The sequence below is a fragment of the Streptomyces sp. NBC_01497 genome (genome assembly GCF_036250695.1).
In the GTDB taxonomy this organism is placed as follows: Bacteria; Actinomycetota; Actinomycetes; order Streptomycetales; family Streptomycetaceae; genus Streptomyces.
On the sequence record NZ_CP109427.1, the window covers coordinates 5,354,916 to 5,411,166 of the forward strand.

General features: G+C 70.7%; 52 protein-coding genes, 1 tRNA gene, 1 pseudogene and 1 riboswitch (2 of these 55 only partly in view). Of the genes and pseudogenes, 36 read left to right on the top strand and 18 right to left on the bottom strand.

What is annotated here, in order from left to right:
* The 4 genes from OG310_RS22540 to OG310_RS22555 form a co-directional block, all read left to right on the top strand.
* Window positions 1-409, top strand: partial view of a M67 family metallopeptidase gene (locus OG310_RS22540; RefSeq protein ID WP_329457683.1) — the 3' portion only. 5 nt of this gene lie to the left of the window's left edge; the window shows 409 of its 414 coding nt (coding positions 6-414); the start codon falls outside the window, past its left edge; its stop codon occupies window positions 407-409.
* Window positions 410-1,043: 634 nt separating this feature from the next.
* Entirely contained in the window at window positions 1,044-1,160 is a 117-nt protein-coding gene (locus tag OG310_RS22545) for a putative leader peptide (RefSeq protein WP_329457684.1), read from the top strand.
* A 173-nt stretch (window positions 1,161-1,333) separates the two neighbouring features.
* Complete coding sequence (locus OG310_RS22550) at window positions 1,334-1,636, top strand: MoaD/ThiS family protein (RefSeq protein ID WP_329457685.1); 303 nt, start codon at window positions 1,334-1,336, stop codon at window positions 1,634-1,636.
* Window positions 1,636-2,586 carry a PLP-dependent cysteine synthase family protein gene (locus OG310_RS22555; RefSeq protein WP_329457686.1) on the top strand — a complete coding sequence of 317 codons (951 nt, stop codon included), beginning with the start codon at window positions 1,636-1,638 and terminating at the stop codon, window positions 2,584-2,586. Before OG310_RS22550 ends, OG310_RS22555 begins: the two co-directional genes overlap by 1 nt.
* Before the next feature lie 248 nt (window positions 2,587-2,834).
* Here OG310_RS22555 and OG310_RS22560 read toward each other — a convergent pair whose 3' ends face one another.
* Window positions 2,835-3,299, bottom strand: a complete 465-nt coding sequence (locus OG310_RS22560; RefSeq protein ID WP_329457687.1) for a type II toxin-antitoxin system PemK/MazF family toxin — start codon at window positions 3,297-3,299, stop codon at window positions 2,835-2,837.
* A 243-nt stretch (window positions 3,300-3,542) separates the two neighbouring features.
* Between OG310_RS22560 and OG310_RS22565 the strand changes: the two genes are divergently transcribed.
* Complete coding sequence (locus tag OG310_RS22565; protein WP_329457688.1) at window positions 3,543-4,295, top strand: MBL fold metallo-hydrolase; 753 nt, start codon at window positions 3,543-3,545, stop codon at window positions 4,293-4,295.
* Between the two features lie 212 nt (window positions 4,296-4,507).
* On the opposite strand, the gene OG310_RS22570 is transcribed toward OG310_RS22565, so the two are convergent.
* Both OG310_RS22570 and OG310_RS22575 read right to left on the bottom strand, forming a co-directional pair.
* A complete protein-coding gene (locus OG310_RS22570; protein ID WP_329457689.1) occupies window positions 4,508-5,809 on the bottom strand; it encodes a PTS transporter subunit EIIC in 1,302 nt (433 codons plus the stop codon).
* 244 nt (window positions 5,810-6,053) lie between these two features.
* The gene (locus tag OG310_RS22575; protein ID WP_329460314.1) at window positions 6,054-7,367 is read right to left on the bottom strand and encodes a PTS transporter subunit EIIC; all 1,314 of its coding nucleotides are present in this window, start codon (window positions 7,365-7,367) and stop codon (window positions 6,054-6,056) included.
* A 281-nt stretch (window positions 7,368-7,648) separates the two neighbouring features.
* Between OG310_RS22575 and OG310_RS22580 the strand changes: the two genes are divergently transcribed.
* From OG310_RS22580 to rdgB, 3 genes are all read left to right on the top strand, one after another.
* Window positions 7,649-7,885 carry a PTS glucose/sucrose transporter subunit IIB gene (locus OG310_RS22580; protein ID WP_329457690.1) on the top strand — a complete coding sequence of 79 codons (237 nt, stop codon included), beginning with the start codon at window positions 7,649-7,651 and terminating at the stop codon, window positions 7,883-7,885.
* 395 nt (window positions 7,886-8,280) lie between these two features.
* Window positions 8,281-9,006: a ribonuclease PH gene (gene rph / locus OG310_RS22585; RefSeq protein ID WP_329457691.1), complete on the top strand. Its 726-nt coding sequence runs from the start codon at window positions 8,281-8,283 to the stop codon at window positions 9,004-9,006.
* A gap of 174 nt (window positions 9,007-9,180) precedes the next feature.
* Window positions 9,181-9,783 (top strand): RdgB/HAM1 family non-canonical purine NTP pyrophosphatase, encoded by a 603-nt coding sequence (rdgB, locus tag OG310_RS22590; protein ID WP_329457692.1) that lies wholly within the window; start codon window positions 9,181-9,183, stop codon window positions 9,781-9,783.
* 70 nt (window positions 9,784-9,853) lie between these two features.
* On the opposite strand, the gene OG310_RS22595 is transcribed toward rdgB, so the two are convergent.
* From OG310_RS22595 to bcp, 4 genes are all read right to left on the bottom strand, one after another.
* Window positions 9,854-9,937: transfer RNA gene (locus tag OG310_RS22595), tRNA-Leu, on the bottom strand.
* 33 nt (window positions 9,938-9,970) lie between these two features.
* A complete protein-coding gene (locus tag OG310_RS22600) occupies window positions 9,971-10,996 on the bottom strand; it encodes an HNH endonuclease signature motif containing protein (RefSeq protein ID WP_329457693.1) in 1,026 nt (341 codons plus the stop codon).
* 206 nt (window positions 10,997-11,202) lie between these two features.
* Window positions 11,203-12,705, bottom strand: a complete 1,503-nt coding sequence (locus OG310_RS22605) for an MFS transporter (RefSeq protein WP_329457694.1) — start codon at window positions 12,703-12,705, stop codon at window positions 11,203-11,205.
* A gap of 119 nt (window positions 12,706-12,824) precedes the next feature.
* On the bottom strand, window positions 12,825-13,292 hold the full coding sequence (bcp, locus tag OG310_RS22610; protein WP_329457695.1) for a thioredoxin-dependent thiol peroxidase: 468 nt from the start codon (window positions 13,290-13,292) through the stop codon (window positions 12,825-12,827).
* Window positions 13,293-13,531: 239 nt separating this feature from the next.
* Here bcp and OG310_RS22615 point away from each other — a divergent pair, with 239 nt between their 5' ends.
* The 3 genes from OG310_RS22615 (at window position 13,532) to OG310_RS22625 (ending at window position 14,814) form a co-directional block, all read left to right on the top strand.
* Complete coding sequence (locus OG310_RS22615; protein ID WP_329457696.1) at window positions 13,532-13,858, top strand: DUF3618 domain-containing protein; 327 nt, start codon at window positions 13,532-13,534, stop codon at window positions 13,856-13,858.
* 110 nt (window positions 13,859-13,968) lie between these two features.
* Window positions 13,969-14,271, top strand: coding sequence for a GroES family chaperonin (locus OG310_RS22620; RefSeq protein WP_329460315.1), 303 nt, complete (start codon window positions 13,969-13,971; stop codon window positions 14,269-14,271).
* Window positions 14,272-14,370: 99 nt separating this feature from the next.
* A riboswitch (guanidine-III (ykkC-III) riboswitch) is annotated at window positions 14,371-14,456 on the top strand.
* Window positions 14,457-14,490: 34 nt separating this feature from the next.
* On the top strand, window positions 14,491-14,814 hold the full coding sequence (locus OG310_RS22625) for a DMT family transporter (protein ID WP_329457697.1): 324 nt from the start codon (window positions 14,491-14,493) through the stop codon (window positions 14,812-14,814).
* Window positions 14,815-14,874: 60 nt separating this feature from the next.
* Here OG310_RS22625 and OG310_RS22630 read toward each other — a convergent pair whose 3' ends face one another.
* Window positions 14,875-17,376 carry a transglycosylase domain-containing protein gene (locus OG310_RS22630; protein ID WP_329457698.1) on the bottom strand — a complete coding sequence of 834 codons (2,502 nt, stop codon included), beginning with the start codon at window positions 17,374-17,376 and terminating at the stop codon, window positions 14,875-14,877.
* Between the two features lie 263 nt (window positions 17,377-17,639).
* Here OG310_RS22630 and OG310_RS22635 point away from each other — a divergent pair, with 263 nt between their 5' ends.
* From OG310_RS22635 to OG310_RS22650, 4 genes are all read left to right on the top strand, one after another.
* On the top strand, window positions 17,640-18,440 hold the full coding sequence (locus OG310_RS22635) for an ABC transporter permease (RefSeq protein ID WP_329460316.1): 801 nt from the start codon (window positions 17,640-17,642) through the stop codon (window positions 18,438-18,440).
* Window positions 18,441-18,546: 106 nt separating this feature from the next.
* Window positions 18,547-19,377 (top strand): ABC transporter permease, encoded by an 831-nt coding sequence (locus OG310_RS22640; protein ID WP_329460317.1) that lies wholly within the window; start codon window positions 18,547-18,549, stop codon window positions 19,375-19,377.
* A 96-nt stretch (window positions 19,378-19,473) separates the two neighbouring features.
* Window positions 19,474-20,457 (top strand): ABC transporter ATP-binding protein, encoded by a 984-nt coding sequence (locus OG310_RS22645; protein ID WP_329457699.1) that lies wholly within the window; start codon window positions 19,474-19,476, stop codon window positions 20,455-20,457.
* Between the two features lie 51 nt (window positions 20,458-20,508).
* Window positions 20,509-21,456 (top strand): DUF1707 SHOCT-like domain-containing protein, encoded by a 948-nt coding sequence (locus OG310_RS22650; protein WP_329457700.1) that lies wholly within the window; start codon window positions 20,509-20,511, stop codon window positions 21,454-21,456.
* A gap of 176 nt (window positions 21,457-21,632) precedes the next feature.
* On the opposite strand, the gene OG310_RS22655 is transcribed toward OG310_RS22650, so the two are convergent.
* Window positions 21,633-23,051, bottom strand: coding sequence for an SGNH/GDSL hydrolase family protein (locus OG310_RS22655; RefSeq protein ID WP_329457701.1), 1,419 nt, complete (start codon window positions 23,049-23,051; stop codon window positions 21,633-21,635).
* Window positions 23,052-23,414: 363 nt separating this feature from the next.
* Here OG310_RS22655 and OG310_RS22660 point away from each other — a divergent pair, with 363 nt between their 5' ends.
* Complete coding sequence (locus OG310_RS22660; protein ID WP_329457702.1) at window positions 23,415-24,977, top strand: DUF445 domain-containing protein; 1,563 nt, start codon at window positions 23,415-23,417, stop codon at window positions 24,975-24,977.
* Between the two features lie 230 nt (window positions 24,978-25,207).
* Here the strand turns inward: OG310_RS22660 and OG310_RS22665 are convergent, their stop codons facing one another.
* Window positions 25,208-25,525, bottom strand: coding sequence for a hypothetical protein (locus OG310_RS22665; RefSeq protein WP_329460318.1), 318 nt, complete (start codon window positions 25,523-25,525; stop codon window positions 25,208-25,210).
* Between the two features lie 324 nt (window positions 25,526-25,849).
* Here OG310_RS22665 and OG310_RS22670 point away from each other — a divergent pair, with 324 nt between their 5' ends.
* The 3 genes from OG310_RS22670 (at window position 25,850) to OG310_RS22680 (ending at window position 28,351) form a co-directional block, all read left to right on the top strand.
* Entirely contained in the window at window positions 25,850-26,419 is a 570-nt protein-coding gene (locus tag OG310_RS22670; RefSeq protein WP_329457703.1) for a carboxymuconolactone decarboxylase family protein, read from the top strand.
* Window positions 26,409-27,218: a helix-turn-helix transcriptional regulator gene (locus OG310_RS22675; RefSeq protein WP_329457704.1), complete on the top strand. Its 810-nt coding sequence runs from the start codon at window positions 26,409-26,411 to the stop codon at window positions 27,216-27,218. Before OG310_RS22670 ends, OG310_RS22675 begins: the two co-directional genes overlap by 11 nt.
* 224 nt (window positions 27,219-27,442) lie before the next feature.
* On the top strand, window positions 27,443-28,351 hold the full coding sequence (locus tag OG310_RS22680; protein ID WP_329457705.1) for an alpha/beta fold hydrolase: 909 nt from the start codon (window positions 27,443-27,445) through the stop codon (window positions 28,349-28,351).
* Here the strand turns inward: OG310_RS22680 and OG310_RS22685 are convergent.
* Window positions 28,333-29,061, bottom strand: coding sequence for a histidine phosphatase family protein (locus tag OG310_RS22685; RefSeq protein WP_329457706.1), 729 nt, complete (start codon window positions 29,059-29,061; stop codon window positions 28,333-28,335). The two genes, OG310_RS22680 and OG310_RS22685, sit on opposite strands and share 19 nt — an antisense overlap.
* Before the next feature lie 346 nt (window positions 29,062-29,407).
* The gene (locus OG310_RS22690) at window positions 29,408-29,830 is read right to left on the bottom strand and encodes an ATP-binding protein (protein ID WP_329457707.1); all 423 of its coding nucleotides are present in this window, start codon (window positions 29,828-29,830) and stop codon (window positions 29,408-29,410) included.
* Between the two features lie 191 nt (window positions 29,831-30,021).
* On the opposite strand from OG310_RS22690, the gene OG310_RS22695 reads away from it, so the two are divergent.
* Together OG310_RS22695 and OG310_RS22700 are read left to right on the top strand one after the other, a co-directional pair.
* A complete protein-coding gene (locus tag OG310_RS22695) occupies window positions 30,022-31,302 on the top strand; it encodes a hypothetical protein (protein WP_329457708.1) in 1,281 nt (426 codons plus the stop codon).
* A 13-nt stretch (window positions 31,303-31,315) separates the two neighbouring features.
* Complete coding sequence (locus tag OG310_RS22700) at window positions 31,316-31,870, top strand: GNAT family N-acetyltransferase (RefSeq protein ID WP_329457709.1); 555 nt, start codon at window positions 31,316-31,318, stop codon at window positions 31,868-31,870.
* 157 nt (window positions 31,871-32,027) lie between these two features.
* On the opposite strand, the pseudogene OG310_RS22705 reads toward OG310_RS22700, so the two are convergent.
* Both OG310_RS22705 and OG310_RS22710 read right to left on the bottom strand, forming a co-directional pair.
* Window positions 32,028-35,164 (bottom strand): annotated as a pseudogene (locus OG310_RS22705) (DUF3427 domain-containing protein).
* Between the two features lie 364 nt (window positions 35,165-35,528).
* On the bottom strand, window positions 35,529-36,542 hold the full coding sequence (locus OG310_RS22710; RefSeq protein ID WP_329457710.1) for an SEC-C metal-binding domain-containing protein: 1,014 nt from the start codon (window positions 36,540-36,542) through the stop codon (window positions 35,529-35,531).
* Between the two features lie 377 nt (window positions 36,543-36,919).
* Between OG310_RS22710 and OG310_RS22715 the strand changes: the two genes are divergently transcribed.
* Window positions 36,920-37,138, top strand: coding sequence for a DUF3311 domain-containing protein (locus tag OG310_RS22715; RefSeq protein ID WP_329457711.1), 219 nt, complete (start codon window positions 36,920-36,922; stop codon window positions 37,136-37,138).
* Complete coding sequence (locus tag OG310_RS22720; protein WP_329457712.1) at window positions 37,135-38,646, top strand: sodium:solute symporter family protein; 1,512 nt, start codon at window positions 37,135-37,137, stop codon at window positions 38,644-38,646. The genes OG310_RS22715 and OG310_RS22720 overlap by 4 nt, the downstream gene beginning before the upstream one ends.
* Before the next feature lie 159 nt (window positions 38,647-38,805).
* On the opposite strand, the gene OG310_RS22725 is transcribed toward OG310_RS22720, so the two are convergent.
* Window positions 38,806-40,272 (bottom strand): MFS transporter, encoded by a 1,467-nt coding sequence (locus tag OG310_RS22725; protein ID WP_329457713.1) that lies wholly within the window; start codon window positions 40,270-40,272, stop codon window positions 38,806-38,808.
* Between the two features lie 99 nt (window positions 40,273-40,371).
* Here OG310_RS22725 and OG310_RS22730 point away from each other — a divergent pair, with 99 nt between their 5' ends.
* From OG310_RS22730 to OG310_RS22745, 4 genes are all read left to right on the top strand, one after another.
* The gene (locus OG310_RS22730) at window positions 40,372-40,914 is read left to right on the top strand and encodes a winged helix-turn-helix transcriptional regulator (protein WP_329457714.1); all 543 of its coding nucleotides are present in this window, start codon (window positions 40,372-40,374) and stop codon (window positions 40,912-40,914) included.
* 183 nt (window positions 40,915-41,097) lie between these two features.
* Window positions 41,098-41,445 carry a DUF6412 domain-containing protein gene (locus OG310_RS22735; protein ID WP_443078883.1) on the top strand — a complete coding sequence of 116 codons (348 nt, stop codon included), beginning with the start codon at window positions 41,098-41,100 and terminating at the stop codon, window positions 41,443-41,445.
* A 190-nt stretch (window positions 41,446-41,635) separates the two neighbouring features.
* Window positions 41,636-42,403, top strand: a complete 768-nt coding sequence (locus OG310_RS22740; protein ID WP_329457715.1) for a YidC/Oxa1 family membrane protein insertase — start codon at window positions 41,636-41,638, stop codon at window positions 42,401-42,403.
* 409 nt (window positions 42,404-42,812) lie between these two features.
* Window positions 42,813-43,670 carry a fumarylacetoacetate hydrolase family protein gene (locus tag OG310_RS22745; RefSeq protein WP_329457716.1) on the top strand — a complete coding sequence of 286 codons (858 nt, stop codon included), beginning with the start codon at window positions 42,813-42,815 and terminating at the stop codon, window positions 43,668-43,670.
* Between the two features lie 315 nt (window positions 43,671-43,985).
* On the opposite strand, the gene OG310_RS22750 is transcribed toward OG310_RS22745, so the two are convergent.
* On the bottom strand, window positions 43,986-44,546 hold the full coding sequence (locus tag OG310_RS22750; protein ID WP_329457717.1) for a heme-degrading domain-containing protein: 561 nt from the start codon (window positions 44,544-44,546) through the stop codon (window positions 43,986-43,988).
* A complete protein-coding gene (locus OG310_RS22755) occupies window positions 44,543-45,655 on the bottom strand; it encodes a Gfo/Idh/MocA family oxidoreductase (protein WP_329457718.1) in 1,113 nt (370 codons plus the stop codon). The genes OG310_RS22750 and OG310_RS22755 overlap by 4 nt, the downstream gene beginning before the upstream one ends.
* Before the next feature lie 66 nt (window positions 45,656-45,721).
* Between OG310_RS22755 and OG310_RS22760 the strand changes: the two genes are divergently transcribed.
* The 9 genes from OG310_RS22760 (at window position 45,722) to OG310_RS22800 (ending at window position 55,967) form a co-directional block, all read left to right on the top strand.
* A complete protein-coding gene (locus OG310_RS22760; protein ID WP_329460320.1) occupies window positions 45,722-47,131 on the top strand; it encodes an ROK family transcriptional regulator in 1,410 nt (469 codons plus the stop codon).
* 423 nt (window positions 47,132-47,554) lie between these two features.
* Window positions 47,555-48,667: a hypothetical protein gene (locus OG310_RS22765; protein WP_329457719.1), complete on the top strand. Its 1,113-nt coding sequence runs from the start codon at window positions 47,555-47,557 to the stop codon at window positions 48,665-48,667.
* A gap of 37 nt (window positions 48,668-48,704) precedes the next feature.
* Window positions 48,705-49,484: a GntR family transcriptional regulator gene (locus tag OG310_RS22770; protein WP_329457720.1), complete on the top strand. Its 780-nt coding sequence runs from the start codon at window positions 48,705-48,707 to the stop codon at window positions 49,482-49,484.
* Between the two features lie 324 nt (window positions 49,485-49,808).
* Window positions 49,809-50,939: a TIGR03364 family FAD-dependent oxidoreductase gene (locus tag OG310_RS22775; protein WP_329457721.1), complete on the top strand. Its 1,131-nt coding sequence runs from the start codon at window positions 49,809-49,811 to the stop codon at window positions 50,937-50,939.
* Window positions 50,940-50,944: 5 nt separating this feature from the next.
* A complete protein-coding gene (locus tag OG310_RS22780; RefSeq protein ID WP_329457722.1) occupies window positions 50,945-51,742 on the top strand; it encodes an HAD family hydrolase in 798 nt (265 codons plus the stop codon).
* Between the two features lie 104 nt (window positions 51,743-51,846).
* Window positions 51,847-53,028, top strand: a complete 1,182-nt coding sequence (locus tag OG310_RS22785) for an ABC transporter ATP-binding protein (protein WP_329457723.1) — start codon at window positions 51,847-51,849, stop codon at window positions 53,026-53,028.
* A gap of 157 nt (window positions 53,029-53,185) precedes the next feature.
* Entirely contained in the window at window positions 53,186-54,001 is an 816-nt protein-coding gene (locus OG310_RS22790) for a 2-aminoethylphosphonate ABC transporter permease subunit (RefSeq protein ID WP_329460321.1), read from the top strand.
* On the top strand, window positions 53,988-54,785 hold the full coding sequence (locus OG310_RS22795) for an ABC transporter permease subunit (RefSeq protein WP_329457724.1): 798 nt from the start codon (window positions 53,988-53,990) through the stop codon (window positions 54,783-54,785). Before OG310_RS22790 ends, OG310_RS22795 begins: the two co-directional genes overlap by 14 nt.
* A gap of 114 nt (window positions 54,786-54,899) precedes the next feature.
* The gene (locus tag OG310_RS22800) at window positions 54,900-55,967 is read left to right on the top strand and encodes a 2-aminoethylphosphonate ABC transporter substrate-binding protein (protein ID WP_329457726.1); all 1,068 of its coding nucleotides are present in this window, start codon (window positions 54,900-54,902) and stop codon (window positions 55,965-55,967) included.
* A gap of 255 nt (window positions 55,968-56,222) precedes the next feature.
* Here the strand turns inward: OG310_RS22800 and OG310_RS22805 are convergent, their stop codons facing one another.
* Window positions 56,223-56,251: the final stretch of a TetR/AcrR family transcriptional regulator gene (locus tag OG310_RS22805; RefSeq protein WP_329457727.1), read on the bottom strand. 553 nt of this gene lie beyond the right edge of the window; the window shows 29 of its 582 coding nt (coding positions 554-582); its start codon lies beyond the right edge, outside the window; it ends in the stop codon at window positions 56,223-56,225.

Genomic DNA, 56,251 nt, shown 5'->3' on the forward strand with positions numbered 1-56,251 from the left:
GACCCTCACCCAGGACCTGCACGACCGGATCGTCGCGCACGCGCGGCGCGACCACCCCGATGAGGCGTGCGGCGTGGTCGCGGGCCCGGCCGGCAGCGGCACGCCCGAACGGTTCATCCCGATGCTCAACGCCGCCAGGTCGCCCACGTTCTACGAGTTCGACTCCGGCGACCTGCTCAAGCTCTACCGCGAGATGGACGACCGCGACGAGGAGCCCGTGATCGTCTACCACTCGCACACGGCGACCGAGGCGTACCCCTCGCGCACCGACATCACGTACGCGAACGAGCCGGGCGCCCACTACGTGCTGGTCTCCACGGCGGACACCGACGACGCGGGGCCCTTCCAGTTCCGCTCGTACCGCATCCTCGACGGCGAGGTCACGGAGGAGGACGTCCAGGTCGTCTGAGGCCGCCGGCCGGATCACGGACGGCCCCTCGGCGCCGGGGCGGGGCCCGCCGCCACACGCTCGTGCCCGCCCCCCTTCTGCCCGCCGTCCCTCGTGACCGGCGTGACGGTGGCGTCGAGCGGGGGTCGTCGGGCCGCCACCGGTCCGCGCTCGGCCTCGTCCGCGCGTCTCTCCGGACGCTGCTGCCGGTCGTCGCGCCCGCGGGGGCCGCGGTGCCGGTGGTCGCCGACCTCCCCGCCCGGACGGTCATCGCCCGCAGGACATCCCGGTCGGTGTTCTCACCACACTCGTCTACGCGGGACGGACGTGCCGAGTCCGGAAGCGCCGCCGAGTCCGTACGTGCCGAGTCCGTCCGTGCCGAGTCCTTCCGTGCCGGGCCCGGGAGCACGGCGGCCGGACGAGTCCCACCCGCACCCGCCGACGTGTGCGGGTGGGCGCGACGATCACCCCGTACCCCGCCACCGGTACCCGCGCCGTCGTGCGTCGCTCTCCCGGGCGCGCACGGCGCCCTGCCCGCCGTCCCGCCGTTCCACCGGAGCCGGAGGCATCCCCGGCGTCCGCATGATGGACGTTCACCGTCCGCGATGCGGGATCACACTCTGGAACCCCGGGTGGGAATCGATACGATGACCGCATGGTTGCCCCAGACGTGAGTGACAAGACGCCGAGCACACCGCTGCTCGTGGCGCGGCTGCACGTCGACCTGTGCCGCCTCGCGAGCGCCATCTGTCCCGACGGCGCGTCCGGCTGAAGGTCCGGTAAGGCGCGGGCCCACCACGCTCAGCAGGCACTTCACCACTTCACCGCTCCAGCAGCAGCTTCCCCGCGCGGGGGCGAACCGCCGCGCGACGCGGCGGAAACCGGCCCGGGACCACCAGGAACCGCCAAGGAACCGCCCCGACAGGACGACAGGAGACCGACGTCATGGCCATCGAGGTCCGCATCCCGACCATCCTCCGCACGTACACCGGTGGAGCCAAGGCCGTGGAAGGCAGCGGCACCACCCTCGCCGAACTCTTCACCGACCTCGACACCCGGCACGCCGGCATCCGTGAGCGCATCGTGGACCCCGCGAAGGGCGACCAGCTGCGCCGCTTCGTCAACGTGTACCTGAACGACGAGGACGTCCGCTTCCTGGACGGCATCGAGACGAAGCTCACCGACGGCGACAACGTCACGATCCTCCCGGCCGTCGCCGGCGGCGCGCTCGAAACGCGCATGGCCTGATGCGGTACGACGCCCCGCTCGCCGCCGTCGGGAACACGCCGCTCGTCCGGCTGCCCCGGCTGTCGCCGTCCGACGACGTACGGATCTGGGCCAAGCTGGAGGACCGCAACCCGACCGGCTCGGTCAAGGACAGGCCCGCCCTGCACATGGTCGAGCAGGCCGAGAAGGACGGCCGGCTCACGCCCGGCTGCACCATCCTCGAACCGACGAGCGGCAACACCGGCATCTCGCTTGCCATGGCGGCCAAGCTCAAGGGCTACCGCATGGTGTGCGTCATGCCGGAGAACACCTCCCAGGAGCGGCGTGACCTGCTCGGCATGTGGGGCGCCGAGATCGTCCCCTCGCCGGCCGAGGGCGGTTCCAACACCGCCGTACGGGTGGCGAAGGAACTGGCGCGGAAGAACCCCGACTGGGTGATGCTCTACCAGTACGGCAACCCCGACAACGCGGGCGCGCACTACGCGACCACGGGCCCCGAGATCCTCGCCGACCTCCCCTCGATCACGCACTTCGTGGCGGGGCTCGGCACGACGGGCACGCTGATGGGCGTCGGCCGGTTCCTGCGCGAGCACAAGCCGGACGTGCGGATCGTCGCCGCCGAGCCGCGCTACGACGACCTCGTGTACGGCCTGCGCAACCTCGACGAGGGGTTCGTACCGGAGCTGTACGACGCGTCGGTGCTGACCACGCGGTTCTCCGTCGGCTCCGCGGACGCTGTCACCCGTACCCGTGAACTCCTGCAGCAGGAAGGCATCTTCGCGGGCATCTCCACCGGCGCCGCCCTGCACGCGGCGATCGGCGTCGGCAAGAAGGCGCTCGCGGCGGGGGAGAGCGCGGACATCGCGTTCGTCGTCGCGGACGGCGGCTGGAAGTACCTGTCCACGGGCGTCTACACGGCGGCCACCACCGAAGAGGCCATCGAGACGCTCCAGGGGCAGCTCTGGGCGTGAGGGCCGGGAGGGCGCGCCGACGCCGCTCCGCCATCGATCCACCGCGTACGCCGATGCCGTGACCGCACCTCAGCGGTCACGGCATCGGCGTTCGCCCCTCGGACGGGCATCCCGACAGGCGGACAGGCATCGGCAGAGGGACAGGCGCAGGCAGGTGCCCTGACAGCCAGGCAGGCGCCCCGACAGCCAGGCGGGCGCGCGGCTGATCGGCCCGGTGCGCGTCGTGCCCCGGCACCGTGGCGGCCGGGTCAGGCGTGCCGCCTGACCCGCTCCCACAGCGCCGGGTCCGCCGCCCCGACCCGGCGCCGGAACGCGCCGGACCGCACCTCGCGCACCTCGTCCGTCTCCAGGAAACTCGCCCTGCCCCGCGCGTCGTCGACCGTCCCCGGCGGCAGCGCGATCACGCCCGGCCGCTCCTCGTGGTGCTTCGTCGTGATCTTCGCGACCCGCGCGCGGCTCCCGCGCACCGACAGCACCAGGCACGGCCTGTCCTTCTCGCCCGGCCCGTCCTCGTAGGGCACCGCCGCCCACCAGATCTCCCCGGCCCGGGGCCGGGGCGTCCCCCGCCGGACGGGACGGCCCGGCGGTCTCGTGCGCGTCCGCGCCCGCCGCTGCCTGCGGCTCTCCGCGGCCCGTGCCCTGCCGTCGACCACCGACGCGACGAGCGCGCCGGCCACCACCGCGATCAGCGCGATCCACCACCACGAACTCATGGAGTGACGGTACCCGGAAGCCGCCGGGGCACCGGGAAGAGTGGACTTGCCGGTGACTTCCCCCACAACGCGCCGTCGTGGGGAAGCGACCGGACAGCTCGCGCCTTAGGCTCGACAGATCGAACCACCCCCGCACGACAACCGTTGAACCGCGCGACCCGTACGGTCCGTGTCCCAGCGCACGCGGTCCGTCACCGAACGACCCCCGTCGCCCACCACCCACGCCACGGAGGTTCACGCTCCATGAAGCTCACCGTCGTCGGCTGCTCGGGCTCCTTTCCCGCCGCGGGATCGGCCTGCTCCAGCTACCTCGTCGAGGCCGACGGCTTCCGGCTGCTCCTGGACATGGGCAACGGCGCCCTCGGCGAGTTGCAGCGCCACATCGGTCTCTACGACCTCGACGCGATCTTCCTGAGCCACCTGCACGCCGACCACTGCATCGACATGTGCGCCTACTTCGTCGCCCGCTACTACCGCTACGAGGGCGGGCGCTGCGACGCCATCCCGGTCTACGGGCCCGAGGGCACCGAGCAGCGGCTCACCACTGCCTACGACGACACCCCGAGCGACAAGTCGATGAGCGAGGTCTTCGACTTCCACACGCTGAAGCCGGGCACCTTCGACATCGGCCCGCTGACGGTGCGTACGGAGAAGATGGCGCACCCCGTCGACACGTTCGGCATCCGCGTCGAGCACGGTGGCAGTTCCCTCGCCTATTCGGCGGACACGGGAGCGGACGAGGCGCTCGTCGACCTGGCCCAGGGGACCGATTTGTTCCTGTGCGAGGCGGCGTTCACGCACGGCAAGGAAGACATCGCAGGTCTCCACCTCAACGGCAGGGAGGCCGGCCAGCACGCGGCCCGCGCGAACACCGGGCGGCTGGTGCTGACGCACATCCCGCCGTGGACGGACGCGCGCCGCAACCTCGACGACGCACGCGAGGTGTACGACGGCCCGTCCGAGCTCGCGGTGCCCGGCGCGGTCTACGAGCTGTAGCGGGGCCGGGCCCGGCCGCCGAGTCCCTGCGGGCCGGGCCGCCGCCGGTCCGCCCCCGTACGCCGGAAAGCCCGAAGGCGTCCCCCGCTCCTGACGAGCGGCGGACGCCCTCGGGCTTCTCGCTTTCCCCTGCCGTCCCGGGCGGTGTCCGCCCGGGACCCGTCCCGGGCGGCGGTGCCCTTTCGGGCCGGCGCAGCTCCCGGTGGCGGCGGCTACTTGGTGATGTCCTCGATCTCTTCCTCCGGTTCGCGGCCCGGAGTCTTGAGGTCGAACTTCACGATCACGTAGCGGAACACGACGTAGTAGATGACGCCGAAGACCAGACCGATCGGGATGATCAGCCATGGCTTGGTCGCGAGGGGCCAGTTGAGGATGTAGTCGATCACGCCGGCCGAGAACGTGAAGCCGTCGTGCACGCCCAGGCCCCAGGTCACGAACATCGAGATGGCCGTCAGCACCGCGTGCAGGACGTACAGCAGCGGCGCGATGAACATGAACGAGAACTCGATCGGCTCCGTGACACCGGTCACGAACGACGTCGCGGCGAGCGAGAGCATCATGCCGAGGACGACCTTGCGGCGCTCAGGACGCGCGGTGTGCGCCATCGCCAGCGCGGCGGCCGGCAGGCCGAACATCATGATGGGGAAGAAGCCGGAGGTGAACTGGCCCGCGTGCGGGTCGCCCGCCAGGAAGCGGTTGATGTCACCGTGCGAGACGACGCCCGCGTGGTTGGTGAAGTCGCCGAGCTGGAACCAGGCCACCGTGTTGACGAACTGGTGCATGCCGATGGGGATCAGGCCGCGGTTGACGAGGCCGAAGATGCCGGAGCCGAGGGCGCCGAGGCCGGTGATCCAGTTGCCGAAGCTGGTGATCCCGTCACCGATGGGCTGCCAGCCGACGACGGCGACGACGCCGAGGGCCGTACCCACGAAGGCCATGATGATCGGCACGAGGCGGCGGCCGTTGAAGAAGCCCAGCCAGTCCACCAGCTTGGTGCGGTGGAACCGCTGCCAGATCACCGCGGTCAGCAGGCCGAGGATGATGCCGCCGAGCACGCCCGGGTTCTGGAAGGACGCGTTCGTGATGACGCTGCCCTTCTGCCACTCCCCGGCCAGCAGGCCGTTGGATATGTACGTGGCGCCGCCCATGCCCGCCTTGATCGGGAACTGGTGGATCACGGCGTAGTACGTGAAGAAGCCGACGATCGCGGCGAGCGCCGTCGAGCCGTCCGACTTCTTGGCGAAGCCGATGGCGACACCGATGCAGAACAGCAGGGGCAGGCCGAGGGACGCGTCGAGCAGCATGCCGCCGGCACCCGCGAAGACCTTCGCGACGCTGTCCCAGCCGAGCCCCTGGTCGCCGAAGACGTCCGGCTGGCCGAGCCGGTTCAGGATGCCTGCGGCGGGCAGGACGGCGATCGGCAGCTGAAGACTGCGACCCACCTTCTGGAGCCCCTGGAACACTCCGGCGCCCCGCTTCTTCGCGGGAGCCGCCGGGGCGGTGGCCGTACTCATCAACTTCCTCCATGCACAAGGAGCGCGGCGCGGGCACCCGCCCCATGAAAAACAGGTCTAAACCATTGAGTGGTTTAGACCTGTTGTAACACGCCACGGGTGTGACGTGGAACCCTCGAATATTGTCTGAATAAAGATCTAGTCCGAAGCGTAACCAGCGCGGACCAGCGGCGAAGCCGCCGGGGTGGTGGTCACCGGCGGCCGGAAAGCGCCCAACAAGGCCCGGCGGCGGCCGGGCGCGGGATCACGTGCGGGTGTCCCCGACGGTCGGCTGCTCCTCGGCGGCATCCGGCGCGTCCGGCGCGTCCCGATCGTCCGGATCATCCGGATCGATCGGTTCCCGGCCGGGCGTGGGCAGATTCAGCTTCGTGATCAGCACGCGGAAGAGCGTGTAGTAGACGCCCGCGAAGGCGAGGCCGATCGGGACCAGCAGCCAAGGCCTGGTCGCCAGACCCCAGTTGATGACGTAGTCGATCAGCCCCGCCGAGAAGCTGAACCCGTCCTTCGCGCCCAGCTTCCAGCTCACGAACATCGACACACCGGTCAGTACCGCGTGGATCCCGTACAGCAGCGGCGCCACGAAGAGGAACGAGTACTCGATCGGCTCCGTGACACCCGTCACGAACGACGTCAGCGCCACCGACAGCATCAGACCGCCGACGGCCTTCCTGCGGTGCGGCTTGGCGCAGTGGTAGATCGCGAGAGCGGCCGCCGGCAGCGCGAACATCATGATCGGGAAGAAGCCCGTGGTGAACTGCCCGGCCGTTGGGTCCCCCGCCAGGAAGCGGTTCACGTCACCGTGCACGACCGTGCCGTCCGGCTTGGTGTAGTCACCGAACTGGAACCAGACGAACGTGTTCAGGAACTGGTGCAGCCCGAACACCAGCAGCCCGCGGTTCGCCAGGCCGAAGATGCCCGCGCCCCCAGCGCCCGCGTCCACCAGCCACTTCGAGAAACCGGTCAGCCCCTGGCCGATCGGCTGCCACGCCCACACCGAGAGCGAGGCGACGAGCAGCCCGACGAACGCCATGATGATCGGCACGAGCCGGCGGCCGTTGAAGAAGCCCAGCCAGTCCACCAGCCGGACCCGGTGGAAACGGCGCCACAGCCACGCCGTGAGCAGGCCCATCACGATCCCGCCGAAGACACCCGGGTTCTGGTACGCCGCCTGCGTCACCGTCGTGCCGTCGGGTGTCACGCAGACACCCGACCAGACCCCGGCGCCGGTGAACTTCGCGGCCCCGTCGCAGTCGAGCGGGAAGGCGTGCAGCACGGCGTAGTAGGCGAGGAACCCGGTCACGGCGGCGAGCGCGGTCGACCCGTCGGCCTTCTTCGCCATGCCGATGGCGACGCCGACGCAGAACAGCAGGGGCAGACCGAGCGAGGAGTCGAGCAGCGCCCCGCCCGAGGCGGCGAAGACCTTCGCGACGCTGTCCCAGCCGAGCCCCTGGTCGCCGAAGACGTCCGGCTGCCCGAGCCGGTTCAGGATGCCCGCGGCGGGCAGGACGGCGATCGGCAGCTGGAGACTGCGGCCCATCTTCTGCAGACCCTGGAACATGACGTTCCACCAGGACTTGCGCGGCGGGCCCGAGGGGAGCGAGGGGATCTCGGGTCGCACTGCCACGTCGCCGCTCATGGCTGCCCTCCCGGCAATAATGGTGTAGACCAGTTGCGGAACGCTCGCGGTCCACTGGTGATCGTCATCCTTCGGTACCGGGTGGGAACCTGCCCGAGAAGATGGGCCAACCGTGAGTTACCGTGACAAAACAGCTCGTATGCCGGTGCCTCGATACGTCCATATGCCGGTACGTCAGAGCGCCAGGGACACAGGGAGAAACCATGGCCAGCAAGGCTGAGAAGATCGTCGCCGGGCTCGGCGGACTCGACAACATCGTCGAGGTCGAAGGCTGCATCACGCGGCTGCGCACCGAGGTCAAGGACGCCTCCCTCGTGAACGACGCCGCGCTCAAGGCCGCCGGCGCCCACGGAGTCGTCAAGATGGGCACGGCCATCCAGGTCGTCATCGGCACGGACGCGGACCCGATCGCGTCCGACATCGAGGACCTGATGGACTGACGGACCGAAAGACGCACGGAGGTATCGGGCTAAACGGGCGTACGGGCCACCGCCCCGAGCGGATCCGCAGCGCAGGACCGGGCTGATCCGCAGCGTCGGCCCGCACGGGTCCGCAGCGTCGGCCCGCGCGGCGCGGCCTCAGGGGGCGACGCGAGCCGGGCGGTACGGATCGACGCGAAGCCACCCTCCGTACGGGCGGCCCGCCCCCGGCCCCGCTCGCCCACGGCGGCCCGCTCCCGGCCCCGCCCGCCCCGGGCGGCCCGCCCCCCGGCCGAGCGCCCGGGGCGGGCCGCCGCCATAACCCGCCCGTACACCCCCGCGCCACAGCGGCCCCTCCCGCACCGGCCCGTCCCGACCGGCCGGAGCGCACCCGGAGGCCCGATAGGGTCGATGCCATGTCTCGTATCGACGGCCGCACCCATGAACAGCTCCGTCCCGTCACCATCGAACGCGGATGGAGCAAGCACGCTGAAGGCTCCGTCCTCATCTCCTTCGGTGACACGAAGGTCTTCTGCACCGCGAGCGTCACCGAGGGCGTACCGCGCTGGCGCAAGGGCAGTGGCGAAGGCTGGGTCACCGCCGAGTACTCGATGCTGCCCCGCTCCACCAACACCCGCGGCGACCGCGAATCCGTACGCGGCAGGATCGGCGGCCGCACCCACGAGATCAGCCGCCTCATCGGGCGCTCGCTGCGCGCCGTGATCGACTACAAGGCGCTCGGTGAGAACACCGTCGTACTCGACTGCGACGTCCTCCAGGCCGACGGCGGCACCCGCACCGCCGCCATCACCGGCGCGTACGTCGCCCTCGCCGACGCCGTCGCCTGGGCCCAGGCCAAGAAGATCGTCAAGGCCGGCCGCAAGCCCCTGACCGGCACCGTCTCCGCCGTCAGCGTCGGCATCGTGGACGGCGGCCCGCTCCTCGACCTCTGCTACGAGGAAGACGTGCGCGCCGAGACCGACATGAACGTCGTCTGCACCGGGGACGGCCGCTTCGTCGAGATCCAGGGCACCGCCGAGGCCGAGCCGTTCGACCGCAAGGAACTGAACACACTCCTCGACCTGGCCACCGCGGGCTGCGTCGACCTCGCGCGCATCCAGACCGAGGCACTCGAAAAGTAAAGCGGGAACCAAGAGAAGGTCTCGAACGTCTTTACTGATACGGACGCACAGCGACAGCGGTGCGTCCGTCCAGACGTCCAGACGTCCGGACTTACGCGTGGGCGCGGGCCAGTGGCCGCGCTGCCCCGTGCCCCGTGACCTGCGCGATCGCACGGCCCGGATAGGTTGGACGGCATGACCCGCCTGATCCTCGCCACCCGCAACGCCGGGAAGATCACCGAACTCCGCGCCATCCTCGCCGACGCCGGCCTCCCCCATGAGCTCGTCGGCGCCGAGGCCTACCCCGAGATCCCCGACGTCAAGGAAACCGGCGTCACCTTCGCGGAGAACGCCCTGCTCAAGGCGCACGCCCTCGCGCAGGCCACCGGCCACCCGGCCATCGCCGACGACTCCGGCCTCTGCGTCGACGTCCTCGGCAGGGCGCCCGGCATCTTCTCCGCCCGCTGGGCCGGCCGCCACGGCGACGACCAGGCCAACCTCGACCTGCTCCTCGCCCAGCTCGGCGACATCGCCGACCCGCACCGCGCCGCGCACTTCGCCTGCGCCGCGGCCCTCGCGCTGCCCGACGGGACCGAACGCGTCGTGGAGGGGCAGCTCCGCGGCACACTGCGCACGGCCCCCGCCGGAGCACACGGCTTCGGCTACGACCCGATCCTCCAGCCCGACGGCTCCACCCGCACCTGCGCCGAGCTCTCCCCGGCGGAGAAGAACGCGATCAGCCACCGCGGCAAGGCCTTCCGCGCGCTGGTGCCGGTCATCGGGGAACTGGTGGGCTGACCGCCCGCTTTCGTGTGCTCACGAGAACGGCCTGGGAATCGAAGAATCTTCGATTCCCAGGCCGATTGTGTGCGGTGGAAGGGATTCGAACCCTCAAGCCCGATCAAGGGCCACAGATCCTAAGTCTGCTGCGTCGCCATTGCGCCACCACCGCCCGGCAGCCGACTTCCCGAGGGCGGCCGACGCGTCATTCTATGGCGAGTTCGCTGTCCGTTACGAGCCTCGGCTTCGACCGGCGGCCGCGGCACCACGTGTCGGTGAGGGCGTGGCAGTTGGGGCAGAGGTACCGCAGGTTCTGGAGCCGGTTGTCGCGCCACTCACCGTTGATGTGGTCGATCTGGAGCGTGATCGGCCGGCCGAGCCACTCGCCCTCGTTGCCGCACGAGACGCACCGGTAGGCGACCCCGACCTCCCGCAGCGCGCGGTGCAACCGGGTGCGGTTGGTCCGCCCCGCACCCGGCGGCAGCACGACGAGCACCGCCGGTGCGAGGGGGCGGGGGATCACGGGCCGCACCGCCGCCCAGGGGCGTCGCGTGAAGTGAGCGGTGTCGAGCCCGAGCCGGTCGATCGCCCGCCGGACGCGCTGGTGGTTGACGTCCGTCACCTCCATGCCCATCGACCGCATGACATCCGCGAAGCTCAGTGCTGCGGGGACGGCCGCGCGCAGCGCCTCCTCCGGTACGCGCGCCCGGCTGTTGCGGAAGTGGCTGGTGTCGATGCCGTGGGCGGCGAGCATGCGTCCCAGCGCGGCCCGCGAGCGGCTGTCGTCCGGTACGTCCAGTGCCCGGGCCACCCCGCGGACGCTGTCCGACGCGGCGGCCGCCGTCGCGAGCTCCGTCGCGTCGAACGGCAGCTCGGCGCGGTCCTGTGTCAGGCCGGGGAAGTGACTGGTGTCGATGCCCGCCGCCGTGATCCGGCGTCCGATGTGCGACAGGGTGCCGGTGGCGGGCTTCCCGCCGAGTCGCGTGACGACCTCCCGCAGCGTGCTGGATTCGGCCACCGCCTCGGCTATCGCCTCGTCGGTGTACTTGCGCCAGGGACTGCGTTGCTTGAAATGGCTCGTGTCGAGGCCCAGGGCGCCGACCTTCTCCTGGAGGACCCGACGCTGCCCGCCGCTCTCCTTCATCCCCAGCCTGCGGAGCAGATCGGCCCAGCCGACGGACTCCGCGACGGCTTCCGCCAGCAGCTCGCGTGTGTACCTGCGGGGCGCCATCTCCGTACTCCGTCCTCGGGCACGCGTTCGGTGCCTCGCACGGAGTAACGGCCGGGAGATCCGGGCGGTCACGGTGTGTCAGCGGCGGACAGGCGTACGCCCCGGCGCGCGGTGGGGCGCTCGCCGGGGCGTGCTGTCGTGCGGGGGCCGGCGTGGCTCGGCGTGACGGAGCCGGCGCAGGCGCCTGTACGGGGTGCCGGAGCGGTTCAGTAGCGCGGCTCCTGGGCCTGTTCGTGCGCCAGTTCCGCCGCTTCCTCCGGCGTGGCGACCGAGGGCGGGGAGCCGTCCAGGGGCTGCCGGGCCGTCTCCTTCATGCACAGGACGGCGATGACGCCGACGATGGCCGCGGCCGTTGCGTAGTAGGCGGGCATCAGGTTGGTGCCGCCGACGCCGATCAGGGCGGTGATGACCAGGGGGGTGGTGCCGCCGAAGAGGGACGTCGACACGTTGTAGCCGATGGACAGGCCGCCGTAGCGGACCTGTGTCGGGAAGAGTGCCGGGAGCGCCGCGGACATGGTGCCGAGGAGGCAGACCAGCGAGAGGCCCAGCATGGCGAGGCCGATGATGATCAGGAACAGGTTGCCTTCCCTGATCAGCAGGAACGACGGTATGGACAGCACCAGGAAGCCCAGCATGCCCGCGAGGAGCAGGGGTTTCCTGCCGAGCCGGTCGTTGAGCCGTCCCACCTGGTTGATCACCAGCATCATGGCCACCATCACGCCCAGCAGGATCAGCAGGCCGTGGGTGGTGCCGTAGCCGAGTTCGTCGGAGAGGTACGTCGGCATGTACGACAGCAGCATGTAGTCGGTGATGTTGTACGCGGCGACCAGCGCGACGCACAGCACCAGCGGCCGCCAGTAGTCGTGGAAGATCTTCCGCAGGTCGCCCTTGCCGGTGGTCTCGACGGTGTCGGCTGCCTCGGTGGCGCGGACCCGGTCGTTCTCCGCGGACAGTTTCTGGAACGCGGGTGTCTCGTCCAGTTTCAGCCGCAGGTACAGGCCGATGACGCCGAGCGGTCCTGCGAGCAGGTACGGCAGGCGCCAGCCCCAGCTCTCCAGGCCGGTGTCGCCGAGGCTCACGGTGAGGAGGGTGACGAGGCCGGCCGCGCCGATGTAGCCGGCGAGCGTGCCGAACTCCAGGAAGCTGCCGAAGAAGCCCCTGCGCTTGTCGGGGGCGTACTCGGCGATGAACGTGGAGGCGCCGCCGTACTCACCGCCGGTGGAGAAGCCCTGCACCAGGCGCAGCAGGATCAGCAGCGCCGGTGCCCACAGGCCTATGGAGTGGTACGAGGGCAGCACGCCGATGAGGAACGTGCCGAAGGCCATCATCAGCATGGTCAGCGCCAGGACGCGCTTGCGGCCCACTTTGTCGCCGAGGGGGCCGAGCACGATGCTGCCGAGCGGCCTGACCAGGAAGGAGATGGCGAAGGTGGCGAAGGTCAGCAGGAGCTGCGTGGTGCCGCTGCCGCCGGGAAAGAAGACCTTGCCGATCGTGCCGGCCATGTAGCTGTAGATACCGAAGTCGTACCACTCCATGGCGTTACCGAGCGCGGCGGCTTTGACCGCTCGTTTGACGGCCGCGTCATCGGTGACCGTGATGTCAGATCTGCGGAGGCGGGGGTTCCGGCGCTGCTTGATGGTGCGGAACAAGGTGGGGTGGCGCCGGACCGCAGCCGGGTCGGCCATCTCTTCGTAGTCCTGGCCGGCCATGGCGGGTTCCTTTCTGCGTACAACAAAGTCCAGTGGAACCTTCTGCGCGTTTCAAGCGTCCGCAAACCCGGGCCGCACGTAAGTGCGACCCCGGTCACATGCTGCCGGTCCTGTTCCGGTCAGATTCCCAGGTCCTTGATGATCTTCGCGACGTGCCCTGTTGCGCGCACGTTGTACAAGGCCCGCTCGACCTTTCCCTGCTCGTCGACGATGATCGTCGAGCGGATGACCCCGGTGACCGCCTTTCCGTACATCATCTTCTCCCCGAACGCTCCGTACGACTCCAGAACGCCTTTCGAGGGATCGCTGAGAAGCGTTACCTTCAGGTTCTCCCTCTCCCGGAACTTCGCAAGTTTCTCCGGCTTGTCCGGGGAGATCCCGATGACGTCGTAACCCGCTCCGGCCAGCAGTTCGAGGTTGTCTGTGAAGTCGCAGGCCTGCTTCGTGCAACCGGGCGTGAGGGCCGCCGGGTAGAAGTACACGACGACCTTCCGGCCCTTGCGGTCGGCGAGGGACACGTGGTTTCCGTCCGCGTCGGACAGGGTGAAGGCGGGTGCGGTGTCGCCGGCTGACAGGCGCTCACTCATGGGTGTCTCCGTAATGTGCAGGAAGTGTGCCGAAATCGGTTTCCGCGCGCGATGGCGGGTTTCGTACACCCCTTCGGCCATACGCGCACTCCGGGATGTACGCCGCCGAGCGTAATGGGGGGTGCCGCCGGGTGCGGGACGGGCGGAACTGACAGACTGTCGGTGTCATCGACGTAGTCGGTGCGGGTAACCCAGGTTTGACGGGTTCGACGGATACGAGGGACGACGGAGGCGGCGCGGTGTCGGATGCCGATGCGAGGACCCCTGCGCAGATCGAGGCGGACATCGTCCGTCGACGCGGGCAGCTTGCCGAGACGCTCGACGAGATCGGGGTGCGCGTGCACCCCAAGACGATCGTGGGCGACGCCAAGGCCCGGGTGGCCTCCTCGGTGGACCAGACGGCCGGGCGGGCGTTCGTGGCCGTGAACCGCACGGTGTCGGATGTGAAGGCGCGGTTCGTCAAGGACGACGGCTCACCGCGCCTGGAGCGAGTGGTGCCGGCGGCGCTGCTGCTGGTGGGTGTCGTGGGGCTGCTGACCGTGTCGGCGCGGCGCCGCCGCGGGTGACATCGGCCGTGACCGCCGCCGCGGGAGCCACCCTGGGGCTTCCAGCGGCCTCCGGGCCGGGTAGGTTCTTCGCCGTGAGCGAGAACACCCACGAGAAGCTGCCCATCCGGATGCTCCACGACCGCGTACTGGTCAGGACGGACATCCCGGAGGGTGAGCGGCGTTCTTCCGGCGGCATCGTGATTCCGGCGACCGCGGCCGTCGGCCGCCGGCTCGCCTGGGCCGGGGTGGTGGCCGTGGGCCAGAACGTGCGGACGGTGGAGCCCGGGGACCGGGTGCTGTACGACCCGGAGGACCGCGCCGAGGTCGAGGTGCGCGGTGTCGCGTACGTCCTGATGCGGGAGCGCGACCTGCACGCGGTGGCGGCGGACCGGTTCGAGGGTTCCGAGGACGCGACGGGGCTGTACCTGTAGCCACGCCGGGTACGCCCGCGGGATTCATGAGGGCCCGGTGGCCGAGGTCACCGGGCCCTCTCGCTGCCCGGGGGCACTTCGGGGGGCCGGGGCGCGGGGGTTTTGCTACGGTCGGTGGGAGCTGCCCGACGAGACGCGCCGTACCGGGTGGAGCGCAAGGACCCGAGACGCAAAGACGACGCACCGTATCCGCGTTCTTTTCGTGCCGGAGGTGCCCTCGTGGCGTGGGTTCTGCTGTTCGTTGCCGGGCTGCTCGAAGTGGTCTGGTCGATCTCCTTGAAGTTCAGTGACGGTTTCACCCGGCTGTGGCCGAGCGTGGTCACGGTCGTCGGCGTCACGGCGAGCATGCTGTTGCTGGCGCAGGCGGCGAAGTCGCTGCCGATCGGGACCGCGTACGGCGTCTGGGTCGGGATCGGCGCGGTCGGCGCGGCGGTCGTGGGGATGGTGGCTCTGCACGAGCCGGTGACCGCGGCGCGCATCTTCTTCGTGTGTCTGCTGGTGGTCGCGGTGCTGGGGCTTGAGGCGACCTCCGGGGGCAGGTAGCCGACCGGTACGCCCGAACGGGCCGGCCGCGGTCGGCGCGCTCGGAAGCGGGCGTGGCGGCTACCCGCCGGGGCCCGGCGAGACGGGCTCGCCGCCGGGGCCCGTGCCACCGCCGGGGCCGGGTCCTGCGGTGCCGCCGGTGTCGCCTCCGCCGGTGTCGCCCCCACCGGGGGCGCCGCCGTCCTGGCCGTCCGAGGTGGTGCCGCCGTCCGTGCCTCCGTCGCCGGTGCCCCCGGTGTCCGTTCCGCCGCCGGTGGTGGCGCCGCCGCCCGTGTCGGCGCCGCCGGTGCCGCCCCCGTTCGCGTCGCCTCCGCTGGTGGTGGTCCCGCCGCCGGTCGGGCTCTGCGTGCCGCCGTCGGTGCCGCCGTCGGCCGCTCCGCCGGTGTCCGTGCCGGCCGTCGTGCCGCCGTCGTCGCTCCGGCCGCCGGTGGCCGTGCCGCCGCTGTCCCGGCCGCCGGTGTCGCCGCCGCCGGCCGACGGTGAACTGCCGGGTCCGCTGGACTTGTCGGAGGGCCGTCCGGACGGTTCGTGCCGCTGCGCCGCGCCGTGCTGGAGGTGGAGGTCGAAGTTCTTCACGGGGCTGCCCTTGAGGGCGGCCGCCGTGTACTGGCCCCAGATCTGCGCGGCCGGCCCGCCGCCGTTGACGCGGCTCTGCCCGAGCGCCCCGTACAGGGACTTGTGCCGTGCGGTAGTGGGGTCCGCGCCCATCAGCGCGACGACGGTGGTCAGGTCGGGGGTGTAGCCGGCGAACCAGGCTGCCTTGTCGTCCTCCGCCGTGCCCGTCTTGCCCGCTGCGGGGCGGCCCGCCGCCTGTGCGGCCGTGCCGGTGCCCTCGCTGCTGTCGACGACGGTGCGCAGCACCGACGTGGTGGTGTCGGCGGCCTGCCGGCTGACGGCCTGTTCCGAGGTGTGCCGGGGCAGGGTGACCGTCCTGCCGTTCTTGGTGATCCGGGCGACCAGGGAGTACGTCTCGCGCACGCCGTGGTGGGCGAGGGTCGCGTACGCCTTGGTCATGTCGAGGGCGCTGGCCGTGGCGGGGCCCAGCGCGATGGACGGGGTGGCCGTGAGGTCGGGGGTGGTGGCGGGGATGCCCAGGCCGACGGCGGTGTGCTCGACGGTGGCGGGGCCGACGTCCTCTGCCATTTGCGCGTACACGGCGTTGACGGACTTGTTGGTGGCCGTACGGACGGTGATGTTGCCGTAGTCGCGGTCGTCCTCGTTGGCGGGGGCGTATCCGGTGGGGCCGTTCGGGCCCTGCACCATGCGGTGGTTGTCGCCGTTGTAGTGCGTGTTCGGCGTGATGCGGTCGCCGTCCTGCGTCTCGGAGCCGTTCTGGATCGCGGAGGCGAGGACGAACGGTTTGAAGGTGGAGCCGACCTGGTAGTCCCGCCGGGTCGCGTTGTTGACGAACTGCTTCGTGTAGTCGATGCCGCCGTACATGGCGACGACGTCGCCCGTCGACGGATCGATGGACGCGCCTGCGACCCGGACGTCGCGGTCAGCCTTGCGGTCGCTTTTCAGCTTCGAGGTGACGTTGTCGTCGACTGCTTTGACCAGGGCGTTCTGCCGGGACCGCTGAAGGGTGGTGGTGATGCGGTACCCGCCGCTCGCCAGCGTGTCCTCGTCGAGGATGTGGTTGCCGGCGAGGTAGTCCTTGACGGCCTGGACGATGTACCCGCGCTGCCCGGACAGGCCCGCGTTGGAGGGGCCGGAACGGGTGGGCGTGGGGAAGGTGAGCTTCGCGCGGGCCGCCCGGGTGAGCCAGTGCTTCTTGACCATGCCGTCGAGCACGTAGTTCCAGCGGGCGGTGGCCGCGCCCTTGTTCTCCGGATGCGCTATCACGTCGAACTCACTGGGCGCGTTGAGCAGGGAGGCGAGGTAGGCGCCCTGGGCGGTGTCGAGCTGCTCGACGTCCTTGCCGTAGTACGCCTGCGCGGCGGCCTGGGCACCGTACGCGTTGCGGCCGAAGTAACTGGTGTTCAGGTATCCCTGGAGGATCTCCTCCTTGGACTCCTCGCGGCCCAGCTTGACGGCGATGAAGAACTCCTTGGTCTTGCGGACCAGCGTCTGTTCCTGACCGAGGTAGTTGTTCTTCACGTACTGCTGGGTGATGGTCGAGCCACCCTGGGTGCCCTTGCCGGTGACGGTGTTCCAGGCGGCGCGCACCATGCCGAGCGGGTCGACGGCCGGTTCCCCGTAGAAGCCCCGGTCCTCCGCGGCGAGTACGGCCCGGCGTGTCGTCAGGGGGACCTGCGCGAGCGCCACGTTCTCCCGGTTGATGTTCCCGTCGCGGGCGATCTGGGTGCCGTCCTTGTACAGGTAGACGTTCGACTGGGCGATGGCCGCGGCGTTCGCGGCGGGGATGTCGACGAGGTTGTAGCCGGCGAGGAAGCCGCCGACGGCGAGCACGAGGATCGTGAGCACGCCGAACAGGGTCATCCGCCACGTCGGCAGCAGCCGGCGCCAGCCGGTGCGGCGGCGCTTCCCCTTGCCGGACGGCTCCGCGGGGGCCTCGGAGGAATCCTTCGGGTCCTGGCCCCGCTGCGATGGCTCGTCACTCATGTAGGGGAAGACTCCTCGGCCGGGGCCGAAGGTGTGCGCTCCGGCATAACGGTGTCGTATCGGGTGAGTCGGTCCCTGCTGGGGGGCACACACGTCATCAAACGCCGTATATCACCATGAAACACGTTCGTGGCGGGAGAGCTCCGCCCGTCGGCCCGTGCCGGAAATACGATCGCCGCCGCCCACCCCGTTGGGCTAGGGTCGTGCGCTTCGGTGCCGCCGCCCGGGCGCGGACCGCGAAGGCGGGACGGGAAGGGGCTGTCGTGCGGCTGTACGGCGTCGTCTGGGCGGGTGCGTTCCGCCGGTACGCCACGTACCGGACGGCCACCGTGGCGGGTCTGTTCACCAACACCGCCTTCGGCTTCATCATCGCGTACACGTATGTCGCGCTGTGGCAGCTGCGGCCGCACCTCGGCGGCTACGGGCTGCCGCAGGCCGTGACCTTCGTCTGGGTGAGCCAGGGTCTGCTCGCGGCGAGCGGGATCATGGGCGGCGGTTTCGAGAGCGAGCTGACCGAGCGGATCCGCACCGGCGACATCGCCGTCGACCTCTACCGCCCTGCGGACCTGCAACTGTGGTGGCTGGCCCAGGACCTGGGGCGGTCCTGCTTCCAACTGCTGGCCCGGGGCGCCATCCCGCTGCTCGTCGGGTCGTTCTTCTTCGACCTGGCGCTGCCGCGGGACCCGCTGGTGTGGGCGGCGTTCCTGGTGGCGGTCCTGCTCGGGTTCGTGGTGAGCTTCGCGATCCGCTTCATCGTGGCGCTGGGTGCGTTCTGGCTGCTCGACGGTACGGGGGTGACGCAGATCGCGGGGCTCGCGGCCACGTTCTGGTCCGGGATGCTCCTGCCGCTGAACGTCTTCCCCGGTGTGCTGGGCGACCTCGCCCGCGCCCTGCCGTGGTCGGCGATCCTGCAGCTGCCGACGGACGTCCTGCTCGGGACGCACGGCGGCTGGGGCACGGCGGGCGTGTACGCCTTCCAGGCCGGCTGGGCCCTCGCGCTGCTGGGGCTCGGCCGCCTTCTCCAGTCGATGGCGACGCGCAGGGTGGTGGTCCAGGGTGGCTGAGGAGGCCGGGGCGGCGGCGCCTGCCCTCGGGGGGTACGACGGGCACGAGGGGGAGGGCCGGCGGGACCGGGAGGGACATGGGAGTCCGCTCCCCGCCGAGGGCGGGGTGCCGCCCGCCGGACCGTGGCGGCTGCTGCGGGAAGGGGTGCGCGCGTACGGCCTGATCGCGGCCATGGGCATCAGGTCCCAGCTGACGTACCGGCTGTCGTTCGCGGCCACCACCGTCGGCAACCTCGTCGCGACGGCGTTCGACTTCGTCACGATCCTCCTGATGTTCTCCCAGGTACACGCGCTCGGCGGGTTCACCCTGCCCGAGGTCGCCTTCCTCTACGGCACGTCCACGACCGCGTTCGGGCTCACCGACCTCGTGATGGGATCGACGGAGCGCATCGGGACACGCGTGCGCGACGGCACCCTCGACGTGCTCCTGCTGCGCCCGGCCCCGGTGCTCGCGCAGGTCGCGGCCGACCGGTTCGCGCTGCGGCGGCTCGGCCGCGTCGTACAGGGCGGGGCGGTCCTGGTGTACGGGCTGGCCGCCACGGACATCGACTGGGACGTGGCCCGCGTGGCGCTGGTGCCGATGATGGTGCTGAGCGGGGCGCTGATCTTCAGCTCGGTGTTCATGGTGGGGGCGGCGTTCCAGTTCTGGGCGCAGGACGTGGCGGAGGTGCAGAGCGCGTTCACGTACGGCGGTACGACACTGCTCCAGTACCCGCCCGGCCTGTTCGCGAAGGACCTGGTGCGCGGTGTGGTGTTCGTGGTGCCGCTCGCCTTCGTCAACTGGCTGCCCGCGCTGTACGTGTTGAGGCGCCCGCAGCCGTTGGGGCTGCCGTGGTGGGTGGCGTTCCTCGCGCCCGCGGTGGCCGTGGTGTGCTGCGGGGTGGCGGGAGCGGTGTGGCGCCTGGGGATCAGGTCGTACCGCAGTACGGGCAGTTGACGGGGCCGCGTGTTCGCGGCGGCGATGACGGCCTGCCGGGCGGCGACGGTGACGATGAGAGTTGTTCGACGAGACGGCGAGAGGGGAAGCGCGCCCATGGACGGCGGGACCGAGGGCTTCATCGAACTGGACGGCCTGGAGAAGGTGTTCGACGTGCGGCGGCGCGTCGGACGGCTGCGCCGCGAGAAGCGGCAGGTGCGCGCCGTCGACGGGATCAGTTTCCGGGTCGCGCGCGGTGAGATGGTCGGGTACATCGGGCCCAACGGCGCGGGCAAGTCGACGACGATCAAGATGCTGACGGGCATCCTCACGCCCAGCGGCGGCCGGGTGCGGGTCGCCGGCATCGACCCGTCGCGCGAGCGCACCCGCCTCGCGTCCCGTATCGGTGTGGTCTTCGGCCAGCGCACGACGCTCTGGTGGGACCTGCCGTTGATCGACTCCTACCGGCTCGCCCACCGCATGTACCGGGTGCCGGACGCCAGGTTCCGCGCCAACCTGGAGCGGTGTGTCGAACTGCTGGGTCTGGAGGACCTGTTGCGGGTCCCCGTGCGGCAGCTGTCCCTCGGCCAGCGGATGCGCGGCGACATCGCGGCGGCCCTGCTGCACGATCCCGACGTGCTCTACCTGGACGAGCCGACGATCGGGCTCGACGTCATCTCCAAGAAGAGGGTGCGGGAGTTCCTGCGCGACCTCAACCGGGAGCAGGGCACGACGGTGCTGCTCACCACGCACGACCTGCAGGACATCGAGCAGTTGTGCCGCCGGGTCATGGTGATCGACCGGGGCCGGCTGCTGTACGACGGAACGCCCGCCGGCCTGCACGACGTCGGCGGCAGCGAACGCACGCTGGTGGTCGACCTGGAGCGGGAGACCCCGCCGATCGAGCTGCCCGGCGAGCCGGCCGTGCGGGTCGCGCGGGTGGAGGGCACCCGCCAGTATCTGGCCTTCCCCGCCACGCAGTCGGCGGCGCCCCTCGTGGCGCGGGTGGCGGCGGCCTACCCGCTGGTCGACCTGTCGGTGCGGGAGCCCGACATCGAGTCGGTGATCGCCAAGATGTACGGCGAGCACACGGGCGCCTGAGGTCCGTACAACCGTGTGCCGGGGCTGTGCCCGTTGGCTACGCTGGCCCGTATGACGAGTGAACTGCCCGAGCGCCCCGCGGGGGAGCGTCACGCGCCCGAGACCAGGGCGTCGGACGCGGAGCGGGAGCTGATCGCGGAGCGGTTGCGCGATGCCATGGCCGAAGGCAGGCTCGACATGGAGGAGTTCGAGGAGCGCCTCGGCCTCGCGCTCCAGGCCCGTACGCACGGCGAACTGGTGCCACTGGTACGGGACTTGCCGGACCCGGGCACGAAGCGGGCCGCCACGGGCGCCGGAGCCCCGGCGGATTTCGGTTCCGCCCCGGCGGGCAGCGGCGCGTGGGCGGACCGGGTGGGCAGCAGCCCCGCCACGTCCCGGGGCGCGTTCGGTTTCCTGGGCGGCTTCGGGCGCAAGGGCAACTGGACGGTGGGCCGCCGGTTCCACGCGACGGCGTTCCTCGGCGGCGGCGAGATCGACCTGCGCGAGGCGCGGTTCGAGGAACGCGTGACGGTGATCCGCTGCTTCGCCGTCCTGGGCGGCATGCAGGTCACCGTGCCACCGGACCTCGACGTCGAAGTGCGCGGCTTCGGCTTCATGGGCGGTTTCGGCGAGGTCCCCGACCGGGGCGACGTGTCGGGGATCAGCCCCGCCCCGGACGCGCCGAAAGTCATCGTGTCGGGGTTCGCGCTGATGGGTGGCGTCGGCGTGGAACGCAAACTCCGCAAGGAGGACCGCAGGCGCCTGAAGGACGAACGCAGGCGTGAGCGCCTCGCCTCGGGCAGCGAGAGCTACGAGGACCGGATGGTCCGGCACGTCGAGCGCTGGTCCCGGCACCAGGAGCGTCACGAGGAGCACTGGGCCCGGCAGTTGGAGCGCCATGAGGAGCGCAGGGCCCGGCACCAGGAGCTCCGCGACGCGCGCAGGGCCCGCCGGGAGGACCATCGCGGGCGGCGCGGGCAGCACCACGACGGCGACGACGAGCACCGCAAGGAACTCTGAGAGGGAGGCACCCGGGGCGGACTCTGACGCCGGCCAGGAGAGTGCGTCCGCGCGGTGGTCCTGCGGTGTCGTGCGTCGGGTGCCGTGCCGTCCCGCGTCGGGCGGTCCGCGCTCGGTGATCCCGGCGCTTCATGGCTCGGCGCTTCGTGGTCCGGCGTGTCAGGTGGCGCCGTGCGTCAGGTCGCGGCCGGCGTGTGCGCGCCCAGGAGGGCCGGCAGGTTCACGGCCGAGGCCATGGCCTGGTATCCCGCGTCGCTGGGGTGCAGGCCGTCCCCCGAGTCGTAGGCCGGGGCCAGCCGGTCGGGAGCGTACGGGTCTCGCAGCACCCGGTCGAAGTCCACGACCGAGTCGAACACGCCACCGGCACGGATGGCCGCGTTGACCTCGTCCCGTACCCGTTCCTTGGTCGCGTTGTAGCCCGCGTGCGCCCCGAAGGGGGTGAGCGTGGACCCGACGACCCGCACGCCGTGCGCGTGCGCCTGCCGTACGAGGTTCCTCAGGCCCTCGACGATGGGCGCTCCCGTGCTCTCGTGCCCGTGCAGGATGTCGTTGACGCCCAGGTCGACGAAGACGGATCGGACACCGGGCCGGCCCAGCGCGTCCTCACCGAAGCGGACGATTCCGCTGCGGCCGTTGCGGGTCGATGACGCGTCACGCAGCACCTGGTTGCCGCCGATGCCCTCGTCCACCACGCCGTAACGGCCGTAGACGCTGTCGCGCACGCGGTCGGCGAGGAAGTCCGGCCAGCGGTGATCGCTGCCCACGCTCGATCCGATACCGTCCGTGATCGAGTCGCCGAAGGCCACGACCGTCCCGGCGGCCTGCCGGTTCTCCACGTCCACCGCCGTCACGTACCGCCAGTACACGCTCCGCGTGTCGTACGCGGCGCCCGACGTGTCCTCCGTACGATCGCCGCGCGCGAGGTACGACGTCTGCTGCGCGTGCGAGTGGTAGGTGACGGCGCCACCGGGAGCGGGCGTGTACAGCGTCAGCAGCAGGTCGGTGCCCGCCGGGACCGTCAGCGCCACCGGGTCGCTCACGGCGTTACGGCCGACCGGAACGGTCACGGACGCCGACCCGGACGGGCCGAAGGTGAGCCGCCGCATCGTGCCCGGCACCGCCGCGGGGCCACCGCCCCCCGCGACCGCGATGGACGCGTGCGCCACGAACAGGGGCGCCGTGCCGTACAGGTTCGTCAGCGTGACACGCGCGGCCGTACCGCCGATGCTCGTGTGCACGACGTTGCGTATCGAACGTCCCGGCAGCCCGTGCACGGTGCCCGGCTCGGCGCCTGCCGCGCCCGCGGCCCACGTGCCCGCCCAGCCGCCGGACGCGGCGGGCGCCGCCTGATGCGGCAGCCCCCGGCCGCCCGTACCCTGGCCGGCGCCCGTACCGGACCCGGAGCCCGACGCGTTGCCGTTGCGGCCGTCGACGGAGACGGACGTGCTGCCGCCGTCCCCGTTCCCCAGCAGCCCGCCGGCCACCTCGTCCGCGAGGCCCCTTCCCGGACCGAGGCCGACGAAGATCCCGGCACACACCAGGCCCACGACCGCGATCATCGCTCCGAAAAGGGCCAGGCCACGCTGTCTCGTCATGCCCCCGGCTCACCTCACCTCTCGCTTACAAAAACATCATCCGTCACGGCAGGGGAACTTGGCGCGCGCTCGGGGAGTCACCTGTCAAGAGGGACAATGCGTACAGGAGGTTCCCGAGCAATCAGTCGATTACGTGCCGTGTACGGACGTGGACGGGTGGAGTGAATGGAACGCGGTGAAGCGGGACGGGGGGCGCAGGACAGCTCCGGATCCGGGGAGGACTCCTCGCGCGGAAGAACGCCGGACGCGACTCCGGCGGGACCGCGCGGGGCGGGGACGACGTCGGGCCTCGGGCCCGCCGGGGCAGACGGGCCCGCCGGGGCAGACGGGGCAGACGGAGCGGACGGGGCGGTGGAAGCGGGGGTGAACGAGCAGGTGGACGACGAACGGGGCGGTGGGGCGAGCGGTCCCGGCTCGGATTCGGGGTCTGGGCAGGGGCCGGGCGCGGCCCCGGGTTCGGGGGCGGCTACGGGTTCGGGCGCGGCGGAGCGTACGGGCGCGGGCGGTTCCAGCTCCGGCCCGGGCGGCGCGGGTTCGGGCGGTTCCGGTTCCGGTTCGGGTTCGGGTTCGGGTTCGGGGTCGGGGTCGAGCGGTCCTGGTTCCGGTTCGGGCGGCGCGGGTCCCGGTCGTCGTACGTCACCGGCCGGTGGCGGGGGCCTGCCGTCCTTCTCGTACACGGCGGCCGACGAGGAGAAGCGCCGCGGGGTGCGGCGCATGAAGACCACGGCCACCTCGCTGCTCGTCCTGGTCGCGGCGATCTACGCGTTCACCACCTGGGGCCGGCACGAGGGCGCGGGCGCCTGGGCCGGATACCTGGCGGCGGCGGCCGAGGCCGGCATGGTCGGCGCGCTCGCCGACTGGTTCGCGGTGACGGCACTGTTCCGCCACCCCCTCGGTCTCCCCATCCCGCACACGGCGATCATCCCGAACAAGAAGGATCAGTTGGGAGCGTCGCTCGCCCAGTTCGTGGGCGAGAACTTCCTCTCCGCCCATGTCGTACGGGCCCGGCTGCGCGCCCTCGGCATCGGGGCGCGTGTCGGCGCCTGGCTGGCTGAGCCCGAGCACGCCGACCGGGTCACCGCCGAACTCGCGACCGCGCTGCGCGGCGCGATCACGGTGCTGCGGGACTCCGACGTGCAGGCCGTCGTCGGTGAGGCCATCACCCGGCGGGCCGACGCCGCCGAGGTCGCCCCGGTCATCGGCAAGACCCTCGACCGGGTGGTGGCGGACGGCGCGCACCACCGCGCTGTCGACCTCATCTGCGTGCGCGGCCGGGAATGGCTGGTCGTGCACGAGGACTCGGTGATGGACGCCGTGCAGGGCGGGGCGCCCGGCTGGACCCCCCGGTTCGTGGACCGGCGCATCGGCGACCGTGTGTACAAGGAACTGCTGCGTTTCGTCACCGAGATGCGGGACATGCCCTCGCACCCCGCGCGGGGCGCGATCGACCGCTTCCTGCGGGACTTCGCCTCGGACCTGCAGTCGGACACGGCGACCAGGACGAAGATCGAACGGTTGAAGTCGGATCTCATCGCCCGTCCCGAGGTGCAGGACATCATCGCGTCGGCATGGTCGTCCGTACGAGCCATGATCATTTCTGCGGCGGAGGACGACCACAGCGAACTGCGGCTGCGGGCCCGCGCCTCCCTGCTCAGCCTCGGCCGCCGCCTCGCGACGGACCAGCGCCTGCAGGACAAACTGGAGGGCTGGATCGAGGACGCCGCGTCGTACGTCGTCTCCACCTACCGGGGGGAGATCACGTCGCTGATCACCGACACCGTCAAGAGCTGGAACGCGGACGACACCTCGAAGAAGATCGAGGCGCACATCGGACGCGACCTGCAGTTCATTCGCATCAACGGAACGGTCGTCGGCGCCCTGGCCGGTCTGCTGATCTACACCGTCTCGCAGGCGCTCGGCGCCTAGGGGCGTACGCCCGGCGGCACGGACCCACCCGGCACCCGTACCCGATCCTTCCGTCCGCTGTGCGCGCCCCGCAGCGGGCGCGGTCCACACGACGGGGAACGGAACGCCTGGCACGCGCGGCCCGGCCGCCCGTCACACGAAACGTGACGGTGGCCGGATGTGCGGTCGCAACGGCACAGCGCGACGTCTCGGGCGCCGCCGGGGACACCCGCGACCCGCCTGGTGTGCGCTCAGCGCCGGGTGACGGCGTACGACGCGGCGGCCACGCCGCCCGCGACGGAGAAGACCGCAGGCCAGGCGCCTATCTTCTTCGCCAGTGGGTGCGAACCCGCGAACGCGGCCACGTACGCCGCGCTCAGGCCCACCGTCGCCTTCGTACCGGCGGCCCGCTGCCACTGCCAGGCGGCCACGGTGCCCGCGGCCAGCAGTGCGGCCCCGCCCAGCTGCCGCTTCTTGGTCCACCGGGCGACGGCGAACCCGCCGACCAGCCCGCCGGCGGCCGCGGTCGCCGCCGGTGCCGACCCGGGAATCCTCGCCAACGCTGCCAACTTCGCCACTTCTGCCGTCCTCGCTGATCCGCCGCCGACGCGCCGCCGAAGCGCCACCGCCGGCCGGCAACCGGTTCGCACACTCTGATCACTCGACACTCTGATCACCCGGGATGCCCCGAGCACTCCCGAGCCTAACCAGCGCACCCGCCGGCCCGGCGAGGTCCCCGGCGAGAAATTCACCACGTCGGGAACGCCCCTGCGCGCAGGGCGCGGCGCATGACAAAGGCCCGGGTCCTCCGCTGACGAGCCCGCGAGCGCTGCCGCGCCCGTTTACCTCCGAGGGAATTGGTTCGACGCGGTGACCGCCGCAGACTCCGAGGCATGAACAGCTACCAGATCCACTCCGCAGACACCGCGCCCGAAACCGCGAAGGAGCCGCTGACAGTCCTGCAAGCGGCATTCGGATTCGTTCCCGCCGCGGCCGGGCTCATGGCGAACTCGCCGGCGCTGCTGAGCACCTTCTTCTCCGCGTTCGGGCACTTCCGGGCCGGCGGCACGTTCGGCCCGGAAGAACGACAGGTCCTCCTGCTGTCCAACGCAGTAGCCAACGGCAGCGAATGGGCGGTCGCGTTCCACACGCTCGAAGCCCTCGCGGACGGGGTCGAACCGGCCGTGATCGAGGCACTGCGCCGCGGAGACCTGCCCGCCGACCCGCGGATGGCGGCGCTGTCCGCGCTCACCCGCGCCTTCATCGACAAGCGGGGCCGGCTCGACGAGGCGGACGTGGCGGCCTTCGCGGCGGGCGGTTTCACCGAGGAGCAGCTGTTCGAGGTGATCACCGGGGTGGCGATCTCCGCGATGACGAACTACACCGTGAACGTCGTACGGCCACCGCTGGAGGCAGCGGTGCAGCCGCACGCGTGGACAAAGGGATACTCGAATGGTGTCTGAGGTCGGTCCACTACTGAAACACTGGAGGGGCGCCCGGCGGTTGAGCCAGCTGGCTCTGGCTGCCGAGGCCGCGGTCTCGATCCGCCATCTGTGTTTCCTTGAGACCGGTCGCGCGAACCCCAGCCGGGCCATGGTCCTGAAGCTCGCCGAGGCGCTCGACGTACCCCTACGCGATCGCAACACGCTTCTGCTCAAGGCCGGGTTCGCGCCCGAATACCCGGAGTCCGAGCTGGACGCGCCGTCACTCGCCGCCGTCCGCGACGCACTCGACACCATTCTGACGCAGCAGGAACCCTTCCCCGCTCTGGTGATGGACAGGAGTTGGGATATCCGGCACACCAACGCCGCCGCTCGCCGCTTCTTCGCCTTCCTCCAGGAGGGGCAGGCGAAGACAGCTCCCGGACCGGCGAACGTGCTGCGCAGGATGTTCCACCCCGACGGCGTCCGCCGGCACGTAAGGAACTGGCCGGAGGTTGCCGAGGCGCTGGTCAGGCGTGCGCGCAGGGAGGCGATCGGAGGTGTCACCGACGAGCGCGCCCAGCGGATCCTCAAGGAGGTGCTGGACTACCCCGGGGTGCCGGCCTCGCTGCGGTCGCTCGACGCGGCCACACCGGTGTTGCCGATCGTGCCGATCCGGTACGTGCACGGTGACCGGCGGTTCGACTTCTTCTCCACCGTGACGACGCTCGGGACGCCGCAGGACGTCACGCTGCAGGAGTTGCGCATCGAGTGCTTCTTCCCGATGAACGACGAAACTCGATCGCACGCGCGTCAACTCCAGGAGTCGGCCCAGTTCTGACCTGATCGTCTCTGCTTGCTGAGCCGGGTCCTCGGCGAGCTCGATCTTCGCGACTTCTGCCGTCCTCGATGCGCCGCCGTCCACGTGACGCCGCTTCGCCGCCGCCCAGCAATCCTTCTCACTCCCTCAACACGACCGATCCCCGCCAGCCCTGAGGGTGCGCCGCCGGGCACGCGCGAAAAACTCGACGCTGCGGGTACGCCGTTCCCTCTAGGGTGCGGCGCATGACGACGCCCGGGCCCTCCGCTTGCGAGCCGACCGTGCGCAACGCCACGGTCATTGCCGATGGCACGCGCCTCGCCGTGACGACGTACCCGTACGAGCCCCGGCCCGGGGCCGCGGGGAGCCCACGCGAACCCGTACTCCTCCTGCACGGCCTGGCCGGATACGCGGGCGAATGGGGCCCGTTGGCCCGGCTCCTGCTCACTGCACACGAGGTTGTCGCCTACGACGCCCGGGGGCATGGCTCCAGCGACCGGCGGCCGCCTGACGGCGATCTGTCACGGGCCGCACACGCACGCGACGCGGTCGCTGTCATCGAACAGATCGTCATCGCGCAGATCGGCTTGGAGCGGCCGGTCCTCGTGGGTCAGTCCATCGGCGGCGTCAGCGCTCTGCTCGCCGCGGCGGCACGGCCGGACCTGTTGCGCGCCCTGGTGCTGGTGGAGGCGAGCCCCAAGGCCCTGGACCCGGATCTCCCGCCTCGCATCGGAGCGTGGCTGGACTCGTGGCCCATACCGTTCACCTCGCGGGAGGCGGCGGCCGCGTTCTTCGGTGGCGGGCGCTCCGGCCTGGGATGGGCACACGGCCTTCAGGAGGGGCCGGACGGCCTGCGCCCGCGCTTCGACCGGGACGTCATGCTCGCCTGCGCCGCCGACGGCGCGGCCGAACCCCGTTCCTACTGGCCCGAGTGGGACCGGCTGGAGTGCCCGGTACTGGTGGTCAGGGGCGACACGGGGCAGCTGACGGAAGCTGACGCCGAGGAGATGCGCGACCGGCGGCCGGGCACGTGGACGGAAACCGTCGCGGACGCCGGGCACGACGTCCACCTGGACCGGCCCGAAGCCCTGCACGCCCTGATCGAGCGCTTCCTGGACACGCACCGACCGGCTGCTCAGCCTTCCCCGAGGTGACGCACGCTCCCGAACTCGACGAGCCGCAGCCAAGTCCCGCCACCGGGATCCCGCTCCCACGAGGAGACGGACGCGTTGGGCACGGGAACATCACCGGGTACGGGATCGCCGATGCCCGCCAGAACGTGCCGGGCCGCGATCACCACCGAGTCATGCGCGACCAGCAGCACGTGCTCAGCGGTGCCCGCCGCGCGCACTTCCGTCAGGAAGTCCCGGACACGCAGGGCCACATCGGCGAGCGACTCCCCGCCCGGCGGCCGGTAGAACCACTCGCCGAGCCGCGCGCGCCGTGCCGCCTCCTCAGGAGCCCGCGTCCGCACCGCGGGCGGCGGCAACAGCTCCAGCACACCCATCTCGCGATCCCGCAGCCGCTCGTCAACGACCGCGCCCGGCAGCGAGGTGCATCCGACCTCTCGCGCCGAGTCGGCCATCACGTCCCACGTCTCGGCCGCCCTGGCGTACGTAGAGCACACGACGAGCCCGGGCCTCTCATCTCCCCGAAGGCCGGCGAGCCACCGCCCAAGCGCCCGCGCCTGCTCGACCCCGATCCGCGACAGCCGGACCTGAGCGTCGGTCCCCTCCCCGACCAGCTCCGGATCACCGGTCTCGAGAGCCCGCGCCCAGAGCACGTTGGCGGTGCTCTGGCCGTGCCGCACGACGGTCAGCCGTGCGAGTGGCGCCCGGGAACTCCCATGGCTCCGATCAGCCATCGCCTGCCCTCCGCATCTTCCGCCCACGCGCGGTCACCCGGGCCTTCCTGCCCATGGAAACGAGCGCAACACTCCACGGTGCGTCAGGCTGGGCCTCATCTGGTCAGGGGGACGCTAGCCCTCCTCGTACCAGCTCAAGCGTCGCGACAAGAGTGCTGCTTGACCAAGACCAGCTTTTCCGGGTCTACGGCAGGCCAGGTGCCCGTTCCATACAGGGGCCGGAGAACGAATGTTCCCCTGCTGAAGTCGGTCACGATGGCTTTCTTGTTGGCCACCTCGTCGTAGACAGTGTCACCGATCCACACGTGTGGGCCCGAGCCGAGGTTCTTGCGCTTGCCGTTTCGAGTCATGAAGCCGCCTCGCATTTCAGCTCGCCCCAGACGCGCTTGCCCCGAGGGAGGATGTCCGTTCCCCAGCGCTCCGCAAGAGCATCGACCAAGGCCAGGCCCCTACCACTCTCGTCCCCTTCGCCTGTCGCGCACTTGAGGGGGAGGCCGCCGCGGTCTCTGTCTGCGACGGCGATTCGTACGTACGCCGGGGCGGGGTGGGTGATGCTCACCTCGATGAGGCGGCTTCTCGTGTGCTGGGCGGCGTTGGCCACCAATTCGGAGACGATGCTTGTGCCGTCCTGTGCCAGATCTTCGTGCCCCCAGACGGTCAGGGCCGTGTGTACCAAGTTGCGTGCGATACGGGCGCTTTCGGGAGCGCACGGAAGTGTCTCGCTGTATCCGGGGCACCCGGTGGGGCGAGTTTCGGTGGTCGCGGTCATCAGAACCTCATCGTGGAAGGTTTTCTCCTGCCATCAAGGCAACCCGGGAGGCCGTGCCAGAAGCGATGGCGTGGTGATGCAACTCCGATGCAACTAGGCCTCTGCGACCGAAAATTTCTGTGTATCCGAGCCGTCGAAGGGGAGCCAGGCATTACGGTCGAGGCACGCTGACTGCAGAGGCGGGAGAAGGCATGACGGGGGAGAAAAGACCGAACCCGAAGATCCGGGCTGTCCGTGAAGAGCGGTTCCAGATGAGTCGGCCCGAGTTCGCCGCCCTCATCAATCAGCAGGGCATACGCATGGGTGAGAACACCGGTTGCACGGCCCGCGTTATCGCAACCTGGGAGGACGGCGAGGTTGCTCTGCCGCGCCCGATCTACCGTCGCATCCTCACGGAGGTCACCGGCGAGAGTATGGCTAGTCTCGGGTTCTCTCCCGCTCACACCCCAGTTCGTCCGTGTACCACCGTGACACTGGACAAGCTCGATGATCAGGAGTCGGCCGTGGACCGCCGCAATTTCCTTTCTGGTCTTACCGTCCTAGGGCTCGACCCCGAACGCGGAACACCGCGCAAAATCGGGTCAGCTGAGGTCCGGATCGTCCGCCGCACGGTTTCTCAGCTCAAGCAGCTCGACGAACGTATGGGTGGCGACAACCTGAGTGTGGACTCGCGCCGGGCGCTCGGAGCCCTGAACAGACTTATCAACACGGCCAGATATACCGAGGGCACCGGCAAGCACCTGCGTTCCGCCTACGGTGATTTGGCGGTCCTCACCGGGTGGCTCAGCTACGACGCCGACCGGCCGCAGGATGCCTGGGGGTACTACAACCAGTCGCTCTACCAGGCCCGGATGGCCGACGATCAAGAGGTGGAAGTCCACGCTTACGCGCAGATGTCCATGGCGGCGGCCCGTAACGGCATGCCCAGGGACGCCGTCGAGCTCGCCCGCATGGGGCAGCGGCTCAGTGCCCGCCACGTACCGCCCCGGTTGATGTCCCTGCTCGCCCTGAGAGAGGCATGCGGCTGGTCCCTGCTCGGGGACTCCAGGGAGACGCGTTCGGCTCTCACCCGTGCCTACGGGTCCTTTGACCATGGTTGCTCCGATGCGGACCCGCGATGGATCGACTTCTATTCGAGGTCAGAGCTGGACGGCCTGGCCGCGACGTGTCACGCCGACCTCGGGGAGCATGACGTGGCCCAGAGGCTTACGGAGAAGGCGTTGGAGACGATAGATCGCCGATACGGGCGGAATCGTGCGTGGTATTGCGTGATCCTCGCCGAGGTGCACATGCAGCGGGGCGACGTCTCGCAAGCGTGCGCAGTCGCTCGCGAGTCGCTGCCGCTGATCGCCGAGGTGTCCTCCACTCGTACGACAGCACGCCTCGGGGCCTTCCGTAAGAGCCTCAGGACCTACCACGATGACCCCAACGTGAGGGACTTCCTCGCGGAGTCCGAACCCCTGGCAGCTTGATGTGAGGAGAGACATGGCGGACCTGACGCTCGTGCGCCTGGACGGAAACGAAGCTGACAGGCAGCGAGATGCCTTGGCGGACCTGTACGAGAAGGCGTACGCCGAGAAACTGGACGGAGCATTCCGTTCCCGGGCAGGGTTCCTGGACCGCCTGGGGATGTACGTCGGCAGGCAACGGTTCGAGCTGGTCTCGGCTCATGACGGAGACGCGCTGGCCGGATACATCTTCGGCTTCGCCATTGCTCCATCGGGGACTTGGTGGGAGGGCTTCCGGGACGAGGTTCCCGCCGACGTGTTGGAGTGGACCCGGGCGGAGGAGGTCTTCGCCATCTCTGAGCTGATGGTGCGACCCGAGTGGCGACGCCGAGGCATAGCTCGTCGACTCCACGACACTCTCCTTGAGGGGCGTGGCGAGGCCCTCGCGACAATCCTGGTGGACCCCAAGAACATCCCGGCCCGCACTGCGTACTACGCATGGGGCTGGGAGAAACTCGGAGACATTCAGCCCTTCGACGACTCTCCTGTCTTCGAATCCCTGACGAAGAGGCTTTCTCTCGTCAAACCATGATGCCCGCCCGCTCCGGGGCCGGCGTGGAGCCTGAACAGGCAGCACATCAGCTACTCCGAGACCTCGCGCGTAACAGCGAGGCCCCACCCAAGGTGAGGCTCCTGCTCCTGCAGTCTGCTTCGCCAGCCTGTGAACGAAGGTCGGCCAGTCTCTGAGGTCAACTGGCGGCGATGACAGCGTGGGTGTGGAGGTCAGCGGGCAGCGGTGTACGCAAGTCCCAGATGATGCCCATCGGACTGCTGCCCTCATGGCTGCGGTAGTCGGCGCGACCGAGCAGCATCCACGGCTGGGGGCGCGCGCCGTCTGCGTACTTGAAACGGCGAACGAACAACAGCACCTGGCTCCCCGTCTCCTGATGATGCTGATAGCGGAGGCCGGTGGACGAGGACTCCGACGTTCTGCCCTGTGACTCCCAGTGAAACTGACGCGCGTTGACAGCGTAATCCTTGTACTGCGTCTGTGGCGAGAAATCTTTTTCGTCTTTTTCGAGAGTGATCAGTAGAGCATCAGTGTTGGTCTCGGGGCACCAGCAGACTCCATCGCGGGAATTCCCCGGGAGGTTGCCGTCGATGGCCGCCGCGCCAATCGCGGAGAGGATTTCAGACCGGTTGTAGGAGGCATGGATGCAGAGTGGTGAAGCGTGAGCTCCCTCTGGATCTAGAGGCGGCGTGAGGTGGACCAGATGCTGCTGCCCGTGGGTGAGGACCTGTCGTAGTTCACTCTGAAGATTAGTCTGTGACTTCAGCATGCTGAAGCCCTCTTCATAGGAAGTGAACCCGCCGCCTGTCGGCCAGAAGTTAAAGAACATCATGCGCGCGAACGCCTGGTCCTGGTCCGACAGGTCGCCGTACCTGGGCGTGTCGTCCATGAGTAGTCGGGAGTAGGCATCGTATCGGGCAGGGTCGTCCACGTGGAGGAAGGCTGACACGCGTTTGAGGAGTTCGCGCTCGCCTGGGAGCTCCGGAGGGGTGAGAACCCCGATTTGCGGAGCAATGCCGTCCATGTGCGTCCTGAGCGGTAGATGTCCCTGACGTCTCGACCGCTCTCACTCAGGTACTCGGCGAGGTCGACCTCCTTGGAGGCTCGGACCTCAGCAGCTAGTTGGTTGATGTTCGCCTCAATTTGTTGACGAATGTTATTGAGGATCCTCTCTTTCGACTTCGTTTCCAGGACGATGGCGCAACCAGAGGGAAGTTGGGGGAAGCCGCTCTCGATGGCGGAGACGAGGCGCCTCCTTGAAAGGTCCGTCAGGGCTCTGAATTGGTTTTCGAATCGGAACTCTTTTCGGTGCTGGCCGATGAAATCGAGGACAGTCAAGACGGCTTTGCCGTCACATCTTCGGAGTCCGCGTCCCAACTGCTGGAGAAAAAGTGTCGCGCTGGAAGTGGGGCGCAGCAGGAGTAGAGTGTCGACGCTAGGGACATCAAGGCCCTCGTTGAAGAGGTCTACTGAGAAGATCACCTGGACCTCACCGGAGGCGAGATCTTCCAGTGCCTTCTTGCGCTGGTCCGGATCCGTCTCGCCGGAGAGTGCGACAGCGTTGAAGCCGGCCCGGCGGAAATAATCCGCCATGAAGTGGGCGTGCGCAATGGTGACGCAGAACCCGAGAGCGCGCATGCGATTTGGCTCGGCCACCTTCTCGATAACGGACTTCACGATGATGCGGGCGCGAGCATCGTTTCCCGTCAGTACATTGCTGAGGGAGCTCGTTTCGTATGCGCCGCGAGACCACTGTACGGCGGAAAGGTCGGTGGTATCTGTGATCCCAAAGTAATGGAAGGGCGTGAGTAGCTCTTTTTCCAGGGCCTCCCAGAGTCGCATTTCCGCGGCGATGCGGCCGCCAAAGAATTCGTCCTGGATGTTGTACCCGTCGGTGCGCTCGGGAGTGGCTGTGAGCGCGAGCAGTTCGGTGGGTTCGAAGTGCTTTAGTATCCTGCGGTAGCTCTCTGCTGTGCCGTGATGGAATTCATCGATGATGACAACATCGAAGCGCTTCGGGTCGATATCGTCCAAATTGCGCGGGGTAAGTGACTGGACACTGGCGAAGACGTGATTCCAATCGTGTGGAACATCCCCGTTGACCATGGGCTCGCCAAAGTTGGCGTCATTCAATACTTCCTGGAATGTTCTCTGTGACTGTGACAAAATCTCCTTTCGGTGAGCGACGAAGAGGAGGCGAAGGTCCTTACCGGAATTCTTACGCAGGCCCTTGTAGTCGAGTGCGGCTATGATGGTCTTCCCCGTACCGGTCGCAGCCACGAGAAGGTTGCGGTGCCTGTCGTGGACAGTCCGCTCCAGCTCCACCAGCTCAAGCATCTCCTGTTGGTAGGGATAAGGTCGCACTTCAAGGCCAGAGAGGCTGATTTTTCTGCTGCTGGCGCGAGAATCTCCGAACGACGCCTCGGCGAGAGCTTCCCTGAGCTGTTCGGTGTCGGACTTGGGATCGTAGGACTTGAATGCCGGTTCGCTCCAGTAGGAGTCAAAGGTCGCTTCGAATTTTTTCAGTGCGTCAGGGGTTGCAACCGAAGAGAGGCGGACGTTCCACTCCAGTCCGTCCAGAAGAGCGGCACGGGAGAGATTCGAACTGCCCACATAGGCGGTGTCGTATCCTGAGTCGCGTCGGAACAGCCAAGCCTTGGCATGCAGGCGGGTCGAGCGAATCTCATAGTTCACCTTGACCTCGGCGCCGAACTCCTCCACCAGTCGATCCAGAGCCCGTTGTTCTGTTGCGCCCATGTACGTCGTAGTGATGACCCGGACGGGCACACCGCGCTCTTTGGCCGCCCGCAACGAGTCTTCAAGGAGGCGAATGCCGTGCCATTTGACGAAAGCGCAGAGGAGATCCACTCGGTTGGCCGTTGCCAACTCGGCACGCAGTTCGAAGCCGAGACTGGGGTCCTCGGGGGAGTTGGTGAGGAGCGCGGCATCCGAGAGCGGGGTGGCCGGACGGATCTGGAAGACACCCGGCGCTTGTTGCTGCGCCAGGGCCAGCAGTTGCCGGGGCCCGTCGGCGACCAAGTCCACCCACTCCCGCGCGCCGGGCAGCGTGCCCACGGCCTCCAGGATGTGGTTGGCAGCGTGGACGCGCTCATCCTCGGGCAGTCGGTGGAGCACGTCGCGTACAGTCGCCGCCACGTGACGAGCCAACACCTGGGACGTCGACTCAGCCCCTACGGTGCGCTCAATGGCGCGCAGTTCAGAGCCTTCTAGGTCCGCCAAGCGCTGCTGGAGCCGCAGAGTGATCAGTTGCTCGTACAGGCCTATGGCCGGAGCGTCGTCCCGTGCATCGATCATCCTGCGTCCCCCTCATCAGTGCTGCCTAGCGTCGCCTCCGCATTTCTAGCAGCCGGCACTGACATGACACGTGCGATGAGAGCTTGAGGGCGCGTCAGCACTCCGATTCGGGTCTTTCAGTGTTCCATCTTTGAAGGCCACGAGGTTGAGGGCGAACTCGACATCCGTGGTGCCGAACGGTGCCATCCGCGGCACGCGTTGCCTTGGTTCCTGATCTCGCCGGTCGACGGCGCCACCGGTGCGGACGCGCGTCGGCACATGGGCGCGCGGCCGCCGTGACCCTCGTCCGCCGCCGGCTCCGCCGTGGACGGAGCCGGCGGTGGCCCAAGTGCCCGGCCGCGACGCCCCGATCGGCGGGGAGCCGTCAACCCGCCCCGTGGCACTGCCGATACGGCTCGCCCGAGCCGCACCAGCAGGTGGCGTTCCGCGGCGGGGGCCAGGGGGTGGCGCGGCCTCGGGCCGCCAGGGTGGTGGCGTACAGGGGGAGCAGCGACGTCGTGGTCGGGGGCTGGGCCTCGGAGGCGGCGAAGGCCTCGTAGGAGGGGACGGTGCCGGTGACGATGCCCAGGTTGGGGGTGCCCGCCGCGGCGAGTTCGCGCAGGGCGGTCTCGACGCGGGCCAGGTGGGCCTCGTGCGAGGGGTACTCCTCGGCGAGCGGCGGGTATGCGGCGATCAGTTCGGCGAGTTCTCCCTCGGGCCAGTGCAGGACGGCGACGGGGAAGGGGCGGGACAGGGCGGTGCGGAACGAGCCGAGTTCGGCGCGCAGCCGGTTGATCTCCGCCTGGAGCTCGTCGGGGTTGTCCGAGCCGAGGGCCCACAGGCGCTTGGGGTCGTGGAGCTCGTCGAGCGGTACGGACGCCGGGTTGACCTGGTCGGCGAGGGTGTCCCAGGCATCGTGGGGCAGGCCCAGCAGGCGGCGGGTGCGGTGGCGGCCGATGAGGAGGGCGTGGGTCGCGTAGGGGACTTCCTCGCCGGGGGTGAGCAGCAGGTTCAGGGCGGCGGTGAACGCGTCGTGGGCGGCTTCCGGCTCGTCGTGCCGTTCCAGGGTCTCCGCGACGATCTCCCAGGGCGCCGGCTCCATCGGCGCCGCCAGCCGTACGCCGTCGATGATCGCGCGGGCTTCCGCTTCGTGGCCGAACTCCCACAGGTTGGCCGCCTTGAGCGCCTTCACGAGCTGCGGGTGCTCGGCGCTCGGGCGGTCCCCTCCCGGGGACAGGAGCTGGTCGTAGAGCCCGGAGGCCCGGTCTCTGGCGCCGGCCAGTTCGAGGTGGGCCGCCGCCTGGAGAAGCAGGGGCTCTTGGTCCTCCGGATACCGGGCCGCGGTGCGCAGCAGGCGCTCGGCTTCCGTGGTGTGGTCGGCAGGCATATCGGGGCGCATGGCCTCACCGTACTGCGGCAGCCCGGCTCCGGCGTGGGAGGAGGGGGTGAGGTGTGGGGGTCCTTTGTGTACGCTCCGGCGGTCGGCCCCGCGCGCGCCCTCGGGCGCCTCCGTACGCCCGCGTACGGACGGCTCGCGGCGGGGCGGGGAATCGCCCCCGCGCTGCGCGACGGAGGCCGCGGAACGGTCCTCGGTGGCGCGCGGCGGAGGCGCGGGAACCGCTCTCGGCGGGGGATCAGGACAGCCGGTGACGGCTCAGGGAGAGGCAACGGGACGTCCCGCGCGTGCCGTGCCACGGACAGGTGGTGCCGGCTTGTGCCGGGGCGAGCGGGGACCGTGGCGGGGGCGCGTGGCGCCGCGTGGCTTAGGGTCCTTGCGTGTTTCGACAACGGCCGCACCTGCTCTGGCTTCTCGTGCCCCTCGTCCTCTTCCTGGTCGCCCCGCCCTGGGTGAACCGGATCGACCCCGTTGTCGCGGGCCTGCCCTTCCTCTCGTTCTGGCTCCTGGCGTCGGTTCTCGTCACGCCGTTCGCGATCTGGGCCGCCTACCGCGGGGACCGGCGGCTCCTCGCCCGGCGGGCGCGGGAGGAGCGGTGAACGCGACCGTCGCGACGTCCGTGTTCGGGGCCTTCATGGCGCTGACCGTCGCCCTCGGGCTGCTCGCGGTGCGCGGTCGTGGCGGCGGGGGCGGCGGCATCACCGAGTGGTCCGTGGGCGGCCGGAGTCTCGGGACCGTGTTCATCTGGGTCCTGATGGCGGGGGAGGGCTACACCAGCTTCAGCTACCTCGGCGGTGCGGGCTGGGGCTACGACTTCGGGGCGCCGGTCCTGTACGTCGTCGCGTACATGTCGTGCGGTTACGCCGTCGGCTATGTGGTGGGGCCGATGCTCTGGTCGTACGCGCGCCGGCACGGTCTCGTCGGGATCACGGACATGATCGCCCACCGGTACGGCAAGCCCTGGGTGGGCGCCCTGACGGCGGTGCTGGCGACGGTGTTCCTGCTGCCGTACATCCAGCTGCAGATCACCGGCATGGGCGTGGTCGTGTCGACCATCTCGTACGGCACCATCAGTCTCGACTGGGCGTACTTCCTCGGCTTCGCCGTCACCACCGCCTTCGTCGTGGTCAGCGGGCTGCGTGGCAGCGCCTGGGTGTCGGTCCTGAAGGACGCCCTGGTGATCGGGACGCTCGTCTTCCTCATCGCGTACGTGCCGCTGCACTACTTCCACGGGTACGGCCACTTCCTGCACCGGGTCGTGCACGAGCGGTCCGCCTGGCTGACCCTGCCGGGCCATGGGCACAGCTCGATGGGGACGGCCTGGTTCATCACGACGTCGCTCATGAACGCGGTGACCGTGGTGATCTTCCCGACGACCGTCGCCGGCTATCTCGGCGCGCGCAGTGCCGACACGCTGCGGCGGAACGCCGTGTTCCTGCCCGCGTACAACGTGCTGCTGTTCGTACCGATGCTGCTCGGGCTCGCGGCCACCTTCGTGGTGCCCGGCCTCGTCGGCTCCGAGTCGAACCTCGCGCTGTTCAAACTCGTCGTGGACGCCCTGCCGGCCTGGGCCGTGGGGGTGGTCGGGGTGGCCGCGGCGCTTTCCTCGATCGTTCCCATGGCGGTGTTCATGCTGGTCATCGGCACGATGTGGGGACGCAGCGTGCTGACGCTCGTGCCCCGGCTGCGCGGCGAGGCACGGCAGAAGACCGCGGCGCAGGCCGTCGTGGTGGTCGCCGGCGGGCTGGCGCTGGTGCTGACGTACGCCGCGCCCAACACGCTCGTACGGCTGTCGCTCATCAGCTACGAGGGGATGGCGCAGCTCCTGCCGATGGTGCTGCTGGGTCTGGTGTGGCGGCGGCTCACGCTCGCCGCGGGGCTGAGCGGGCTGGTCGTCGGGGTGGGTCTGGTCTGCGGGCTTGTCTTCGGCGGGCACGACCCCGTGTGGGGTGTGAACGCGGGGATCGTCGCGCTGGTCGCCAACCTGCTGGTCGCGCTGGCCGTCACGTACGCCGGGATCGGCGCGGTGTCCGCGCGGGCGGACACCCGGCCCGATCACGAGGTGCTGGCCGGCGACGGGCTGCGCGACGAGGCCGCCTCCGTCTGAACGCCGGGCCCCTCCCCACGCGGGACCGCGAGGAGGAGGTGCCACGTTGAGGGGGCGGCCTCCACGGCCACCGCCCTTCGCACGGGAAGGGTCTTCCTTCCCTCGGGAAGGGGCCTTCCCCGTTCTCGCAGGACGGGAAAGGCCCCTCTTCGCGCCGGTCTAGGAGGGTGACGGCGACGTGCCCTTGTGGCCTCGCAGCACCAGCACCAGGAGCGCGCCGAGGACGGCCACCCCGGCCATCACCAGGATGGCGGTGTCCATACCGCGCGCTGTCGTACCGGCCGAGGTGACCAGGGCCAGCGTCAGCGCGACGCCCGCGGACGAGCCGATGTAGCGGGCCGTGTTGTTCGCGCCCGAACCCATCGCGGTGCGCTCGGCGGGCACCGATTCGACGGACAGCCTCGGCAGTGCCGCGTTCAGCAGGCCACTGCCGAGTCCCGCGACGAACACGCCGGGCAGCAGCCGCGCCTCGGACGCCGCGCCGACCGCGCCCAGCATGCTCAGCACGCCGACGGCGTGCAGTACGAAGCCGGCCGCCATCTGGTGCCGTACGGCGAAGCGCGCGTGCAGCCGCTTGGCCTCGTACGCGACGACCGCTGCCGTCCCGGCCCACAGCAGCACGATCCACGCGGTCTGGTACACGGAGAGGTGCAGGACGCCCTCGACGACGACGGGCAGGTAGCTGAAGAACCCGATCACGGCGAGCCCGGTGAACAGTGCCCCGAGCACGGACGACTGGAACGTCGCGTGCTTCAGCAGCCCGAGGTCGATCAGCGGGGCCGCGGTGCGCCGTTCGATCAGGCCGAACACGCCGAGCAGCACGACCGTGGCGGCGAGCAGGAGCAGCACGGGGGCGCTCAGCCAGCCGTTGCGGCCCAGGGTGAGCGCGGTCAGCAGCGCGGTGAAGGCGAGCCCGAGTGCCGCCGCGCCGGGCAGGTCGGGCCGCGCGCGGCGGGGGGCGCGCGACTCGGACAGGACGCGGGAGGCGTAGGCGCCGGAGGCCAGCGCCGCCGCGCCGAGCACCCCGTACAGCACGCGCCAGCCGAAGCCGTTCAGTGAGGCGGCGAGCAGCGGGCCGAGGGCGATGCCGCCGCTGACGGCGGCGCCCCAGGCCCCGGTGGCCTTGAGCCGAGCGGGGCCCGCGGGGAACGCGTGGGCTATCAGACCGAGGCTGGTGGCGAGGATCGCGGCGCTCGCCGCGCCCTGCGCGACGCGGGTCAGCGTGAACAGCAGGGTGTCGTCCGTCAGGGCGCTGAGGCCCGTGGTGACGGCGAGAGCGAGAGTTCCGATGAGGAACAGCCGGCGCCGGCCGAAGTCGTCGGCGAGACCGCCGATCACGAGGAGCAGGGCCGCGAGTCCGAGCGGGGTGCCGTTGAGCAGCCAGGCCTGGGCGGAGAGCGAGGTGTGGAACGTCGCGGACAGCGTGGGGACGGTCAGCAGCGGCGCCGTGTAGCCCATCAGCGCCACGAGGGTGGCGGCGAGCGTGGCGATGAGCGTGCCGCGCGCGTTCGGCGAGATGCCCGGATGGGCTGTCACCACGGCCTCGTCAAGGAGCGGGTGCGCCTTCGCGCTCGCCGGGGTGGCGGGCTGCGCCGAGGCGTCGGCCGGGTCGAGTGGTCGGGGCATGGCCCTGTCTCCGTCGTGAGTTCGATGAATGAACCTTCGAGGAAATTGACGGTAGCACGCTAAGTTCAATGATTGAACTCGCGAGGGTAGGGTGGGTTCATGGCTCTTGGTAAGGACTACGCGAAGCAGCAGTGCTCGATCGCTCGCGCGCTGGAGGTCGTCGGTGAGCGCTGGACGCTCCTCGTCGTGCGGGACGCCTTCTACGGCATCACCCGGTACAACGACTTCCTCGTCCACCTCGGCATTCCGCGCGCCGTACTGGCCTCCCGGCTCCAGACGCTGGAACGGGCCGGTGTGCTGCGCAAGCACCGCTACCAGGAGTCGCCGCCCCGGGACGAGTACGTGCTGACCGAGGGAGGCATCGCGCTGTGGCCGACGCTGCTGTCGCTCGGGCAGTGGGCGAACGGGCACGTGGACGGCGCCGAGCCGCTGCGGGCCTTCGTCCACGCGGACTGCGGTGCCGAGCTCGGCGGCTACGGACAGTGCCCGGCGTGCGGCGATGTCGTACCGGTGAGTGACGTCGTGCTGATGCCCTGCGAGCGGCTCGACAAGAACCCCGACAACCCGGTGAGCAGGGCGTTGCTGCGTCCCCACCGGCTCCTGACGCCGCTCGACATCAATCACACGCCTGTTCGTGTATAACGTTGAGCAAGGGGGGAGAATGAGTGTGCGGACCGGCTGGGCGTTGGGGCCGGGGTCCGCAGGGGAGTGCCGGACGCTGAGATGAGGCGCCGGCGGAGCAGCGGGAAGGGGGAGTCGACCATGGTGCGCGAGCTGGTGAGGCCTGTGCCTGACGTGGGTGCCGTAGTGCCTGCCGACGCGCGTGTGCGGGCGCTCGCGCCTGCGCGTACGTGGGTCCGGCGGAGCGCGCCCTCGCGCGGGCTCTGGGCCGCCGTACTGCTGACCCTGGTGCTCGCCCAGATACTGCTCTCGTCCCCGGGTTTCCTCCTCCCGTCCGCGGTGGCCGTTGCCGCGACCGCCGCCGCCTGCGCCGCGCTCGCCCTGTTCGTCGTCGTCGCCGCCCGTACGGCACCCCCGGTGCCGCGCACCCGCGTCCGTACGGCGATACGCGACCGCGAGATACGCACGGCCTTCCTGCCCCAACGGGACCCCGACGCCAGGGGGCGGACGCGCCCCAGGGCACCGGGTCGCGGCCTTCCGACGGCCGCGTAGTCCCGGCGCGTTCAGCGGGTTCCAGGTTCTCCGACGTTCCACCACGGTCCCTCCCGGGCCGGCAGCGCGTGCTGCGCTGCCCCGGCCGGCCGGGCCCCGGGGTCGGTCCTGCCCGCCCACCCGCGCTGCCGCTCGTGAGCCGTCACGCCGTATCCACTCCGGTTCGACGTGACCCTCGGAGGGCACTGCCTTGTCCACGATCATTTCCGCGTTCGCCCATCTCGTAGACGTTCTCGCCGGCCCTCTGGGGCCGCTGTTCCACGGCTCGGCCGTGGCAGCCGCGATCATCCTGTTCACCATCTGCGTACGGCTCGCCGTCCACCCCCTCTCCCGTGCCTCCGCCCGAGGGCAGAAGGCACGTGCCGAACTCGCGCCGCGCATGGCCGAGCTCCGTCGCAAGCACGCCAAGAACCCCGAGAAGCTGCGGGAGGAGACAGCCGAGCTCTACGCGCGGGAGAAGGTCTCCCCGCTCGCCGGATGCCTGCCGATGCTGCTGCAGCTGCCCGCCTTCTACCTGATGTACCGGGTCTTCTACAGCCGTGAGATCGGCGGCGTACCCAACGCACTGCTCGGCCATTCCCTGCTGGGCGCGCCCCTCGGCGGCCGCTGGACCGCCGCCCTCGCGCACGGCGGGCTGTTCGGCCCGGCCGGTCTCGTCTATCTGGTGCTGTTCGTGATCATCGCGGGCGTCGCCACGTTCAACGCCGTACGGACCAGGCGGCAGCAGGCCGGCGCGGATCCCGTCGTCGACGTCTCGGCGCCGGGGGCGGGGGCGGTCGCCGGGATGATGAAGATCATGCCGCTCATGTACTTCTTCACCCTGGTCACGGTGGCCGTCGTGCCGCTGGCCGCCGGGCTGTACGTGGTGACCAGCACCACCTGGACAGCGGCCGAGCGGTACTTCCTGTACCGGGACGCCCCGGCACGGGCGCCGCTGGCCGCCACGCGAAGCGCGTGAGCGGAGCGCTGGGGCGCGGTGCGTGTGAGCGGGTCCGCGCCCCAGCGTCGAACGCTCCACGTCGAACGCTCCGCCGGGCCCTGAACGGTCCCCAGGACGCCCGAACGGCCTGCGGGACGCGGGTGAAGGGCCTGCGGGGTGTCTGCGGGACGCCCCTGCGAGGTGTCTGCGGGATGCGGGAACAGTCGGTGGGGCGCGTGAAGCGGCTGCGGGGAGCGGAGCCGCGCGGGCGATGCGGGGTCCGCGCGGCTCCGCGCCGCCAACAGCGGTGACATACGGGAAACGACCGCGGTGTGAGACACGGCCTTGCGCAAAGATCCGATGTATTGGAAGGATTGCCCGGTTCCCCGGTGGCCGCATCCACCGGTCGAACCAGGCTGGACCAGCTCGATCAGAGGAGTCAGGAACGATGAAGCTGCTGCGTGTCGGTACGACGGGTGCGGAGCGCCCCGCGCTGCTGGACGAGGACGGTACGACCCTGCGGGACCTGTCGGGCCTCGTCACCGACATCGATGGCGCGCTCCTCGCCGACGAAGCCGCCCTGGAGCGGATCAGGGGCGCCGCTGCCGCAGGCGACCTGCCGGTGATCGAGGGCGGCGGCCGGATCGGCGCACCGCTGACCGGCATAGGGAAGATCGTCTGCATCGGCCTGAACTACCACGACCACGCGCGCGAGACGAACGCCCAGGCACCGTCCGAGCCGATCATCTTCTTCAAGGCGCCGGACACAGTGGTCGGACCTGATGACACCGTGCTCATCCCGCGCAAGAGCGTGAAGACCGACTGGGAGGTCGAACTCGCCATCGTCATCGGTCGCACCGCGCGGTACGTGGAGTCCACCGAGGCGGCGCTCGCGCACGTCGGCGCGTACGCGGTCTCCAATGACGTCTCCGAGCGCGAATTCCAGATCGAGCGCGGCGGGCAGTGGGACAAGGGGAAGAACTGCGAGACGTTCAACCCTCTCGGCCCCTGGCTCGTGACGGCGGACGAGGTGCCGGATCCGCAGGCGCTCGCCATGAAGCTCAGCGTCAACGGCGAGAGCAAGCAGGACGGCACCACCGCCGACATGATCTTCCCGGTCGCGGAGATCGTGCGGTACGTCAGCCAGTTCATGACGCTCTACCCCGGTGACGTCATCAACACCGGTACCCCGGCGGGCGTCGCCCTGGGCCAGCCGGAGCCGAAGCCGTACCTGCGCGCGGGCGACGTCGTGGAGCTGGGGATCGAGGGGCTCGGCACACAGCGCCAGCAGTTCAAGGACGCCTGAGGACCGGCCGGGGGCGGCCCGTCCGGGGCGGGCGCCTCGGGCCGTCCGTGGGGCGCGACCCCGCTGGTGCGGACCCGGCCGGGCCCCACGCAGTGGGGTCGGATTCGCGGGATCCTGCCCGGTCCGACCCGGTGGAGATCCGTCCGCGCGGGCCGTTCGTGGCTGTGGCTGTGGCTGTGGCTGTGGCTGTGGCTGTGGCTGTGGCTGTCGCCGAAGCCGACGCGCCGCCGGGGGTGTCGGCGGCGCGTCGCGCTGTTCGGCGTGGTGGGCCACGGACCGGGACCGGCCTTCCGGGACAGGAGTCCCTGGAGCGGGTCAGAGCTCGGAACGGAGAAGCTCCAGCGCCTGGGCCACCAACGCGTGATCCTCTGCCTGCGGCAGGCCCGAGACCGTGGCGGTGGCGACCATCCCCGCACCCTCGACGACGACCGGCACGGCGCCGCCGTGCGCGGCGTACTGGCCGGGATCGAGGCGGGAGGACTCCTCGAAGGTCTGGCCCTTCGCCCGGAAGCGCGCCCCGACCAGCAGTGACGCCGCGCCGTAGCGCTCGGCCACGCGTCGCTTGCGGGCGATCCACCCGTCGTTGTCCGCACTCGAACCGGGCAGGGCGCAGTGGAACAGCTGCTGCGCGCCCTGGTGGATGTCGATCGCCACCGGAGCGCGGCGCGCGCGGGCCAGCTCCACCAGCAGGGAGCCGAGGCGCCAGGCCTCGTCGTAGCCGAACCGGGGGAGTACCAGGCGCTTCGCCTGTTCCTCCAGTTCGGCCGGGCCGGGCAGGTCCTTCTTCGCGGACGGCGCACTCGTGGCGTGCGACGTACGGGCGGCGTCCGCGACCTCCGTGGTGTCCTCGCTGTCCGGGGTGCGTGCGGCGCTCATGCGAGGGATCCCTGCTGCTCGGTTCCCAGCCGGACGGTGACGCCCTCGCGTGCCGAGCGGCGCGCGGCTTCCAGAATCTCCAGTGCGGCCGCGGCCTGGTCCGCCGTGACGGGCGGCGCGGTGCCCGCTCGCAGGGCGTCGGCGATGCCCGCGTAATACGCCGGATAGTCGCCCGGCACGGTCGGTACGGGTGTGCCACCGCCGGTCAGCGGGGACTCGCCGGCGCCGAGCCTGCCCCACAGCGACTCGGGTTCGACGCCCCACGGCTCGTCCCGCGTGCCGGGGCGCCTGCCCTCGCGCAGGGCGCTCTCCTGCGGGTCGAGTCCGTACTTCACGTAGCCCGCCGACGAGCCGAGCACGCGGAAGCGCGGGCCGAGCTGGGCCGTGGTGGCGCTGACGTAGAGGTGCGAACGGACGCCACCCGCATGTGTCAGGGCGAAGAAGGTGTCGTCGTCGGCCTCGCCGCCGGGGCGGCGGACGTCGGACTCCGCGTACACCTGCGTCACCGGCCCGAACAGGGTGAGCGCCTGGTCCACGACATGACTGCCCAGGTCGTACAGCAGTCCGCCGATCTCCTCCGGCGCACCCGACTCACGCCATCCGCCCTTGAGTTGCGGGCGCCACCGCTCGAACCGGGACTCGAAGCGCTGCACCTCGCCCAGCTCACCGGCGTCGATGAGGTTCTTGAGGGTGAGGAAGTCGTTGTCCCAGCGCCGGTTCTGGAAGACGGACAGCAGCAGTCCGCGCTCCTCGGCCAGTGCGCCGAGCGCCCTGGCCTCGGCCGCCGTGCCGGCGACGGGCTTGTCGACGACGACCGCCAGTCCGGCGTCGAGCGCGGCGGTGGCCAGCGGTACGTGGGTCTTGTTCGGCGAGGCGATGACGACGAGATCCAGCTCGTCCGCCCGCTTCCACAGCTCCTCGGGGGAGGCCGCGAACCGTACGGAGGGGAATTCCGCTGCCGCCTGCGCGCGGCGCTCCTCGCTTGAGGTGACGACTGTGTCGAGGACAAGGCCCTCGGTGGCGGAGATCAGCGGTGCGTGGAAGACGGAACCCGCGAGGCCGTACCCCACGAGCGCCACCTTGAGGGGCGGGTTGGCTGTGCCAGTCATGTCCTCCACTTAAGCAACGCTGTTGCCAAAGTGCAAGGGCGGGGGACAATGGCGGTGATGAACGGCATGCACCCAGCGAACCCCGAGCGTCCAGGACGGAACCCCGAGACCCCGGGGCACACGACGTCGTCGAACCCCACAGGCGGCACGGGGCCCGCAGGACCCGCAGGCCCCGCGAGCCCTGTGAGTCCCGCGGATCCCGTACGCCCCGCGCGCCAGGGGAAGCGCCCGAACGACGGCGCGGCCGGTGCCAATCTTCCGGTGCTGCGCGGCCACAACACCGCCCTCGTCCTCGACCTGCTGCGCACGGCGGGGGCTGTCGGCATCAGCCGGCTCGAACTGGCCGAGCGCACCGGCCTGACCCCGCAGGCGGTCAGCAAGATCACCGCGCGCTTGCGGGCGGACGGTACGGCGGCGGAGGCGGGGTTCCGCGCCTCCACGGGCGGCAAGCCGCGCACGGTCCTGCGGCTGGTGCCGGGCGCGGCGCACGCGGTCGGACTGCACCTGGACCGGGACGAGGTGACGGCGGTCCTGGTCGACCTCGCCGGGCATGTGGTGGCGGTCCGCGCCGCACCGCTCGACCTCGGCGCGCGCCCGGAGACGGTGCTCGACGTGGCGGTCGAACAGGTCGTGGCCGTCCGGTCCGAGGCGGACGGGCCCGTATCGGGCGGGTCCGCCGCGGACGTTCACGGGTCGCAGGACGTGCCCGTGCCGGATGCGCCACGGGCCACGGACCACGGGGACCCGAACCATGGGGCCACGAATCATGGAGCCGCGAGCCAGGGGCGGACGGGCGGCCGCGCGGCCGGGGGCGGGCTGCTCGGTGTCGGGGTCGCCATGCCCGGACCGCTCGACCACACCACCGGGACGACACGGCGGGTGACCGGGTTCCCGCACTGGGACGGCTTCCCGCTGCGTGACGCGCTCGCCGAGCGCCTCGGGCTGCCCGTCACGCTCGACAAGGACACCAACGCGGCGGCACTCGGGCTGGCCGCGAGGGGCGGTGCGGGGAGCGACTCGTTCGCCTATCTGCACCTCGGTACGGGGCTCGGCGCGGGGCTCGTCCTGAACGGGGCCCTGTACCGGGGAGCGCGGACCGGCGCCGGGGAGTTCGGGCATCAGGTCGTCCAGCTCGGCGGGCCGCCCTGCGACTGCGGGTACCGGGGGTGCCTGGAGGCGATATGCCTGGCCGCCGTCGCGCGCGGCGACCTCGCCACCGCGGCGGGGGTGTTGGGTGAGGGGGCGGCCAACCTCGTCTCGCTGCTGGACATCGACCGCGTGGTGCTGGGCGGGCGTACGGTCGCGGCGCACCGGGAGCAGTTCGTGACGGGGGTGGCGCGCGTGCTGGGGGCGCGGCCCGCTGGACGCGGGCCCGGAGCGGTACCGGTCACGGCGGCAGGGGACGGGGAGCGACCGGTCGCGGAGGGTGCGGCGCATCTCCTGCTCGCACCGGTGTTCGGCCACCGGATGGTGTGAGCGCGGGTCCTGCGGGGCGTACGTGGCGTAGAGGGCGCACGAGACGTACGTGACGTACGAGGTCTACGAGACGTACGAAGACGTACGCGGCGTACGAGGTGGGCGTGGTGGGACGGGCCGCCGAGGCCCGCAGGACGGGATGGTGCGCGAGGCGCACGAGGCACGGCAAGGACCAAGGACGCAGGTGTCACGGGAGCACCAGCCACACGGGTGCCATGGGCCGTGGAGGTGGCGGTGGCAGGGCTCTGGGGCGGCAGGGCGAGGTACCCGCCGGGTGCGCGAGCGGGTGACGGGAACGCGCAGGGCCTATTCGTATGATTTTCGAGCGGCTGGTGGTCGTGGTGACCGGGACCGGCGGCCCGCGCGTGGCAGCGTCGGCCCTCGTCCACCGCCCGCCCGCGACCAGCAGGGGTGACTCCCGTCATGCGACCACACCGTGCCGCCGCTCTGTCCCTCGGCCTCGCCGCGACCGTCCTTCCGTTGTCGGCGGGGTCCGTGTCGGCGGCCGGAGCTCCGCTCGCCGCTCCCACCCCCGTGCCCGCGTGCGGGAATCCCGCCGCGCACGCCTTCCCGATCCGTGCCCGCCTGCGTGGCGGACCCGGAACATACCGGGCGGGCGGTGGCGCGGGGACCTGGTACGTCGATCTCACCAACACCACCAGCCGAGCCTGCCGCAATGTGCACCCGGTCATCGTCGTCACCGGCAGCGGGCGCGACCTGAAAGCCGCTCAGGTCGCCCTGCGGCTCTCCGATGCCCACGGCACTCTGCGTTCGATCCCGCTCCGGGCCTCCGACGAGGACGAGATCATCGGGGTGCTGGACAAGGACACCACCGGCTTCACCGTGCCCGCGCGCGGGACCGTCACCCTGGACGCCGTCCTCGCCTTCGCGGACGGTGCGGCGTCGGGGGAGGCCACCGTCAGTGCCGCCGTGGTGCAGCGCGAGGGCAGTGACGGCGGCTGGGTCGGCGAGTCGGATCCTTACCGCTTCACGGTGATCGGAGGCCACGGCTCGGGGGATCCTGTGGGGGACCGCGACCCGGACCCGGACCCGGACCGGGACGGCACGGGCGAGGCGCCCGCGACGGGGTACGCGGAGCACCCCGAGCGCACCGACCCACCCGACCGTACGGGCCCCACGCGGGGGCCCGGTGGCCACGCGTCGGCCGGCACCGCATCCGGCGGCCGTACACCCGGCGGGCGGGAACCGGCCCTCTCCCGAGCGAGCGATGCCGCCCCCGGGTTCGGCCCGGTCTCCGCCTCGCCCGGCGCGGAATCCGAACCGGAGCCGAAAGCGGAACCAACACGCGAGTCAACACCGCACACCGGATCGGCGCCGGCTTCGGCACCACCAGGGGCCGGATCGGTCTCGGCGTCACCGGGCGCTTCGCCGGCGGCGGCGGAATCCGCGATCCCGCACCTCGCGGCGACCGGCGCCGCCCATGTCCTCTCCCGTACGGCCCTGTCCGTGGGGCTGATCGCGGCCGGCGCCGGGATCGTCGTCCTGGTGGAGCGGCGGCGCACCCGCAGGCCCTGACCTGCGCCGCGCTCGCCACGCGTGCGAACATCCCACCGTGGATCACCCTCTGGACTCCCGCCATCTCCAGGCCCCCGGTGCGCCGGTGCGGGCCGGCGTGCCCGAGCACGGCCGCGTTCCCAAGTACTACGCCGTCAAGACCCATATCGGCGCCCTCGTCGATGAGTTGGGGGAGGGTGAGGCGCTGCCGACCGAGCGGGATCTGGCCGTGCGGTACGGGGTCGCGCGGGAGACCGTGCGCCAGGCACTGCGCGAACTCCTCCTGGAGGGGCGGCTGCGGAGGCAGGGCCGGGGCACCGTGGTGGCGGGGCCGAAGCTGGAGCAACCACTGTCCCTCGCCAGTTACACGGAAGGGGTGCGGCGGCAGGGGCGCACACCGGGCCGGAGTCTCATCTCGCTGGAGCGCTTCCCCTGCACACCGGCGCTGAGCGCGGCGACGGGGGTGGCGGCGGGGGAGCCGGTGTGGCACCTGGAGCGTGTGCTGCTCGCCGACGACGAACGGGTCGGGCTGGAGAGCACGTACGTCTCCGTCGAGCGGGCTCCCGCGCTGGACACGGAGTTCGATCCCGACTCGTCGTTCTACGCCTACCTGCGCGAACAACTCGGTGTGTCCTTCGGGCAGGCCGACGAGCGGATCGAGACGGTACTCGCCACGCCCCGCGAGGCGCTGCTGATCGGCACCCCGCCCGCGCTGCCGATGCTGCTGCTGCACCGGGTGTCGAAGGACACCGGGGGCCGGCCGTTGGAGCGGGTGAGGACGCTGTTCCGAGGGGACCGGTTCAGCTTCACCACACATCTGGACGCCACGGAGTCGTAGCCAGGACGGGCGGAGGCGGCACACGAGCACAGAGCGCACCTGATAGGACACACCGATCACGGTGGCAGTACGGCCGGCGCGGCGCGATCACACGCGGACACACCGGAACCGGAAGCGAATGCACCGGAACCCGGACGCGCGTGCCGCAGGGGCGACCGTGGCGGAGCCGCCCTCCCAGCAGCCTTATCGCGACCAATGCGGCCGTATCGCCCTCTCCTTTGATAACGAAAAGATAACGGGTCTGGTCCAAACTTGGATGGGCGTTCACCATCTGGTTGCGGGCAGGACCGCCCGCGGACATCGGATCCGAGGAGTGTTTGCGCCGTGAGAGTCATCGTCGTAGGAGCCGGTGTGCTGGGCACGATGCATGCCTGGCACGCAGCAGCACGCGGCCACGAGGTCGTCCAGATCGAGCGGGAGCCGGAGGCGCGCGGGGCCTCCCTCCGTAACTTCGGCCAGATCTGGGTCAGTGGCCGCGCGGGCGGGGAGGAGCTTCAAACCGCCCTGCGTGCGCGGGAGTTGTGGGAGGGCATCGGGGAAGGTGTGCCGGCGCTCGGCTTCCGTGCCACCGGGTCGCTCACGCCTGTACGCACCGAGCGTGAGCTCGCCGTCGCCACGGCGGCGACCGAACGCCCGGACGCCGCGGCCCGTGGCTACAAGCTGCTCACGGCGGACGAGGCCCGCGCGCTCAACCCGGCGCTCCGTGGCGCGTTCAGCGCCGCACTGTGGTGTGAGCGGGACGCGGCCGTCGAGCCACGCACCGCGCAACTCGCCCTGAAGGAAGCACTGCTGGCGAGTGGCAGGTACACCTTCCTGGGCGGCCGGGAGGTGCGCGACGTCGTCGACATGCCGAACGGTGCGGCGGTACGGGACGACCACGGCGACACGCACACCGGCGACGCCGTCGTCCTGTGCACCGGCGCCTGGCTCGGCGGCCTCGTCAAGGAGCTGGCACCCGAACTGCCCGTACGCCGCGTCCGGTTGCAGATGATGCAGACGGATCCACTGGGCGAGGAGCTGCCGACGTCCGTGGCCGACGCGGACAGTTTCCGCTACTACCCGGCGTACGGCGGCGACGCGCTGCGTGCCCTGGTCGACGGGCAGCCGCAGGAGCCGGTCGCGGCCGAACACCGGATGCAGTTGCTCATGGTGCAGCGCCGCGACGGCGGGCTGACCATCGGCGACACCCACGCGTACGACGAGCCCTTCGCCTTCGACGTGCTGGAGGAGCCCTACGAACACCTCGCGGGTGTCGTGGAGGGCTTCCTCGGCAGGCCGCTGCCACGCGTCAGGCACCGGTGGGCCGGTGTGTACGCGCAGTGTGCCGACACCACCCGAGTGGTGCACCGCGAGCAGGTGCGCGACGGGGTGTGGCTGGTGACCGGGCCGGGCGGGCGGGGGATGACATGCTCGCCCGCCATCGCCGAGACGACCGCCGACGAACTGGGATGGTGAGAGAGATGACCGACAGGCCGACCGAGACACAGCACGACACGCAACACGAAACACAGCACGGCACGCGGCAGGGCACGACGCACGGCACGAAGAACAACACGAAGAACAACACGAAGATCACGCTGGTGGTGCTCGACATGGCGGGCACCACGGTCGCGGACGGCGGTCTCGTGGAGCGCGCCTTCTCCGCCGCCGCCGAGAGCTTGGGCGTGGAGGCGGGATCGGACCGGCACACCGAGCAACTGCGCTATGTGCGGGACACGATGGGCGAGTCGAAGATCTCCGTCTTCCGCCACCTGTTCGGTGACGAGGACACGGCGCAGCGGGCCAACCGCGCGTTCGAGAAGGCGTACGGGGACCTTGTCGCTCAGGGGCTCGTCGCGCCGGTCCCCGGTGCCGCCGAGGTCATCGGCGCGCTGGCGGAAGCGGGCCGTACGGTCGTCCTGACCACCGGGTTCGCCCGCGTCACGCAGGACGCGATCCTGGACGCGCTCGGCTGGCGCGATCTCGTCGCCCTCACCCTCTGCCCCGCCGACGCCGGCGGGCGCGGACGGCCGTACCCGGACATGGTCCTCGCCGCGCTGCTGCGTACCGGCGCGGCGGACGCGGTCGGCGAGGTCGCGGTCGTCGGTGACACGTCGTACGACATGGTCAGCGGCGTGCGCGCCGGCGCCGGTGCCGTCCTCGGCGTGCGGACCGGGGCGCACGGCGAGGACGCGCTGCGGCGCGCGGGCGCCGACGACGTCCTGGCGTCGGTCGCCGGCCTGCCCGCAGCGCTCGCGGAGTGGGACCGCTCGCGATGAGCACGACCGGCACCGCGCCAGGCAGCGGGATCCGGGGCTCCGGAGACCGTGGGGACGGGGCTCCGGACGGTGGGGCTCGCGGCAGTGGCATCCGGTTCGACGGGGTGAGTGTCGCGTACGGCGGGACGACCGTCCTCGACTCGCTGGACCTGACCGTCGAACCCGGCGAGGTGATGGCCCTGCTCGGGCCCTCCGGGTCGGGCAAGACCACGGCGCTGCGCGCGGTCGCCGGTTTCGTACAGCCGGTCGCGGGGCGGGTGTTCATCGGCGGTCGTGACGTCACCGCTCTGCCGCCCCACCGGCGTGGCATCGGGATGGTCGTCCAGCAGTACGCGCTGTTCCCGCACCTGAGGGTCGAGGAGAACGTCGCGTTCGGGCTGCGGGCCCAGCGGGATCCGAAGGTCCCGCGCGGCGAGATACCCGGCCGGGTGGCCGAGGCGCTTGAGATGACCGGCATGGCGGCGTACGCCCGGCGCCACCCGCGCGAACTGTCCGGTGGGCAGCAGCAGCGCGTCGCGATCGCGCGGGCCCTGGCGATCCGGCCGCGGGTGCTGCTGCTGGACGAGCCGCTGTCCGCACTCGACGCGCAGCTGCGCTCCGGGATGCTCGCCGAACTCTCCCGTCTGCATCGGGAGTTGCCGGACCTCTCGGTGCTGTACGTGACGCACGACCAGGTCGAGGCCTTGACGCTGGCCGACCGGATCGCGGTGATGGACCGGGCGCGGCTGCGGGACTGCGGTACGCCGCAGGAGCTGTACCGCGCGCCGCGCACGGAGTTCACCGCGAGTTTCGTGGGCAACGCGAACCTGCTGCCGGTGACGGTGTCGGACGGGGGCGTCCGGTTCGCCGGCACCGTACTCGCGGGGGTCGCGGCCCCTGAGGGCGCGGCGCCGGGAGCGACGGCCACGTTGTGTCTGCGCCCGCACCTCGTCGGCCTCGGAGACGGACCCAACGCGGTGGCGGGCACGGTCGCCGAGGTGCAGTGGCGGGGCTCGACCCACCGTCTGCTCGTCGAGGTGGCCGGGCACCGGATCAAGGCCGACGTGCGCGAACTGCGCGTCGCACCGGCTCTGGGGGAGCGGGTGACACTGCACTTCGCCTCGGAGGACGCGGTGCTGTTGCCGGGAGGCACGGATACCGGCGCCACAACTGCCGGTGCCCGTACCCCTGTTCCTGCCCCTGCCCCTGCCCTCACCCCCGCCCCCGCCGGTTCGGACGCCCTCGCGGCGGACGGCGGCACCGGTGCGGGTTCCCTCGGCGCGGACGCCGGGACGAGTCGTGGCTGAGCGCACCGCGACGGCGCGCCCGGCCCCGCCGGACACCGCCGTCCACAGCCCGGGGGACGCGCACACGGCCGGCGACGGTTCCCGGGCTCCGGGCGGTGTTCCTGAGACACCGGCGGGCGAGGGGGGACCCGGCCGCGAACGTGACGCGGATCGCCGGCTGCCCGTCTGGGCGTGGGCCGTGCCGCCGGTCGCCGCGCTCGCGGTGTTCTTCCTCTATCCGCTCTTCCTGGTGGTGCGCCAGTCCGTCACCCCCGACACGGGCGGCCTCTCCGTCCGGCCCTACAGCCAGGTCTTCACCTCCGCCGTCTTCGGCAAGGCCCTGTTCACCACCGTCTGGCTCGCCCTCGGATCCACCGCGGGCTGCCTCGTCCTCGGCTTCCTGCTGGCGCTGGTCATCGCCTTCGTGCCGTTCCCCGGGAGCAGGGCCGTCGCCCGGTTCATCGACGTGTTCCTGTCCTTCCCGTCCTTCCTGATCACACTCGCGCTCCTCTTCATCTACGGCACGGTCGGCCTCGCCAACGGCGCGTGGAGCGACCTGACCGGAGCCGCGTCCGGGCCGGTGCAGTTCCTGACCACGCCCTGGGGGGTGCTGCTCGCGGAGGTCACGTACTTCACGCCCTTCGTCGTACGGCCCCTCCTCGCGGCCTTCTCCCAACTCGACACGGCGCAGCTCGAAGTCGCCTCCTCGCTGGGCGCCCGGCCCGCGCGCATCGTGCGGCAGGTGATCCTGCCCGAGGCGCTGCCCGCGCTCGCGGCGGGCGGCAGCCTGGTGCTGGTGCTGTGTCTGAACGAGTTCGGCATCGTGCTGTTCACCGGCGCCAAGGACGTCACCACGCTGCCGATGCTCGTCTACAGCAAGGCCATCCTCCAGTCCGACTACGCCGGTGCGTCAGTGGTCGCCGTCGTCAACGTGGCCATATCCGTGGGCCTTTACACCGTCTACCGAATGGTGGCGCGTCGTGTTGGTGCATAGCCGCGGCGGCCGGTGGGCCGTCTGGATCGTGTTCTTCGTCCTCTTCCTGCCGCTGTTCGCACTGCCGCTGCTGGTGCTGCTCGCCGCGTCCTTCGCGTCCCGCTGGTCGGGAGTACTGCCGTCCGGCTGGACCGGTGCGAACTACAGCGGGGCCGTGCACGGCGACGCGCTCCAAGCCCTGACCACCAGCCTCGTCACGGCTGTGGTGGCGAGCCTGCTCGCGCTGCTCGTGGGGAGCTGGGCGGCGCTCGCTGCCGCCGCGCTGCGCAGGCACGGCCGGCGCCTGCTCGACGCGCTGTTCATGCTGCCGGTGGCCGTTCCGTCGGTCGTCGTGGGTCTCGCGGTGCTGGTCGCGTTCAGCAGGCCGCCGCTGCTGCTGAACGGCACCCGCTGGATCGTGATCCTCGCGCACACCCTGCTCGTCACCGCGTTCGCGTACCAGTCGGTGTCGGCAGCCGTACGGCGACTCGATCCGGCGTACGAGCAGATGGCCGCGTCCCTCGGCGCCCGTCCCTGGTACGTCCTGCTGCGTGTGCGGCTGCCCCTCCTGCTGCCGTCGCTCAACGCCGCCGCCGGTCTCTGCTTCGCCCTGTCCATGGGGGAGTTGAGCGCCACGATCATGCTCTATCCACCCGACTGGATGCCGCTGCCCGTGGAGATCTTCAGCTCCACCGACCGGGGCTCCCTCTTCGCCGGGTCGGCCGTGGCGGTCGTCCTGATGGCCACGACCCTGCTGGTACTGCTCGGCCTGGGCCGGATCAGGACCCGCGCCTCGTACCGCTGACCCCCGCGCGTCCCCCTCCAGCCCCCGCCCCTTCCCACCCCTCGGCGCCCCACTTCCCCCCTCACCCCCACTCCTCCTCCCTTTCGCCTCCCCCTGTCAGGAGAAGACAACGTCATGCGACGCATTACCCGACCCCTTTCCCTCGCGACCGCCGTGACCGGTGGCATCGTGCTCGCCGGGACCCTCACCGCCTGTGGCGGTTCCTCGTCCGCCGCGGACGCCAAGGTCGTCACCGTCTACAGCGCCGACGGGCTCAAGGGCGAGAAGAACGACGGCTGGTACGACAAGGTGTTCGCCGACTTCACCAAGAAGACCGGCATCAAGGTCAAGTACGTCGAGGCTGGCTCGGGCGAGGTCGTCCAGCGCGCCCTGCGCGAGAAGTCCAACACGCAGGCCGACGTCCTCGTCACACTGCCGCCCTTCATACAGCAGGCCGACGGGAAGGGGCTGCTCCAGAAGTACGCCCCAGCCGGCGCCGACCAGGTCGCCGCAGGCGACAAGGCGTCAGACGGTACCTGGACGTCCGTCGTCAACAACTACTTCGGCTTCGTCAGCAACAAGAAGGAAGCGGTGCCCGCCCCGTCCACCTGGGAGGACCTGCTCAGCCCGAAGTACCGCAACAAGCTGCAGTACTCCACCCCCGGCGTCGCGGGCGACGGCACCGCCGTCCTCGTCCAGGCCATGCACGACTTCGGCGGGGAGAAGCCCGCCCTCGCGTACCTCAAGAAGCTCCAGGCCAACAACGTCGGCCCGTCCTCCTCCACCGGCGCCCTCGCGCCCAAGGTCGACAAGGGCGACCTGCTCGTCGCCAACGGCGATGTGCAGATGAACTACGCGCAGTCCAAGACGATGCCCAACCTGAACATCTGGTTCGCCAAGAAGCAGGGCGGAACGCCGTCCACCTTCGCACTGCCGTACGCGGCCGGACTCGTCACCAAGGCCCCGCACAGCGCCAACGGCAAGAAGCTCCTGGACTTCATGCTCGGCGAGCAGGCACAGCAGGAGGTCTCCCCGATCGGTGGCGGCTTCCCCGCCCGCGGCGACGTCAAGGCGTCAGGACCCGACGCGGACGCGCTGGCCCGCCTGCTCGACGGCGTCCAGGTCTTCCAGCCCGACTGGACCGACATCGACAAGAACCTCAACACGTACGTGCAGGACTGGCAGAACGCCACCGGGAGCTGACGCGGGCGGCTCGGGTACACGGGGCCCCGAGCCGCTGGTCCCGGCCCGTCTTTCCGCGGGGCGCACCGGGCTCACCCGTCCCCCGGGGCCCACCGGCGCACAGGGCCCACCGGCCCGCCGGCCGGTGGGCCCGATCTGCCGTCAACGGGACGCTTTTCAGGGGTCGTTCACCCTCACCCGTTCGACGAGGCCGGTTGACCCGCGCCCGCGCCACCGGGCCCCCGGTTCCTGGACGGCACCGCCCGGAGCGACGGCCTACGCGGTCCCCTCCAGCAGCGTCCGCG

What these genes read in the sequence shown, in the direction of transcription:
- OG310_RS22545 (WP_329457684.1), top strand. Translation starts at nt 1,044, where the DNA reads ATGGTTGCCCCAGACGTGAGTGACAAGACGCCGAGCACACCGCTGCTC.
- OG310_RS22550 (WP_329457685.1), top strand. Translation starts at nt 1,334, where the DNA reads ATGGCCATCGAGGTCCGCATCCCGACCATCCTCCGCACGTACACCGGT.
- OG310_RS22555 (WP_329457686.1), top strand. Translation starts at nt 1,636, where the DNA reads ATGCGGTACGACGCCCCGCTCGCCGCCGTCGGGAACACGCCGCTCGTC.
- OG310_RS22560 (WP_329457687.1), bottom strand. Translation starts at nt 3,299, where the DNA reads ATGAGTTCGTGGTGGTGGATCGCGCTGATCGCGGTGGTGGCCGGCGCG.
- OG310_RS22565 (WP_329457688.1), top strand. Translation starts at nt 3,543, where the DNA reads ATGAAGCTCACCGTCGTCGGCTGCTCGGGCTCCTTTCCCGCCGCGGGA.
- OG310_RS22570 (WP_329457689.1), bottom strand. Translation starts at nt 5,809, where the DNA reads ATGAGTACGGCCACCGCCCCGGCGGCTCCCGCGAAGAAGCGGGGCGCC.
- OG310_RS22575 (WP_329460314.1), bottom strand. Translation starts at nt 7,367, where the DNA reads ATGTTCCAGGGTCTGCAGAAGATGGGCCGCAGTCTCCAGCTGCCGATC.
- OG310_RS22580 (WP_329457690.1), top strand. Translation starts at nt 7,649, where the DNA reads ATGGCCAGCAAGGCTGAGAAGATCGTCGCCGGGCTCGGCGGACTCGAC.
- rph (WP_329457691.1), top strand. Translation starts at nt 8,281, where the DNA reads ATGTCTCGTATCGACGGCCGCACCCATGAACAGCTCCGTCCCGTCACC.
- rdgB (WP_329457692.1), top strand. Translation starts at nt 9,181, where the DNA reads ATGACCCGCCTGATCCTCGCCACCCGCAACGCCGGGAAGATCACCGAA.
- OG310_RS22600 (WP_329457693.1), bottom strand. Translation starts at nt 10,996, where the DNA reads ATGGCGCCCCGCAGGTACACACGCGAGCTGCTGGCGGAAGCCGTCGCG.
- OG310_RS22605 (WP_329457694.1), bottom strand. Translation starts at nt 12,705, where the DNA reads ATGGCCGGCCAGGACTACGAAGAGATGGCCGACCCGGCTGCGGTCCGG.
- bcp (WP_329457695.1), bottom strand. Translation starts at nt 13,292, where the DNA reads ATGAGTGAGCGCCTGTCAGCCGGCGACACCGCACCCGCCTTCACCCTG.
- OG310_RS22620 (WP_329460315.1), top strand. Translation starts at nt 13,969, where the DNA reads ATGCTCCACGACCGCGTACTGGTCAGGACGGACATCCCGGAGGGTGAG.
- OG310_RS22630 (WP_329457698.1), bottom strand. Translation starts at nt 17,376, where the DNA reads ATGAGTGACGAGCCATCGCAGCGGGGCCAGGACCCGAAGGATTCCTCC.
- OG310_RS22645 (WP_329457699.1), top strand. Translation starts at nt 19,474, where the DNA reads ATGGACGGCGGGACCGAGGGCTTCATCGAACTGGACGGCCTGGAGAAG.
- OG310_RS22650 (WP_329457700.1), top strand. Translation starts at nt 20,509, where the DNA reads ATGACGAGTGAACTGCCCGAGCGCCCCGCGGGGGAGCGTCACGCGCCC.
- OG310_RS22655 (WP_329457701.1), bottom strand. Translation starts at nt 23,051, where the DNA reads ATGACGAGACAGCGTGGCCTGGCCCTTTTCGGAGCGATGATCGCGGTC.
- OG310_RS22670 (WP_329457703.1), top strand. Translation starts at nt 25,850, where the DNA reads ATGAACAGCTACCAGATCCACTCCGCAGACACCGCGCCCGAAACCGCG.
- OG310_RS22675 (WP_329457704.1), top strand. Translation starts at nt 26,409, where the DNA reads ATGGTGTCTGAGGTCGGTCCACTACTGAAACACTGGAGGGGCGCCCGG.
- OG310_RS22680 (WP_329457705.1), top strand. Translation starts at nt 27,443, where the DNA reads ATGACGACGCCCGGGCCCTCCGCTTGCGAGCCGACCGTGCGCAACGCC.
- OG310_RS22685 (WP_329457706.1), bottom strand. Translation starts at nt 29,061, where the DNA reads ATGGCTGATCGGAGCCATGGGAGTTCCCGGGCGCCACTCGCACGGCTG.
- OG310_RS22690 (WP_329457707.1), bottom strand. Translation starts at nt 29,830, where the DNA reads ATGACCGCGACCACCGAAACTCGCCCCACCGGGTGCCCCGGATACAGC.
- OG310_RS22695 (WP_329457708.1), top strand. Translation starts at nt 30,022, where the DNA reads ATGACGGGGGAGAAAAGACCGAACCCGAAGATCCGGGCTGTCCGTGAA.
- OG310_RS22700 (WP_329457709.1), top strand. Translation starts at nt 31,316, where the DNA reads ATGGCGGACCTGACGCTCGTGCGCCTGGACGGAAACGAAGCTGACAGG.
- OG310_RS22710 (WP_329457710.1), bottom strand. Translation starts at nt 36,542, where the DNA reads ATGCGCCCCGATATGCCTGCCGACCACACCACGGAAGCCGAGCGCCTG.
- OG310_RS22725 (WP_329457713.1), bottom strand. Translation starts at nt 40,272, where the DNA reads ATGCCCCGACCACTCGACCCGGCCGACGCCTCGGCGCAGCCCGCCACC.
- OG310_RS22730 (WP_329457714.1), top strand. Translation starts at nt 40,372, where the DNA reads ATGGCTCTTGGTAAGGACTACGCGAAGCAGCAGTGCTCGATCGCTCGC.
- OG310_RS22745 (WP_329457716.1), top strand. Translation starts at nt 42,813, where the DNA reads ATGAAGCTGCTGCGTGTCGGTACGACGGGTGCGGAGCGCCCCGCGCTG.
- OG310_RS22750 (WP_329457717.1), bottom strand. Translation starts at nt 44,546, where the DNA reads ATGAGCGCCGCACGCACCCCGGACAGCGAGGACACCACGGAGGTCGCG.
- OG310_RS22755 (WP_329457718.1), bottom strand. Translation starts at nt 45,655, where the DNA reads ATGACTGGCACAGCCAACCCGCCCCTCAAGGTGGCGCTCGTGGGGTAC.
- OG310_RS22760 (WP_329460320.1), top strand. Translation starts at nt 45,722, where the DNA reads ATGCACCCAGCGAACCCCGAGCGTCCAGGACGGAACCCCGAGACCCCG.
- OG310_RS22765 (WP_329457719.1), top strand. Translation starts at nt 47,555, where the DNA reads ATGCGACCACACCGTGCCGCCGCTCTGTCCCTCGGCCTCGCCGCGACC.
- OG310_RS22780 (WP_329457722.1), top strand. Translation starts at nt 50,945, where the DNA reads ATGACCGACAGGCCGACCGAGACACAGCACGACACGCAACACGAAACA.
- OG310_RS22800 (WP_329457726.1), top strand. Translation starts at nt 54,900, where the DNA reads ATGCGACGCATTACCCGACCCCTTTCCCTCGCGACCGCCGTGACCGGT.